Source organism: Anaeromyxobacter sp. SG17 (assembly GCF_022690695.1).
GTDB classification, from domain to species: domain Bacteria; phylum Myxococcota; class Myxococcia; order Myxococcales; family Anaeromyxobacteraceae; genus Anaeromyxobacter; species Anaeromyxobacter soli.
In genome coordinates, this window is sequence record NZ_JALCYX010000023.1 from 1 (window position 1) to 56,279 (window position 56,279).

Below are 56,279 nucleotides of genomic sequence, written 5' to 3' on the forward strand. Positions count from 1 at the left end.
CGACTTCGGCGCGCTGCCGCCCGCCGCCGCGCCGCGCGCGCCCACCCTGGCGCCTGCCGCGCCGGTCCTGGCGCGCAGCGTGGCCCCTGCGGCGCCGCCGGCTCCGCCTGCCCCGGCGAGACCAGCGCCAGCCGCGGTGCCCGCCCCGGTCGCCGCCGCATCCGCCGCCCCGGCGTCCTCGAGCCGTGCCGCGGGCTCGCACCGCGTGGTCGTGCACATGCTCGAGGGCACCGTGAAGCGCGGCGTCATCGAGGACGCCGACCTCGCCGCGCCGGTGCTCGCGCTCGCCTCCGCGCCCGGCGCCGCCGCCGACGAGCTCCCGACGGAGAAGATGAAGGCCATCTTCTTCATGCTCCCGCCCGGCGAGGCGCCGCCGCCGGCGGAGGGCAAGAAGGTCCGCGTGACCTTCCGCGACGGCCGCCAGGTGGCGGGCTTCGGCCCCGACTATCGCGAGGACGGCCCCGGGTTCTTCATGCTCCCCGGCGACACGCGCACGAACACCGGCCGGATCTGGGTCTACCGGGCGGCGGTGAAGGACGTGGTGGTGAGCTGACGCGCCGCGCGGCGGGCGCCGCCGCGTGTTCCGTGTCGAGACCGCGCGATGGGGAGGGCCCCGCGCGAAGCGCGGGAGGGGCGAAGCCCCTCCGGCGGGGAACCTGCGCGCACCCGCGTCAGCGGGCGCGCAGGTTCACGGGCCCCGCCGAGCCGGGGGGGGGCCCCGGCGCCGGCGGGGAACCTGCGCGCACCCGCGTCAGCGGGCGCGCAGGTTCACGGGCCCCGCCGAGCGGGGGTGGGGCCCCGGCGGCTCCGCCGCTGGGGCGGGGGACGCAGTCCCCCGTGAGATCAGTTTATCCAGCGGGGCGGCTCGTCCTTGCCGTCTCGGCGGACCACCTTGAGGTGCTTCGCGCGGCGGCGCGCCTCGCGCTCCTCCATGCTCCGCCGGGCCTTGCGAAAGTACCGGCCGAACGAGAAGCCGCGCGACATCACCCAGCCCAGGGCGAGCGCGGAGAAGTGCACCACGAAGCGGCCCGGGCCGCCGTAGGCGATGGCGTAGAGCACGGTCCCGAACACCACGAGCGCCGCCATCATCTTGGCGCTCATGTTCACGACTCCGAACCAGGAGAGCGGGCGGTCCGGGTACATGAGCGCCCAGACGACGAGCAGCGCGTTCACCGTGGGCCAGGCGTCGATGTGGGCGATGGCGGCGGGCGGGTAGACGATCGCGACGAGCGTCGCGAGGGCGCCGGCTCCCACGGTGATCCCGAGGAAGCGCAGGAGGAAGCGCCGCTCGCCCCACGTGAACACGAGCTGCTGCCCGAGCCACCAGAGCATGAAGCCCGCGAAGAAGAGGGTGAGCGGGCTGTCCTGGACGAAGACCCACGTGAGGAGGCGCCAGACCTGGCCGCCGACGACGCTCGGCGGATCGAAGGCGAGGAGCGCCAGGAGCCGCCGGTCGAGCCAGCTCCCGATGGTGACCACCGCCATCGCCACGATGAGCAAGCCCACCGCGGCGGGGACCCGCCCGCCGAACGTGAAGACGCTGCCGAGATCGGGGGGGCGGCGGCGGGCGGTGGGCATGTGGCGTCAGGCCTTTCTTCGTTCCCGGTAGAACAGGATGATCGACAGGCAGTGGAACTCCTTGTCGGAGCTCTGCGTCACCTCGCGCTCCACCACCTCGTAATCGGGGTGCTCGGCGAGCCAGCGCGTGATGTGTTCTCCCATGTGCTCCCGATCGCGCGCGAGCGTGGTCGTGAACACCTTCACCCCGGTGAAGTCCGCCATCCCGTACCCTCCCTCGGAACGGGCTGGACCCTATCGTCCCGGGAGGGCCCGGGCAAGAACGCGACGGACGGCGTCACGGCTCGACCGGGGCGAGGACGATCGCGACGCCCTGCCCGCCGCCGATGCAGGCGGACCCGATCGCCGCCCGTCCGCCGCGCCGGCGGAGCTCGTACGCGAGGTGCATCGTGATGCGCGCGCCGCTCGCGCCGAGCGGGTGGCCGAGCGCGATCGCGCCGCCGTCCACGTTCGTGCGCTCGCGCGGGAGCCCGAGCTCCTTCTCGACCGCGAGGTACTGCGGGGCGAACGCCTCGTTCACCTCGAAGAGGTCGATGTCCGCGAGGGTGGCGCCGGCGCGCGCGAGCGCGTTCTGGATCGCCGGCACCGGGCCGATGCCCATGATGGTCGGGTCCACGCCCGCGTGGCCCCAGTTCACGATCCGCGCGAGCGGGCGGACGCCGCGCCGCTCCGCGTACGCGCGGGTGGCGACCACCAGCGCGCCCGCCCCGTCGGCGACCCCGCTCGCGGCGCCTGCGTGGATGACGCCGTCCTTCTTGAACACCTTGGGCAGCTTGCGCAGCCCCTCGACGGTGGTGTCCGGGCGCGGGTGCTCGTCGCGGTCGAACGTGACGCTGCCCTTCTTGCCCTTCACCTCGACGGGGACGAGCTCCTCGCGGAAGCGCCCCGCCTCCTGGGCCGCCGCCCAGCGCCGCTGGGAGAGCACCGACAGCTCGTCCACCGCGTCCTGGCCGATCCCGTGCTGCTCCGCGAGCTTCTCGGCGGTGAGCGCCATGGGCATGCCGGCGTAGCTGTCGGTGACGGCCGACCAGAGCATGTCCTCCATCGCGGGTGGCTTGCCGAACGGGAAGCCGAAGCGCGCGCCGCGCACGACGAGCGGCGCCTGGCTCATCGACTCGGTGCCGCCGGCGAGCACCACCTCCGCCTCGCCGAGCTCGATGAGCATGGCGGCCTGGATCACCGCCTCGAAGCCCGACCCGCACAGCCGGTTCACGGTGAGCGCGGGCACGCGCTGCGGGAGCCCGGCGCGCAGCCCCACGTGCCGGGAGAGGTAGATCGCGTCGCTGCTCGTCTGCGCCACGTTGCCCATCACCACGTGGCCGTAGTCCTCCGCCGGGACGCCCGCCTGGGCGATCGCCGCGGTCGCGGCGTGCACGGCCAGGTCGGTGGCGCTCAGATCCTTGAGCGCCCCGCCGAGCGTCCCGAAGGGGGTCCGCTTCGCGGCGAGGATGACGACGTCCTTCTGGCCTGCCCGCTTCATGCGCGAAGCCTCCTCATCTAGGGATAAGGCTCGCGGTGAGGCCTTTCACGGCGAAGGCCAGGATCGCCACCGCGAGGAGGATGTTCACGACGGGGATCGCCGCCGCGGCCCGCCCCTCCGGCGAGCGCAGGAGCCGCACGGCGCGCGGGGCGTGGCGGGCGAGCATGTAGACGGCGAACAGCGCCGCGAGGACGTGGAAGGTCACGCCGGGGATGCTACGTCCCCGCCGGGCGCGGCGCGCGGCTTTCGATGGGGGTGGGTCCGCGCGCGGGCGCGCCGGGTGAGCGCCTACGCCTTCGCGACCGACGCGGCCGGGGCGGCCTTCTTCTTGCCGAGGATGCGCGCGAGGACGATGCCGATCTCGTAGAACAGGATCATCGGCACGGCCATCATGGCGAGGTTCAGCGGGTCGCCGGTGGGCGTGATGATCGCCGCGATGAGCGTGTTCACCACGATGGCGATGCGCCGGTACTTCGCGAGCGTGTCGGCGGAGACCACCCCGATGAGCGCCAGGAACGCGATGATGACCGGCACCTCGAACACCACGCCGAAGCCGAGCAGCATCCCGAGCACGAGCCCGAGGGTGGAGCTCATGGTGAGCATCGGGACGAGGCTCGCGTCGCCGGCGATGGCGAGCATCGCGGGGAACGCCGGGGGCATGACGAGGAAGTAGCAGAACGCCGCGCCGACGTAGAAGAGCAGGGTCCCGAAGAACAGGAACGGGACGACGAGCCGCTTCTCCTTGCGGTAGAGGCCGGGGGCGATGAACTGCCAGACCTGCCAGAGCACCCACGGCGCGGCCACGAACACGCCGCCGTACACGGCCACCTTCAGGTAGACCATGAGCGGCTCGATCGAGCTCGTGTAGTGCAGCACCTGCTGCTCCTTCGGCAGGGCCGCGCGCACCGGGTTCATGAGCCAGTGGAAGATGGGCTCCACGAACCCGCCCACCGCGACCATGCCCACGAGCACGCCGAGGAGCGCGTGCATGAGCCGCTTCCGCAGGTCGCGGAGGTGCTCCATGAACGTGAGGCGGACCTCGCCCTCCGGCTCCGGCGCTCCGCCGGCGGGAGGGAGCTGCGGCGCGGTCGAGCTCATGCGGTCCTGGAGGGCGCAGGCGCCTCGGAGGCCGCGGCGGGCTCCTCCGCGGCGGGCGGGGGCGCCGCGCCGGCGGGCTCGGCGAGGGCGGCCTCGAGGCCCGGGACGTTGTCGGTCGTGGCGGGCGGCGGTGGCCCGGCGGGCGGGAGCGACGCGGCCGGGACCGGCGGGACCAGGGCGGGCTTCGCGGCCTTCCGCTCGTCCGCGTAGAGCTCGGTCTCGATCTGGTCCTTGATGTCGTCCGTGGCCTTGCGGACCTCCCGGAGCGTCTTCCCGAGGGTCTTGGCCGCCTCCGGCAGGCGGTCGGGCCCGAGGAGGAGGAGCGCCAGGATGGCGATGATCACGATCTCGCCGAAGCCGAGGCCGAACATGCGTCGCCCATATAACACGGGCGAATCCGGAAGGCTTCGCGCGGTCGTTGCGGCGCCGGCTCGCCGCGCCTAACTCTCCGGCGCATGGCCTACTGGCTCCTGAAGACCGAGCCCAGCGCGTACGCGTGGGACGACCTCGTCCGCGAGGACACCACCGCCTGGACCGGCGTCTCGAACGCGCAGGCGCAGGCCAACCTGCGCGCGATGCAGGCGGGCGACCACGCGGTCATCTACCACTCGGGCGAGAAGCGCGCCGTGGGCGTGGCGGTGGTGGTGCGCACCGCCTACCCCGACCCCGAGGGGAGCGGGACCGTCTGCGTGGACGTGCGGGCGGTGGGGCCGCTCCCCGCGCCGGTCCCGCTCGAGGCGCTGAAGCAGGAGCCCACGTTCGAGGGCTCGGCGCTCCTCCGCCAGGGCCGGCTCTCCGTCGTCCCGCTCTCGCCGGCGGAGTGGCGCGATCTCGTCGGGGTGGCGGAGATCATCGCCAAGACCGGCGGCCTCCGCGCCGACGAGCGCTTCTGACGCACGCCGCCCTGGCCGCTCGGCGGGCGCCCGCTCGCCCGCGGGCCGCTACTGCATGAAGAGGTCCTGCACCTCGACCTTCTGCTGGCCCTCCTTCACGGCGGTCGGCTCGGTGCCCTGCTTGAACGGCTCGAGCACGCCGCGCCCGTCCCCCGACGGCTTCCCGGTCTCGGGATCGATCCGCACCTCCACGATGCCGGGGGGCGCGGCGAACTCCGGCTGGGGCCGGCCCTCGAGCGCGGTGCGCATGTAGGAGAGCCAGATGGGCAGCGCCGCGTGGCCGCCGGTCTCGTACCGGCCGAGCGGCGTCACGTTCACGTCGTAGCCCAGCCACACCCCGGTCGCGAGGTCGTGGGTGAAGCCCATGAACCAGGTGTCGAACGAGTCGTTCGTCGTGCCGGTCTTGCCCGCGGCGGGCTTGCCGAGCGCCGCCGCCCGGGCGCCGGTGCCGACGGTCGCGACCTCGCGCAGCAGCCGCACGAGGATGTACGCGGTCCGCTCGTCCATCACCCGCTCGCGCGGGCGCGTCACCTCGGCGAACCCCGCCGCGAGCCGCTCGTCGAGCCCGACCCACGGGTCGCGCCAGTCGGCGCGATCCTCGAGCACGTTCCCGTCGCGGTCGAGGACGCGCTTCACGAGCGCGGCGGGGCGCTTCTCGCCGTAGCGCGCGAAGAGCGCGTACACGTTCGTGAGCTCCCACAGGTTCACGCAGGACGAGCCGAGCGCACTGCCGAGCTCGAGCTTCACCGGCGTGGTGAGCCCGAGCGCCTTCGCCCACTGCGCGAGCGCGAGGGCGCCGGCCTTCGCGGTGAGCGCCTCGGCGGTCTTCACCGCGGGGATGTTCATCGAGTTGACGAGCGCGGTGCGCAGCGTCACGTCGCCCTTGAAGTCCTGCCCGTAGTTCTGGGGCTTCCAGCTGTTCTCGTCGTCGCGGAAGACGATGGGCGCGTCGGTGAGGATCGTCGCCGGCGTGTAGTCGAGCTTCTCGATGGCGGCGGAGTAGACGAGCGGCTTGAACGCGGAGCCCGGCTGGCGGCAGGACTGGAACGCGCGGTTGAACTCGGAGGCGTCGAAGTCGTAGCCGCCCACCATCGCCACCACGTAGCCCGTCCACGGGTCCACCGAGACGAGGGCGCCCTGCAGCTTGGGCTCCTGCTCGAGCGAGAAGAGCAGCTCCGCCTCCGGCACCGCCGAGGCCTTCCCCACCGCGAGCTCCTTCTCGCGCCTCTGCAGCTGCTCCCGCGTCACGCGGCGGAGGAGCACGACGTCGCCCGCCTTCACCGCCACCGAGGGGCGGGAGATGAGCGCGTCGGGGTAGGAGACCTCCGGGTTCGGGCGGCGCGCCCAGCGCATGCCGGAGACGGGGAGCAGGCCGCGGTTCTCGCCGATCTCGACCTCGGCCGCGTCGGCGCCCACCCGCGCCACGATCCCCACGCAGTAGTCGCCGGGCTCGAGCGAGCCCTTCGGCCAGGCGCGCGCGAGCCGGCTGGCGAGCTCCCTGCGCTCGTCGCTCCCGGGGGCGACGTTGGCGACCGGCCCGTTGTAGCCCTGGCGGTGGTCGACCTCCATCAGCCCGGAGAGCATCGCCGCCTGGGCGGCGCGCTGCTTCTCGAGGTCCATCGCGAGCTCCACGCGGAGCCCGTCGTGGAGGAGCCGGTCGTTGCCGTAGCGGTCCACCACGTAGCGGCGGCCCTGCTCGACGTAGAACGGCGCCGTCTCGCGGAACACGTCGTCGACCCCGAAGACCTTCACCTCCGCCTCGGAGCCGCGCCGCCGCTCCTCCTGCGTGATGAAGCCCTCCTCCGCCATGCGGCGCAGCACGTAGCGGCGCCGCTCCTTGGCGGCCTCCGGGTGGGAGAAGGGCGAGTAGCGCGACGGCGCCTGCGGCAGCCCGGCGATGAGGGCCGCCTCCTCGAGCGTGAGCTCCTCCACGTTCTTGCGGTAGTAGTTCTCGGCCGCCGTCTGGACCCCGTAGCTGTGGTGCCCGAGGTAGACGCCGTTCAGGTACAGCCAGAGGATCTCCTCCTTCGTGAACGCGCGCTCGAGCCGCTTCGCGAGGATGAACTCGCGGATCTTGCGGGCGAGGCTCCGCTTCGTGCCCGACTCGAAGCCCTCCGCGCTGATGAGCAGCGACTTCGCGGTCTGCTGGGTGATGGTGGAGCCGCCCTGGATGCGGCGCCGCAGCACGTAGGTGTTCACCGCGGCGCGGAGCGTCCCCTTCCAGTCGATGCCGCCGTGCTCGAAGAAGTCCTGGTCCTCCGACGAGATGAACGCCTGCACGAGCTGGCGCGGGATGCGCGCGTACGGGACGACCTTGCGCCGCTCGACGAAGAACTCGCCGGCGATCTGCCCGTCGCCGCTCGTGAGCTCGGTGATGATGGGCGGCCGGTAGTCGGCGATCCTGGGCAGCTCCGGGAGGCTGCGCGAGAAGTACAGGTAGCCCGCGATCCCGGCGACCACCCCGGCGTTCACCGCCACGATGGCGAGGAAGATCGCCCAGCGGAGGAGCCGCCGGACGAGAGGCCGGGGGGGCGGGACCCCGTCGAGGACCACGCGGGAGGGGGCGTCCGTCGTGCCCCCGGTTTCGACCGTCGGATCGCGGCTGTCGCTCATCGGCTGGCGAATCTAAGCCCCGGGTCCGGGTGAGTTCAACGCTCGCCGTGTGGGCGGGCTGGCGCCCTGGCCCCCGCCCGCTCGCCCGGGCCCACCCCGGGCGCCGCGAGGTTCGCGCGCGAGAGCGCCTCCGCGAGCTCCTCCGGGAGCGGCGCCTCGAGCTCCAGCCGCCGCCCGCCCGTCGGGTGCGGGAGCTCGAGCCTCCAGGCGTGGAGGAACATGCGCCGGAGGCCCCAGCGCTGCTTCGCGGCGCGGTTCGCGGGGAAGTCTCCGTAGCGCTTGTCGCCGAGCACCGGGTGCCCGATCGCCTCGAGGTGGCGGCGGATCTGGTGCGTGCGGCCGGTCTCGATGCCGACGGCGAGGAGCGAGGCCTCCTTGCCGGAGGACAGGACCTTCCAGCGGGTGAGCGCCTCCTGCAGGTTCACGCCGCGCGCCGCCTTGGAGCGCGCGGTCTGCTCGTGCTCGGAGAGCGGCAGGTCGATGGTGCCGACCTCGCGCGGCATCTTCCCCTTCACGAGGGCGAGGTAGGTCTTCTTCACCCCTTCGCCGCTGGTGAAGATCTCGGTGAGCCCCACCATCGCCTTGCGCGTCTTCGCGACCAGCACGACGCCGGAGGTGTCGCGGTCGAGGCGGTGCGCGGGCGAGGGCTTGAACTCGGTCGGCGGCAGGTCCTCGGGCGTGCGGAGGTGCGCGCGCGCCATCTCCACGAGCGTCGCGCCGGTGATGCCGGTGCCGGGGTGGGCGGCGAGGCCGGCCGGCTTGTCCACCGCGAGGACGTCGGCGTCCTCGTGCAGCACGCCGAAGGTGACCTCGCCCCCCCGCGCCGCGCCGCGCGCCGGCTCCGGCCGCGCGAGGAGCCGCTCCTCGTCGCCGCGGATCACGACCGTGTCGCCCGCCTGCACGAGCTGCTCCGCCTTGCCCCGCGCGCCGTTCACCCGCACCTTGCGCGTGCGGAACATCTTGTAGACGTGCGAGAGCGGCACGTCGCGGAGCGCCTTGCGCACGAGCTTGTCGAGCCGCTGCCCGGCGGCGTCCTCGGAGATGGTGATCGTCAGCACCGGGATGTTCTACAGCACCCGCCCGCTCCGGACGACTCCGGCGCGCCAGCGGGGCGGGCGCCTCGCGCGCCGGCCGCCGCTCCGCGGGACCGCGCGCGGGGTCGTGCTCGGTCGCTTCAGGCCGGCGCGTCGCGCGGGCGCAGCTCGAGCGGCGTGGTCTTCACGAGCGAGACCACCAGCATCACGCCCGCCACGAAGGCGTCGTGGAACGCCACCCACGCCTGCGTGTGCGGGAACCAGATCGTCGTCACGAGCAGCCAGCCGGCGAGGGCGGTGTTGAGGAAGCGCAGGGCGGGCGCGTAGAGGGCGAGCAGCGCGGTGGTCGCGACCCAGATCCCCACGAGCCAGGTGCTGAACCCGACGCCGCCGTCGCGCGGGAGCAGGAAGGTCGAGGCGAAGAGCCAGAGCCCGAGCGCGATGTTCACCGCGCGGACGCGGACGCTCGACGCGACCGGCGTGAAGGGAGGCAGCCCGTGCATGCCACGAACCTGCGCACCATCCGTGCATGGGCAAGCGGCCCGCGCCCTCCGCGCGCCTCCCCGCTCGCCCCGCCGGCGCGCGGCGCCCCGCGACCCCGCGGTCCCGTCCGCGCGCGGAGCGGCGCGGCCACCCCCGCCCGCTCGCCGCCACGTCGGGCCGCCGCCGCCCCCAGCGGCACGTGCGCCGTGCGCGCCGGCTCCGGTATCTCCGCCCGACCGGAGGCGGGACGATGGGCTCTCCAGAGGTGAAGGGCTTCGGCCAGGGCGATCCTGCCCTCGCGGCCTGGGCCGAGGCGGTGTACGGGCCGGAGGACGAGGTGCTGCGCGAGATCCGCGCGCGCAGCCGCGCGGCGGGCCTCCCGGCGATCGAGGTCGGCCGCTTCGACGGGCTCCACCTCGAGGTGCTCGCGCGCGCCTGCGCCGCGCGGCGGATCGTGGAGATCGGCACGCTCGGCGGCTACAGCGGCGTGTGCCTCGCGCGCGCCCTGCCCGACCGCGGCGTGCTCCACACCTTCGAGCTGCGCGAGTCCCACGCCGAGCTCGCCCGCGCCGCCTTCGCGCGGGCCGGCGTCGCCGACCGCGTGCGGCTGCACGTGGGCCCCGCGCTCGAGCGGCTCCGCGACGTCGAGGCCGAGGGCCCGTTCGACCTCGTCTTCGTGGACGCCGACAAGGGCGGGTACCCGGCCTACCTCGCCTGGGCGGAGGCGAACCTGCGCGTGGGCGGGCTCCTCCTCGCCGACAACACCTTCGGCTTCGGCCACGTCCACGAGCCGGCGGCGGCCGGCGAGGACGCCGCCGCGATGCAGCCGCTCCGCGAGTTCAGCGAGCGGCTCGCGCGCGGCGGGCGCTTCCGCGCCACGATGCTGCCGACCGCGGAGGGGCTGTCGCTAGGAGTGAAGCTCCGCTGAGCTGCTGCGGCGAAGGCCGAACCGACGGGCTACAGCAGCTCGAGCTGCATGTGCTCGCGCAAAGGCTCCGCCCGGATGCCTTCCTTGCGGAGCGCGGCGGCGAGCGCGTCGGCGTGGCCGTGCACGGTGTACACGCGCGCGGCGCCGGTCGCCTTGGCGTAGCCCAGGAGCCCGGGGAAGTCGGCGTGGTCGGAGAGCGGGAACGCGGCGTCCACCCCGCGGAACCAGCGCGCGCCGTCGATGGCCCAGCCGGTGAGGATGGCGGTCCGGCGCCGGCGCACGCCGCGCATGGCCGGGCTGCGGGCGAGGTGCGGCGGCGAGACGACCACCTCCCCCGGCCCCGCGCCCTCGGGACCGAGCGGCCGGACGTTCGGGAGCGCCACGCCCTCCGCCTCGTAGACGCGGTTCACCGCGTGCACCACCGGGTGGACGCGGCAGGGGTAGCCCGCGTCGGAGAGGAACTTCAGGATCTCCTGCGCCTTGCCGAGCGCGTAGCCGAGGAGCACGGGGGTCACCCCGTCGGACAGGGCGTCGTCCACGAAGCGCCGGATCGCGGCCAGGGTGTCGGCCTTGGGCGGGAAGACGTAGCGCGGGTGGCCGAAGGTCGACTCCATCACGAGCACGTCGCAGGGCATCACGTCCGCCTGCTCCGCGGCGTGGGTGGGCTCGGTGCAGAGGTCGCCCGTGTAGCCCACGGCCACCTCGTTGCGCGTGACCCGGAGCTGCGCCGAGCCGAGCACGTGGCCCGCGCTGAAGAGCTCGAGGGTCAGCTCGCCGAGCCCGAACGGCGTGCGGTAGCCGACCGGGAGCGCCTCGGTCTTGCGGCGCTTGGGCTCCCCCAGCCGGTGCCGCATGAGCGCGATCGTGGCGGCGGTCGCGATGGTGCGGTCGTGTCGGCCGATGTGGTCGCCGTGCGCGTGCGAGACGAACGCGCACTCGACGCGTCGCTTCGCGTCGAGGTGGAGAGCGCTGTTCGTGATCCGGAGCTCACCGCGGTGGAGCTCGATCGGCGGCCGCCTCATCGGGCGCCCGTTCTACACCGTGCCCCCCACAGGCGCGAACCCCCGCCCGCGCGCCTGCCGTGGCGCGCCGGTGGAGGCTCGCGCCCGCGAGACCTCGGTCACTCGTCGTGGGCGGGAGGTGGCCGCCGCTCCGCCGGCGCCGCCTCCGTCTTCGCCTCGCGCTTCTTGCCCTGCGCCTCGCCGCCCTTCCGCTCCGCCTGGCGGTCCTGCTCCTCCAGGTCGTGGATCTTCTTCTCGAGCGAATGGAATCCGCCTCGCTTGCCTTCCGCCATCGCCCACCTCCGTTGTCGTCCAGGATCGTCACCCCGGCGGCGGAGCGCAGCGAGGGGCCGTAGGGGTAACTCGTCGGCGGCGCCCGGAGAGGGGCCTCTTCCTCATATGGGCTGTCAGTCCCCCACGGCATGATGCGCGCCGCCATGGCCCTACCTCTTCGAAAGAACTCCGAGCCCGCGCCCGCGGGCCCGGACGCGCCCCGGGAGGCGAAGATGAGACCGCAGCGCACCGTCGACGTGGGGGAGCGGCTGCCCCTCCTCCAGAGCATCCCGCTCTCGCTCCAGCACCTCTTCGCGATGTTCGGCGCGACGGTGCTCGTGCCCTACCTCGTCGGCCTCGACACCTCGGTGACCCTCTTCACCTCGGGCGTCGGCACGCTCCTCTACATCTTCATCACGAAGGGGAAGATCCCCGCCTACCTCGGCTCGTCCTTCGCCTTCATCGCCGCCTTCATCGGGATCCTGGGCGCCAAGGCGGGCGAGCTCGCCTCGCCGGAGCGGGTGTCGATCGCGATGGGCGGCTGCGTGGTGGTGGGCCTCGCCTACATCGCGGTCGCGCTCCTCATCGGCAAGTTCGGCACCGCCTGGATCGACCGGGTCCTGCCGCCGGTGGTGATCGGCTCGGTGGTGATGGTCATCGGCCTCGGCCTCGCCCGCACGGCGGTCGTGACCATGGCGATGGAGGGCGGCACCGGGACGTATCACCCGGAGTTCTTCGCGGTGGCGCTCTCGGCGCTCGCGATCGCCATCCTCGCGGCGGTCTTCCTGAAGGGCTTCCTCGGCGTCATCCCCGTCCTCATCGGCATCGTGGGCGGCTACGTCGTGGCGCTCCTCGCCGGTCAGGTGAGCTTCGCCGCGGTGAAGAGCGCGGCGCCGCTCGCCCTGCCTCCCTTCGTGCTCCCCACCTTCACCTGGGGGGCGGTGCTCACGCTCGCGCCGATCTCGCTCGTCGTCATCACCGAGCACATCGGCCACCTCATCGTCACGAACAACATCGTGGGCCGCGACTTCATGAAGGACCCCGGCCTGCACCGCTCGCTCGCGGGCGACGGCGTGGCGACCGCTTTCGCCGGCCTCGTGGGTGGCCCGCCCAACACCACCTACGGCGAGAACATCGGCGTCATGGCCATCACCCGCGTGTTCAGCGTGTGGGTCATCGGCGGCGCGGCCGTGATCGCCATCGTGATGTCCTTCTTCCCGCCGGTGGGCGCGCTCATCCGCACCATCCCCACCCAGGTGATGGGCGGCATCTGCATCCTGCTCTTCGGGATCATCGCGTCCGCCGGCATCCGCATGCTGGTCGAGGCGGGCATCGACTTCTCGCAGAAGCGGAACCTCATCATCGCCTCGGTCGTGCTCGTCATCGGGATCGGCGGCGCGAAGCTGAACATCGGCACCGTCGAGTTCAGCGAGATGCCGCTCGCCACCTACGTCGGCATCCTCCTGAACCTCGTCCTGCCGCGCGGGCTCGAGAAGGGCGCCGGCGAGGCGTCGGGCGAAGCCGCCGACGTGTAGCCGTGTAGCCCGGAGGCGCGCGCGCCTCTCCGAAAGCGCCCGGTCCGCGCTGCGCGGCCCGGGCGCTCGTGCGTCCGGGGGCGCGGCGCGGCCAGGAGCCCCCGCGGCCTTCAGCGCAGGAGCAGGTAGTAGAGCCGCCCGGGCTGCTTCATCCGGCCGGCCGCGCTCTCCGCGTAGGCGCCGCTGCCGAAGAAGAGGTCGATGCGCGCGGAGCTCCGGATGGCGCCGCCGGCGTCCTGATCGAGGAAGAACCGGCCGAACGGCTTCATCGGCCCGCCCGCCGCGTCGGTCGGCCGCTCGGCCTCGACGAAGGCCAGGGCGCCCTTCGGGAACACCTTCCCGTCGGCGGCGAGGGTGCGATCCGGCGTGACCGGCACTCCCAGCGAGCCCACGGCCTCGTCCGCGAAGCGGAAGAAGACGTAGGACGGGTTCGTGGCGAGGAGCAGGGGCTGCTCGGAGGGGTTCGCCGCGAGCCAGGCCTTGATCGTCTGCATCGAGACCTGCTCGCGCGGGATCGCGCCGCGACGGACGAGCTCCGCGCCGATCGCCTCGTAGCGGTGCCCGTTCTTGCCGGCGTACGTGACGACGCGGGTCGTCCCGTCCGGAAGGCGCAACAGGCCGCTCCCCTGGATCTCCACGAAGAACGCGTCCACCGCGGAGCTGACGAAGGCGAGCTCCGCCCGCTGGCCGGAGAGGGCGCCGTCGGCGATCTCCGCGCGCGTCGGGTAGGGCACGAGCCGGCCGTCCTTCACCCTGCCCACGAGGTCGGCGGAGAGCGCGGGGAAGTCGCGCGCGCGCACCTGCACGAGGTCGTCCGGCGCGCGGTGCAGGGGGACCTGGAAGCGCCCGCCGCGATCGAGCGCGCCGTCGAGCTCGGGCAGGTAGTAGCCCGTGAAGAGCACCGTCCCCCGCCCGTCGCCGACCGAGCGGAAGACGCGGAACTCGCGGACGAGCGCCTCGCGCAGCGCCGCCGGCGGGGGACGCGCGGCCACGAGCTCCCGGAAGCGGCGCAGCGAGGCGGCGACGCGCGCGAGCGGGACGCGCTCCTTGCCGAAGGCGAGCGTCCGGCCGGGGTCCGCCCGCGAGAGGCGCGCGAAGTGCTGGAGCGACCGCTCGAGGGCGAGATCGAGGCCCGCGTAGTCGAGGTCGTCGGCGAAGGCGGGGAACGCCTCCGGCTTCAACTCCTCGAGCGCGCCCTCGGCGCTCGAGGCTGGCTGGGGGGGAGGCGGGAGGGTGCGGCAGGCGGCGAGCGCGAGCGAGCTGACGAGGGCAAGGCGGAGGGCGCGGCGCATCGCGCACGATAACCCGGGCTCTGCCGGCGCCATTCCGCCCGCTCGGTCGCCCGGTCGGGGGACGGCCGGGCGCCCGGCGGATCAGGAGGCGGCGCGCGCCGGCTCGCGCGCGGCGGCGCGCGCGGGCTGCAGCACGGCGTCGAGCCGCGCCCCGACCTGCGTCCACTGGAACCGCTTCAGCACCCGGGCGCGGCCGGCGGCCCCCAGCTCCCGCCCCCGGGCCGGATCCCCGAGGAGCGCGAGCAGCGCCTCGGCGAGCGCAGACGGATCGCCGGGCGGGACGAGGAGGCCGGTCTTCCCCTCCTCGATGATCTCAGGGACCGCCTCCACCGCGGTCCCCACACAAGGGACGCCGCACGCCATCGCGTCGAGGAAGGCGATGCCGAACGGCTCGACGAGCGTGGGGAGGGCGAACACCGTCGCCCGCGAGAAGAGCTCCTCGAGCCCGTCGTAGGGCACCGGGCCGAGCTGCTCCGCCCCGTCGGGCAGCGCGAGCGGCTCCGGCGGGCCGGCGATGAGGAGCCGGGCGGCGGGCCGACGGCGCCGGACGCGCTCGAACGCGTCGAGCAGGATCGTGCCGCCCTTGCGGGCGAACTCGCGGCCGACGAAGAGGATCGTCTCGCCGTCGTCCGCGCGAGCGGGGCGCTCCGGCACCACGTTCGCGCCGGCCCCGACGACGACGATCCGCTCGCGCGCGAGGCCGTAGTCGCGGACGAGCGAGCGGGCGACGTTCTCCGAGAACGTCGCGATGGCGGCCGCCCCCCGGTAGCAGGCCCGCTCGCGCTCGAACCAGGCGCGCCCGTAGCGCGGCGGGGCGGCGAGGCCGGCCCGGCGAAACGCGGGGGCCGCCTCGGCGAGCGCCCGGGTGTGGTCGAGGAGCAGGACGTAGGGGAGGCGCGCGGGGAGCCCCGGCGAGAACAGCGCCCCGTTCTGGAGCACCACGTCGGGAGCAGGATCGAGCGCCGCGAGGGCCACGCCGAGGTGGCGCGAGTGGACGTCGAAGGCGTAGGGGGTGTTCCAGCGGTAGGTGAGCGCCTGGCTGCGGAAGCGCGCCGTCGCGAGCGCGAGGTGCACCGCCACGTCGCGCGTGAAGCGCGGCAGGCGCGTCGCCGGATCGCGCAGGTCGAGCGGCCCGCGCGCCGAGACCGGGGTGATCCGGTGCCCGAGGGCCCGCAGCGCGTGGGCGACGTGCAGGGTGACGCCGCTCTGTTCCCCGTAGTTGGTGTAGGCGATCGAGAGAGACGGGTCGGGTCGATCCATGCGCGTGTCGGTCCTCGCGGTCACCCGGGAAGATGTAGACCGCGCGGGAGCGGGGGAAGCCCTGCCGCGGGCCCCCGCTCGGACGGGTGGAGGGACGCCGCACCCGTGCGCGAGGCCCCGCGGGACCGCGCCCTTCAGCCGCCGCGCGCCTGCGCGGCGACCGCCGCGCCCCCGGCGCCGCGCCGCCCCTCGAGGAGGCCGCCCACCTCGCCGGCGATCACCCCGAGCACGATGAGCGCGCCGCCGCTCCAGTCGGTCACCCGGAGCGGCTCGCCGCCGTAGAAGTGGCTGAAGAGCGCCGCCGCCACCGGCTCGAGGGAGAAGATGAGCGCGGCGCGCACGGCGGTGGTGTGGCGCTGCCCCCAGTTCTGCACGAAGAACGCGAGGGCCGTCATGAGCACGCCCGTGAACACCACCGTCCCCGCGAAGACCGCCGCGCCCTCGGGCCGGTAGTAGCGCGCCTCGAACGGCAGCATCGCGGCGGCGCCGAGGAACGTGACGGCGATCTGAACGAGCGTGAGCGGCACCACCGGATGCCGCGGCGACCACTCGGACGTGTAGACGATCTGCAGCGCGAACGCGACCGCGCAGGCCGCGGTGAGGAGGTCGCCGAGCCGCACCCCCGCGTCCACGGGCTCGCCGAACGGGTGGGTGAGCAACCCGAGCCCGGCCACCGCGAGCGCAACCCCCGCCCAGCTCGCGAGCTTCACCCGCCGGCCGAGCAGGAAGCGGGCGACGAACGGGACGATGAGCACCGCGAGCCCGGTGAGGAACCCGGAGCGCGAGGGCGTCGTGTGATTGAGCCCGACCGTCTGGAGGACGAACCCGGCCAGCATGAAGACGCCGAGGAGCCCGCCGTGGCGGAGGAGCCCCGCGCCCACCCGGTCGCGCCGGACGAGCGCGACGGCGGCGAGGAGGGCGGCGGCGACCCCGAACCGCGCCGCGAGGAACACGCCCGGCGAGGCGACCGAGAGCACGCCCTTCACGAAGTGGAAGGTCGTGCCCCAGAACAGCGTGAGGATGAGCAGGGCGAGATCGGCCACGCGCGCTAGACCTCTCCCTCGAACCGGCCGTGCAGCTTCACCGGCGCTTCCTTGGTGCGCCGCATGCGCATGTTGAGCAGCTCGACCCCGAGCGAGAACGCCATCGCGAAGTAGATGTAGCCCTTCTCCACGTGCCGGCCGAACGACTCGGCGACGAGCATCACGCCGATGAGGATGAGGAAGGAGAGCGCCAGCATCTTCATGGTCGGGTGCCGCTCGACGAAGTCGCCGATCGCCCCGGCGAACACGAGCATCACCCCCACCGCGAGCACCATGGCCGTGACCATCACCGCGAGGTGCTGGGCCATGCCCACGGCGGTGATGACGGAGTCGAGCGAGAAGACGATGTCGAGGACGCCGATCTGGACGATGACGCCCCAGAAGCTCGCCGCGCCGCCCTGCCCCGCCGCCGCCTCCGGCCCGTGCTTCACCTCGAGCTTGTCGTGGATCTCGAACGTCGCCTTCGCGATGAGGAACAGCCCGCCCGCGAGGAGGATGAGGTCGCGCCCGGAGAACCCGTGGCCGGCGACGGCGAAGAGCTCGCGCGTGAGCCTCATCACCCAGCTGATCGCGAAGAGCAGGCCGAGCCGCGTCACGAGCGCGAAGGCGAGCCCGAGCCGGCGCGCGCGCGGCTGCTCCCCGGCGGGCAGCCGCCCGGCGAGGATGGTGAGGAACACGACGTTGTCGATGCCGAGGACGATCTCCATCGCGGCGAGCGTCGCGAGCGAGATCCAGGTGTCGGGCTGCGTGAGCAGGTCGAGCATGCCGGCCTCCCATGCCCGATGCGGGCGCCCTTGTCGAGCGGGAGCGGGCGCTCCCTGTCGCGCGGGGCGGGCCCGGGCGGGCGGCGTCAGCGGGCGAGGGCGAAGCGCCTCGGGCCGCCCGAGGGGGCGCGGATCACCTCGCCGCGGGCCTCGAGCAGCTCGAGGTTCGCGACCGTCTCGGACATGGTGAGGAAGGCGTCGCCCGGCTTCGCCCAGGGGAACAGGGCGCGGGAGAGCTCCCAGGCGGTCCGCGGCGCCTCTGCGAGGAGCTCGCGCAGCTTCGCCTGGCGCTTTCCGTAGAAGTCCACGAGCCGGTCGATCACCGCCCGGTGGCCGGAGAACGGCGGGCCGTGGCCGGGCAGCACGAGGTCGATCTCGAGGGCGTGCATGCGGCGGACGCTGTCGAGGTAGGCGAGGAGCGGGCGGAAGTAGCCCTCCTCGCCGCGGGGGCCGAGCTCGATGAGCGGGTTCGGCGAGACCTTCTGGAGGAGGTGGTCGTCCGAGAAGAAGAGCCGGCGCGCGCGGTCGTAGAGGCAGACGAGGCCGGGGGTGTGCCCCGGCATGTGGAGCACCTCGAGGTCGAGGTGGCGCCCGCGGATCCGCTCGCCCTCGCCGATGGGGCGCGCCTCCGGGACGCGGCGCGCGAGCTCGAAGCTCTTCTCCCCCGCGAGGGCGGTCGCCTCGATCACCTCCGCCGGCACGCCGAGGCGCGCGAGGTGCGCCGAGTAGGCGGCGGCGTGGTCGCGCCAGCGCCAGCCGCCCTCGGCGACCTTGGGCAGATCGGCCGGGTGCGCGAACACCGGCGGGCCGGCGCCGTGGCGCTCCTGGACGAAGCGCGCCCCGCCGTAGTGGTCCACGTGGCCGTGCGACACCACGATGCGCGAGACCTCGTCGAAGCGACGGCCGATGCGCCTGAACCCCTCCTCGATCGCGGCGTGCGCCTCGGTGCTCGCGAAGCCGGAGTCGAAGAGCACGAGCCCGCCGCCAGCCTCCTCGATGACGTAGACGTTGACCGGCCCGCCCGCCTGCGGGAACGGGATCGGCACCGCGATGCGTGTGACTCCGAGCCCGGCGAGCTCCGCTTCCGTCATCACCGGCTCTTCTTCAGCTTCTCGGCGAGCTCCGGCAGGGCCTTGAACAGGTCCGCCACGAGCCCGTAGTCCGCGAGCTGGAAGATCGGCGCGTCGGGGTCCTTGTTCACCGCCACGATCACCTTCGATCCCTTCATCCCGGCGAGGTGCTGGATGGCCCCGGAGATGCCGGCGGCCACGTAGAGCTCCGGCGCGACCACCTTGCCGGTCTGCCCGACCTGCCAGTCGTTCGGGACCCAGCCCGCGTCCACCGCCGCGCGGCTCGCGCCCACCGCGGCGTTGAGCTCGTCGGCGAGCGCCTCGATCGGCTTGAAGTCGCCCTTCGTGCCGCGGCCGCCCGCGACCACGATGCGCGCCTCGGTGAGCTCGGGCCGCGCGCTCTTCACCTCCGTGAACCCGGCGTAGCGCGTCCTGAGCGCGCCCGCGTCGACGCTCACCTGCGCCGTCGTCACCGCGCCCTTCCCCTCCTTCGCGGCGGCCGGGAACTCGGTGGCGCGCACGGTGAACACCTTCACCGGCGTCGCGAGGGCGACCTCGGCGAGGACGTTGCCCGCCCACATCGGCCGGCGGAACGTCACCTCCGCGCCCTCGCCGCCGAAGCCCAGCACCTCGGTGGCCATCGCGGCCTCGAGGAGGCCCGCCACGCGAGGGAGCAGGTCCTTGCCGAACGCGGTCGCCGCCGCGCCGACGTGGGTCGCCTCCACGGCGCGCGCGAGCTCGGCCACGACCGGCGCGTGCGCCTCGGCGAGCGGATGCTCGAGCACCGCCGCGTCGGCGGCGTGCACCTCCGCGCCGTAGCCGGCGAGCTCCTCGGCGACGGGGCCGATCCCGCTCCCCAGCACCGCCACGTGCAAGGTCCCGCCGGTGCGCCGCGCGACCTCGCGCCCCGCCGAGAGGGCGTGCAGGGTCGCCTTGCGGACCGCGCCGCCGAACTGCTCCGCCACGATGAGGACGTTCGCCATGATGTGCCTCGCGCGCTAGACGACCTTCGCCTCGCCGTGGAGCTTGCTGAAGAGCTCCTCGACGTCCGCCACCTTCACGCCGCCCTTGCGCGACGGCGGCGCCGACAGCTTCTTCACGACCACCTTCGGCGCGAGCTCCACGCCGAGCGCGGACGCCTGCAGCTCCTTCAGCTCCTTCTTCTTCGCCTTCATGATCCCGGGCAGCGAGGCGAAGCGCGGCTTGTTGAGCCTGAGGTCGGTCGTCACCACCGCCGGCAGCGAGACCTCGAGCGTCTCGACGCCGCCGTCGACCTCGCGCACCACCGCGAGCGACTTGCCGTCCGCGGCGAGCCTCAGGCCGGGCTCCTTCTTCTGCTCGGCCTCGCTCTCGAGGCTCTCCGTCTTCGAGGCGAAGGTCGCCTGCGGGAGCCGGAGCCGCGCGGCGAGGTACTGCCCGGCCTGGTTCTGGTCGTCGTCGATCGACTGCTTGCCGAGGATGACGAGGTCCGGCTTCTCCTGCTCGAACACCTTCGCGAGCACCGCCGAGACCCCCACCGGATCGAGCGGGCCGTCGTGGCGGACGAGGATCCCGCGGTCGGCGCCCATCGCCAGCGCCGCGCGGATCTCGGTGGCCGACTTGTCGCCCCCGATGGAGGCGACGATCACCTCGCCGCCGTGCTTCTCCTTCAGGCGAAGCGCCTCCTCGACGGCGATCTCGTCGAAGGGGTTCATCTTGTAGTTGACCCCGTCGGTGACGATCCCCGAGCCGTCGGGCTTCACCTTGATCTTCGACTCCGGGTCTTCCACCCGCTTCGCGGTCACGAGGATCTTGAGGCTCATGGATGCACCTGATTTCCGAATCGGTTCGAGGGCCGGCCAGATCTTGCGCAGCGCGGCATCGGACCGCAACCGAAAAGGCGGGCGCCTGTGCCCCACGAGGGCGCCGCCAGAAACGCGCGAAAGTGCGACAGACCGGATACGAGGTGGAGACGCGGGCCCCCGGAAGGGCCCATTCTCGCTCCGTCAAACTCGCTCCAAGGAGACATGAAGATGCGCAGCTCCCTCGCACTCGCGATCGCCGCCGTCGTGTTCGCCTTCCCCGCCGCCGCGCAGTCTCGCGCGCAGACCGAGTCCGCCATCAAGGGCACGGGCAAGTACGGGGCCGCCGGCTGCGGCCTCGGCTCGATGGCCTTCGGCGACACGCCGGGCGCCGTGCAGATCCTCGCCGCCACCACGAACGGCCTGTTCGGCACGCAGACCTTCGGCATCACCACCGGCACCTCGAACTGCGGCCCGGGCCTCTTCGCCATGGGCACGAAGAACTTCGTCGAGGCGAACCGCGAGGCGCTCGCGAAGGACATCTCCCGCGGCGAGGGCGAGGCCATCGGCGCGCTCACCGTCATCAACGCCTGCGGCGACTCGCACAAGGTCGGCGCCGCGCTGCAGAAGAACTTCAAGACCATCTTCCCGAGCGAGAGCGCGTCGAACGACGACGTGACGCGCGCCATCCTCGAGACGCTGCACGGCGACCAGAGCCTCGGCTGCGGCAAGAGCTAGGCGGAGCGGGGAGGGCCGAAAGCGGCCCCTCGTGGTAATCAGGAGCGCGGATGACCCCCAAGGTCGCCGCGCTCCTTCTTCTTTCCGTCCTCGCCGCCCTCCCCCGGAGCGCCGCGGCAGAGGCCGCTCCCGCGATCGCCCTCCCGACCGCGGCCGCGTCGCTCGTCGCGCGCGCCCGCGCCGCTCACCTCGCGGAGGATCCGGGCTGGCTCCGCCTCGGCCACTGGCGCAGGGGGCTCCTCGGCCTCCGCAGCGAGGTGGACGGGCGCGAGTTCTTCCTCGCCAAGGACGGCAAGACCGATCCGGCCGCCGAGCTCGAGGCCACCATCGCGGGCCTCTTCTCCCCCGGACCGTTCGCGGACGAGCTCGCCGATCCCTACTGCCGCTTCCCGGCCCGCGCCGCCTTCCTCGCCGCGCGGCTCGGGCTCGACCCGGCCGCCCTCCCGCCGCGCAGCTGCCCCAAGCTCGACGACTTCCTCGCCCGCGTCCGCCCCGCGGGCGTGACGCTCGTCTTCTCCTCCTACTACCTCAACAACCCCTCCTCCTCCTTCGGCCACACGCTGCTCCGCCTCGACAAGGCGGAGGGCGCCCGCGAGGGGAAGCACTTCGAGCTCCTCGACTACGGCGTCGACTACGCCGCCACGGTCGACACCTCGAACGCCATCCTCTACGCGGCGAAGGGGCTGTTCGGCCTCTTCAAGGGCGAGTTCAAGCACTACGCGTACTACTACAAGGTCCGGCAGTACGGAGACTTCGAGTCGCGCGACCTGTGGGAGTACGACCTCGCCCTCGCGCCCGAGGAGACGCAGCTCCTCGCGCGGCACCTCTGGGAGCTCGGCGGGACCTGGTTCGCCTACTGGTACCTCGACGAGAACTGCAGCTACCACGTGCTCGGCGCGCTGGAGGCGGCCGCGCCGCGGCTCGACCTCCTCTCGCACGTCGGCCGCGCCGTCGTCCTCCCCTCCGACACGCTGAAGGCGCTCTACGCGAACCCCGGCCTCGTCCGCGCCGTCCACTACCGCCCCTCGATCCGCACGCAGTTCGAGGCGCGCGCGCGCGACCTCTCCGGCCTCGAGCTCCGCACCGCGGTCGTGCTCGCGAGGAGCCCGGCGGCGCCCTTCCCGGAGGCGCTCGCGCCGGCGCGGCGCGTGGCGGTGCTCGACGCGGCCCAGGACCTCCTCGACCTGAAGCACGGGCGAAAGCTCGTCATGGGCGAGGATCCCGCCGCCGCGACGCTCCGCCAGGCGCTCCTCGAGCGCCGCGCGGAGATCCCGGTGGCGAGCGCGCCGCTCGAGGTGCCCGCGCCCGAGGCCCGCCGTCCGGACCAGGGCCACGGCTCGTTCCGCGTCGGGCTCGGGGGCGGCGCCGCGGACGCGCACGGCGGCTACGCCGCGCTCGAGACGCGGCTCGCCCTCCACGATCTCGCCGACCCGCTCCAGGGCTACCCGCCCACCGCGCAGATCGAGTTCCTGCCCGCGAGGCTGCGCTACTACCCGGAGCACCAGCGGCTCGAGCTCGACGACGCGTCGCTCGTCCGGGTGGTCTCGCTGAACCCGCTGTCGCGCTGGGACCAGCGCCCCTCGTGGCGGATGCGGGTGGGCGCGACGACCGTGCGCGACGGCGGCTGCGCGGGCTGCCTCGCCGGCGCCCTCGAGCTCGGCGGCGGCCTGGGCGCCGCGAACCTGGCCCGCGCGGTGGACCTCCTCGCCCTCGGCGACACCGAGCTCCTCGGCTCGCCGCGACTCGACGGCATCCGCGGCGCCGGCGTGCGGCTCGGGCTCGGCCCCTCCGCGCTCGTGCGGATCCGCGGCGGCGAGCGGGTGGTGCTGCTCGCCGAGGCGCGCTGGCGCTACCTGCCCTTCGCCACCCCCGAGCAGACCTGGGCCCTGTCCGGCACGCTCCGGCTGCACCTCACGCGCGCGCTGTCGCTCGCCCTCGAGGCGCGCGCCGCGCCCGAGGACCGCGACGTGCAGGCGGGCGTGCTCGTCTACCGGTGACGCACCGCGCGGCTCAGCGCTCCTGCCCGTAGCGCCGGACCCGCTCGGCGCCGCGCACGACGCGCAGCGCGCCCTCCGCGAGCGCGCGCAGCTCGTCCTCGCCGGGGAACACGTGGGTGGGGGCGATCCAGCCGACGCGGCGGCGCACGCCCTCGACGACGTGCGGGAGGTGGGCCATCCCGCCGGTGAGGAGCACCGCGTCGACCGCGCCCTCCAGGGCGGCGGCGAGCGCGCCGACGGCCTTCGCGATCTGGTAGCACATCGCGTCCACCACGACGCACGCCTGCGAGTCCCCGGCCTCGCAGCGCCGGATCGCCTGTCGCGCGTCGCGCGTGCCGAGGTACGAGTACAGGCCGCCGTCGCCGAAGAGCCGCCGCTTCAGCGCGCGCTCGTCCGCGCCCGGGGCGAAGCAGAGGTCCACGAGCGCCATCGACGGCACGCCGCCGGCGCGGTCGCCGGAGAACGGCCCCTCGTCCTGGGGGTTCACGACGTCCACCATCCGCCCCTCGCGCTGCGCGGAGAGCGAGACGCCCGTGCCCATGTGGACCACCACGAGCCGCAGGTCCTCGAGCGCGCGGCCGGCCTGCGCCGCGTAGCGCCGCGCCACCGCCCGCATGTTGAGCGCGTGCGAGAAGCTCCGGCGCTCGACGCCGCACAGGCCGGAGACGCGGGCGACCGGATCGAGCTCGTCCACCGAGACCGGGTCGACGATGAAGGCCGGGCAGCCGTGGTCCTCGGCGAGCGCGCTCGCCATGGGCGCGCCGAGGTTCGAGGCGTGCTCCCCGCGCTCGGCGCGCTCGAGGTCCTCGAGCATGGCGGCGTCGACGAGGTAGGTGCCGGAGCGGAGCGGCGGCAGGAGCCCGCCGCGGCCCGCGACGGCGGCGAGCGCGCCGCGGCCGACGCCGGCGTCGCCGAGGAGCGCCCGGGCCGCGTCGAGGCGCACCGGCAGCTCGTCGAGGACGCGCGCGGCGGGGCGCTCCATGAGCGCCGGGTGGGTGAGCTTCTCCTCGCGCACCAGCGCGTCGCCGCGGTAGAGCGCGAGCTTCGTCGAGCCCGCGCCCGGGTTCACCGCGAGGACGAGCGGCTCCGCGCCCGCCGTGTCGGTCGTCATGGCCGTCCGTCCCCGGGCGAAGGCGCGCCGCCGCCCGCCGCGGCGAGGGAGGCCGCCGAGAGCACGCCGAGCGCGATCGAGTAGATCTTGTCCTCCGCCCGCTCCACGCGGGACGGGATGAGCACCGGCGCGCGCGCGCCGACGATGACGTGCCCGACGTGGCGGCGGGCGAGGTAGGTGAAGGCCTTGCCGAGGGCGTTCCCGGTCTCGATGGAGGGCACGAGCAGGAGGTCGGCGTGACCGGCCACCGGGTGGTCGATGCCCTTCGCGCGCGCCGCCTCGGGGCTGAGCGCGTTGTCGAGGGCGAGCGGGCCGGAGACGACGCAGCCCGCGAGCTCGCCGCGCGCGTTCGCCTCGGCGAGCGCCTGGGCGTCCTTCGTCGCCGCCATCGCCTCGTTCACGGTCTCGACCGCGCACAGGCAGGCCACCTTGGGCCGCTCGTAGCCGAGCGCCTGGAAGAGCCGGACCGCGTTCTCCACGATCTCCTTCTTCTGCGCGAGGCCCGGCGCGACGTTCACCCCGCCGTCGGTGACGCCGAGGAGCCGCGGCCGCTCGGAGAGCGGGTGATCGGCGACGAGCACGTCGGAGAGGAGCCGCCCGGCGCGGAGCCCGTCGGCGCGGTCCAGGATGGCGCGCAAAAGCTCGGCCGTCGGCAGCCGGCCCTTCATGAGCACGGCCGCCTCCCCGCCGCGCACCATCGCCACCGCGCGCCGCGCCGCGTCGGCGTCGGTCTCGGCCGGCTCGATGCGGTAATCGCCGGGATCCTCGCCGGCGGCCGCGAGCCGCGCCCGGATCCCGGCCGGCGAGCCGACGAGCACGATCTCCGCGATCTTCTGGCGCCGCGCGAGCGCCGCCGCCGCGAGCGCGGTCTCGTTCTCCGCCGCCGCCACGGCCACGCGAAGTGGACCTCTGGCGCGGGCGGCGGCGACGAGCCGCTCGAGCGTGGGGATGGGAATCATCGCAGCCCTCGCGGTACTATGCCGTCCCTTTGCCCAATCTCGCCACCGGCCGGCCGGCTTTTACACCGGCCTGCCGCGCCCTGCACGTCCCGTGATGAGGCGCGCGCGAGGAGGAGACGCGCTTCTCATGGAACGACGGCTTCTTTCCGGCGACGAGGCGGTCGCGGCGGCCGCGGCGGACGGGGGGGTGCACCTCGGCACCGGCTACCCCGGGACCCCCTCCACCGAGATCCTCGAGGCGTTCTCGACCCTCGGCGGCAAGGCCCAGTGGGCGCCCAACGAGAAGGTGGCGCTCGAGGTCGGGCTCGGCGCCGCCTTCGCCGGCGCGCGCGCGATCGTCACCATGAAGCACGTGGGCCTGAACGTCGCCGCCGACCCGCTCTTCACCTCCGCCTACACCGGGGTCACGGGCGCGCTCGTCGTGGTGGCCGCCGACGATCCGGGCATGGCCTCCTCGCAGAACGAGCAGGACAGCCGCCGCTACGCGGTCGCCGCCGGGCTGCCCATGCTCGAGCCGGCCGACTCGCAGGAGGCCTACGACCTCGCCCTCGCCGCGCTCGAGCTCTCGGAGCGCTGGCAGCTCCCGGTGATCCTGCGGATGACCACCCGGGTGTGCCACTCGAAGTCGATCGTCACCCGCCGCGCCGCGAGCGCGCCCGCGCCGGTCCCGCGTTTCCGCCGGGACGTCGCCGCCCGCGTGATGATCCCCGCCTACGCCCGCCCGGCCCACCGCCGGCTGCGCACGAAGCTCGACAGCCTGCAGGCCTTCGGCGAGACCTCGCCGCTCGCGGTGTGGCGCGAGGGGGACGGCAAGCTCGGCATCGTCGCGAACGGCGTCACCGCGCGGCACGCCCGCGAGGCGGCGCCGGGGGCGAGCCTGCTCGAGCTGAAGCTCGTCCACCCGCTCCCGCTCGAGAAGATCCGCGCCTTCGCCGCCTCGGTCGAGCGCTGCGTCGTCCTCGAGGAGGGCGACCCTGTCATCGCCGACGCGGTGCGCGCGGCGGGCATCGCGGTCGAGGCCAAGGCGCCCGCGTTCCGGTTCGGGGAGCTCGACGTCCCGCGCGTGCGCCGCATCCTCGCGCGCGACCTCACGCCCGAGCCGGAGCCGCCGAAGGGCAAGCCCCCGCAGCTCTGCGAGGCCTGCCCCTACCACCCCGTCTACTCGACCCTGAAGAAGCTCGGCTGCATCGTGGCGGGCGACATCGGCTGCTACACGCTCGGCGTGCTCCCGCCGTACGAGGGGATGGACACCTGCGTGGCGATGGGCGCGTCCCTCGGGGTGGGGCTCGGGCTCCGCCACGTCCTGCCCGAGGAGGACGCGCGCAAGGTGGTGTCGATCATCGGCGACTCGACCTTCGTCCACACCGGCCTGAACGGGCTCGTCGAGATGGTCTACAACCCGCCGCCCACCGGCCACGTGCTCGTCGTGCTCGACAACGGCACCACCGCCATGACCGGCCAGCAGGAGCACCCCGGCACCGGCCGCACGCTCGACCACGCCCCCACCGGCAAGCTCTCGATCGAGGGGCTCGCAAGGGCGCTCGGCGTGCGGAACGTGGACGTGGTCGATCCCATCGCCGAGCCGGCCGGGTTCGAGAAGCTCCTCGTCGACCGGCTGGCGCGCCGCGAGCTCTCGGTGGTCGTCGCGCGCCGCCCGTGCATCCTCGCCGCCGCCGACATCCGCAAGTACGAGAAGGCCGCGGCCGCCGCGGGCTGCGCGGCCTGCCCGGAGATCGAGAATGTCTGACCGCGTGGACGTGGTGAACGTGGTGTTCGCGGGCCTCGGCGGCCAGGGCGTCATCAAGGCCTCGGACATCCTCGCCGACGCCGCCTTCCGCGCCGGGCGCGACGTGAAGAAGGCCGAGGTCCACGGGATGAGCCAGCGGGGCGGCTCGGTCACCTCCGACGTCCGCTTCGGGCGCGAGGTGCTCTCGCCCATGGTGCCGGGCGGGGAGGCGGACTACCTCGTCGTCCTCTCCGCCTCGGAGATCGCCGTCACCCGCCCGCTGCTCGGGCCGCGCGGCGTGCTCATCCCGCCCGACCTCGTCGACGAGGCGACGCTGCCGAACCGCAAGAGCCTCAACGTCGCCCTGCTCGGCGCGCTCGCCCGCCTCCTCGACCTACCCGAGGAGCACTGGCTCGCGGCGATCCGCGCGGCGCTGCCGGAGCGGCTGCACGAGGTGAACGAGAAGGCGTTCCGGATCGGCCGCGCGGCGGCGCTCCGGACCTAGGACACCCACACACGGCGGGCGGCGGGGACGGGGACGAACGAAAGGAGCGGCTCCAGGTGAGCAGCCAGTGGAACGACGCGCCCGGGGGCTTCCACCCCGCGAGCGCCCCCGACTTCCTGCCGCGGCGCGAGCTCGCGCGGCTCCAGCTCGGAAGGCTCCGATCGGTCGTCGAGCGCGCCCACGCGCGCGTCGAGCTCTTCCGGCGGCGCATGGAGGAGCGGGGCGTCACGCCCGCCGACGTGCGCTCGCTCGAGGACCTCGGTCGGCTCCCCTTCACGGTGAAGACCGACCTGCGCGACACCTATCCGTTCGGCCTGTTCGCGAGCCCGATGGAGCAGATCGTGAGGCTCCACGCCTCCTCGGGCACGACCGGCAAGCCCATCGTCGTCGCCTACACCGAGGCGGATCTGCGGGTGTGGACGAGCGTGATGGTGCGCACCTTCGCCGCCTGCGGGCTGCACCGCGGCGACGTGATCCAGAACGCCTACGGCTACGGCCTGTTCACCGGCGGCCTCGGCGCCCACTACGGCGCCGAGGCGCTCGGCGCGACGGTGATCCCCATCTCCGGCGGCAACACCGAGCGCCAGCTCATGGTGCTGCAGGACTTCGGCGCGACCGCCATCTGCTGCACGCCCTCGTACATGATCCACCTCGTCGAGCGGGCGCGCGAGGCGGGCATCTCCTTCGAGCGGCTCAAGGTGGGCGTCTTCGGCGCCGAGCCCTGGACGGAGGAGATGCGCCGTCACATCGAGGCGGCCGCCGGCATCCGCGCCCACGACGTGTACGGCCTCTCGGAGATCATCGGCCCGGGCGTCGGCATCGAGTGCGAGCGGCGCGACGGCCTGCACCTCTTCGAGGACCACTTCTACCCCGAGATCATCGACCCGGAGACGGGCGAGGTCCTCCCCGACGGCGCGGAGGGCGAGCTCGTCCTCACCACGCTCTCGAAGGAGGCGATGCCGATGATCCGCTACCGCACGCGCGACATCACCTCGATCGTCCCCGAGCCGTGCGCCTGCGGCCGCACCCTGCGCCGCATCCGCCGCATCGGCCGCCGCTCGGACGACATGCTCATCATCCGCGGGGTGAACGTGTTCCCCTCGCAGGTGGAGGCGGCGCTCCTCGCCGTCGAGGGGACCCTGCCGCACTACCAGATCGTCCTCGCCCGCGTGCAGGGCCTCGACGAGATGGAGGTGCAGGTGGAGGTGACGCCGGAGGTGTTCTCCGACGTCATCGGCGCGCTCGAGGCGCTCCGGCGCAGGCTCGAGGCCGCCATCGACCACGTCGTCGGCATCCGCGTGAAGGTGACGCTCGTCGCGCCGCGCACGCTCGCCCGCAGCGAGGGCAAGGCGAAGCGCGTCCTCGACCGGCGCAACATGTAGGAGGGGGTCCCGTGAAGATCCGTCAGCTCTCCGTGTTCCTCGAGAACCGCCCCGGCCAGCTCCGCTTCCCCTGCAAGGCGCTCGGCGATGCCGGCATCGACATCGTCACCATGTCGCTCGCCGACACGGCGCAGTTCGGCATCCTGCGCCTCGTCGTGAAGGAGTGGGAGCGCGCGAAGTCGGTGCTCGAGGCCGCCGGGGTGGTGGTGAACGTGACGGAGGTGCTCGCCGTCGACGTGCCGGACCGCCCGGGCGGGCTCGCCGCGGTGCTCGAGGCCTTCGAGCAGGCCGGCGTCGGCGTCGAGTACATGTACCCCTCCGCTTCGCGCGAGCGCGGCCGCCACGCCACGCTGCTCTTCCGGCTCGAGGACCCCGACCGCGCCGAGAAGCTGCTCGAGGCGGCGGGCGTGAAGCTCGTCGGCCCCGCCGAGCTGTTCGCGCGCTCGTAGGGGACGCCGTGACGATCCCCGTGCTCGAGAGCCCGATCTTCGACCCCGCCGAGACGCTCCCCATCCCGGAGCGGCGCGCGCTGCAGGCGCGACGCCTCGCCGAGACGGTCCGCCGCGCGAGCGCCGTCCCGTTCTACCGCGACGCGCTCGGCCGCGCCGGCGCGACGCCCGAGGCGATCCGCGCCGTGGACGACGTCCGCCGGCTGCCCTTCACCACGAAGGACGACCTCCGCGAGACCTACCCGCTCGGCCTGCTGGCGGTGCCGAGGGGCGAGCTCGCCCGCGTGCACGGCTCCTCCGGGACGACCGGCAAGCCCACCTTCGTCGCCTACACCCGGCGCGACCTCGACACCTGGTCCGGCCTCGTCGCGCGCTTCCTCGTCGCGGGCGGGCTGCGCCCGGACCACCTCGTCCACGTGGCCTTCGGCTACGGCCTGTTCACGGGCGGCTTCGGCCTGCACTACGGCATCGAGCGGGTGGGCGCGGCGGTGGTGCCCGCCGCCGGTGGAAACACCCCGCGTCAGGTGATGCTCATCCGCGACCTCGGCGCCGAGGTGCTCGTCTGCACGCCGTCGTACGCGCTGCACATCGCGGAGGTGGCGGCCGCGGAGGGCTTCCGCCCGGGCGACCTGCCGCTCAGGCTCGGGCACTTCGGCGGCGAGCCGTGGACCGAGGAGATGCGCGCGGCCATCGAGAGCGCGCTCGGGATCCGCGCCTTCAACAACTACGGGCTCTCCGAGGTCATCGGCCCGGGCGTCTCCGGCGAGTGCCCCTACCGCACGGGCATGCACGTGCAGGAGGACCACTTCCTCGTCGAGTGCGTCGACCCCGACACCCTGGCCCACGTGCCGGACGGCCAGGTGGGTGAGCTCGTCTTCACCACGCTCACCAAGGAGGCGATGCCGGTCCTGCGCTACCGGACGCGCGACCTCGCCGCGCTGGACCGCTCGCCCTGCCCCTGCGGCCGCACCGGCGTGCGGATGAGCCGGGTGGTGGGCCGCTCCGACGACATGCTCATCATCCGCGGGGTGAACGTCTTCCCCTCGCAGATCGAGGAGGCGCTGCTCCGCGTCGAGGGGACGGCGCCGCACTACCTCATCGAGGTCTCGCGCCCGGGCTCGCTCGACGAGGCGGTCGTGAAGGTGGAGATGCGCCCCTCGGACTTCCGCGACGAGATGCGGCAGCTCCAGGAGCTGCACGACCGGATCGACCGCGAGATCCACGCCGTGACCGGCGTGCGCATGGCGGTCGAGCTCGTCGCGCCGAACACGCTCGAGCGCTCCGCCGGCAAGGCGCGGCGGGTGCTCGATCACCGGCGGCGCTGAACGACAGCTCGATTCGCGATACCTTCGGTGACGCGAATCGCGCTGTCGTTCAGCGATTTGTAACGGGGGCTGCGCCCCCGCCCGCCGAGCAGAGCTCGTCGGGGCCCACCCCTGCTCGCCGGGTCCCGTGCGCCGCCGCGAGCGGCTCCGCCGCTTCCGCGGCGTCGACCCGGCGGGCTCGCTTCGCTCGCCTGTTCGCGAATCGATAGAGCGCGGCCCTCGCGCGGCGGCCGCTCTGCCGCAGCGCGAGGGGACGCTCCGGCTACAGCGCCAGCAAGGTCGAGAGCTCGAGCTGGTTCGCCGTGTACGTGTCCGCGCCGGTCACCGTGGCGGTGTCCGTCACGTACCGCGTCGCCTCGAGGCCGAGGCGCCAGCGCGAGGTGAGGTTCACGAGCGCGCCGGCGGAGAGCTGGCTGTTCCGGCGGATCGGGCTCGAGGTCGCGCTCGCGGCCGGGAGGGTCGCGTCGCGCGGGTCCTCCCGCCCGGCGCCGAGGAGGAGGGTGTACCCGGGCACGGGCGTCACGGCCGCCTGCGCCCACAGCCCGCGGGTCTCGACGTTCGACACGCGCGCCAGCGCGACGTCCGCGACGACGCCCTTCGCGTTCACGGCGTAGAGGATGTCGAGGTTCTCGCCCGCGAACGCGCCGCCCACGAGCTGCACGTAGGGGAGGTCGAGCTTCAGGTCGAGCGCGAGCGCGCGGCTCTCGGCGGTGACGTCCTTCGCGGCCCGGTCGGCGGTGGCCGCGAAGGAGTACTTCTCGCGCCCGGCGTGGCCAGACACCCCCAGCTCCGCCGTCGCCTTGCCGCCGCGCCGGTACACGCCCGCGACGCGCGCCTCCACGTTCGGCGTCCCCGAGCGCTCCCCCGCCGGCCCCGGCGCGCCGTTCGCCGCGTCGGCGGTGACGCCGGCCCGGTCGAGCGGCGCGAGCGCGCCCAGCTGGTAGACGACGCCGAGCGTCCGCCCCAGATCGCCGGAGACGCGCACCTGCGGCGCGCGGCGGTAGAGGAAGCCCGCGCCCGCGAAGCGCGGCGTGGCGAGGTGTGAGAGGCTCTGCGCGAAGTACGGCCCGCCCACGATCCCCCAGGTCTGGCCGGCGAGCACGGTGAGGTTCGCGAGCTCGGGCCAGGCGGCGGAGACCCACGCGTGCCTGAGCCGCACGAGCGGCAGCGACGGGTCGTCGGACCCGACGGTGTTTCCTCCCATGAAGTCGAGCTCCACGAGCGCCTTCAGCTTCGCGTTCGCGAGGAGCCCGTCGGAGGGGATGCCGACGTTGAGGCGCAGCCGGCTCTGGCGCACCCCCATGCCGAGCGCCGCCTCGCCGTCCGGACCGCCCCGCGCGAAGCGAGGCAGGTCGTTCGCGTTCAGCGGGCCGGAGCTCGCGTAGGTGTTGAGGAGGAGCCAGCCCGAGGTGTCGAGGGTGAGCTTCTGCGGCTCGTCGGGGCGGGCGGCGAGCGGTGAGGCGAGGAGCAGGGCGGCGGCGAGCAGCGGGGCGGGGCGCGTCATGGGTCCTTCTCCGCGGGGCAGGGGAAAGGATCGATGCTAGCGAGTCCCGAGTGGGACTCACAACCCTCCCGGGCTCGACCCGGGAATCACGCAGCGCGTCGAGTGGGGAGTGAAGTTCGGGCTGCGGTCCTTCGGGGTGATCCACGCGTGGTCTCGGTACCCACGTCACCGGACCGCTAGAGTGACGCGCGGTGTCAGCTCGCGTCGAGCCGGCGTGCTCGACGAAAAGACTCGGTCTCGCTCCCGTCATCGTGCGCGACGCGCCCGAAGACGGGTGTCGAACAAGGAGGGGATCCCGTGACGAAGACCCACCTGCGACGCACCTCCCTCATCGCCGCGGTCGCGCTCGCGCTCTCTGCTCCGCCGAGCGGCGCCCGCGCCTCCGGCTTCCAGCTGGTGGAGCAGAACGGGAGCGGGCTCGGGAACGCCTACGCCGGCCAGGCCGCGGCGGCGGAGGACGCGAGCACCATCTTCTTCAACCCCGCCGGCCTGACCCGGGTGCCGGGCCTGCAGCTCGTGGCGGCGCTGGACTTCGTCCGCCCTTCTCCCGACTTCACGGACAGCGGGAGCACGCGGGCCACGCCGCTGCAGCCTTCGCTGGGCGGCAACGGCGGCGACGGCGGCTCCCTGTCGCTCGTCCCGAGCGGCTACGTCTCGTTCGAGACCGTCCCCGGCCTCATCTGGACGGGCCTCGGCGTGAGCGTCCCGTTCGGCCTCGAGACAAACTGGGACTCGGGGTGGGTGGGCCGCTTCCACGCCCTCAAGTCCTCGGTCGAGACCATCAACCTCAACCCCACGGTGGCGTGGAAGATCGCGCCGTGGCTGTCGGTCGGCGCCGGCGCGAACTACCAGCGGCTCGACGCCGAGCTGACGAACGCCGTGAACTACAGCGCCGCCGCCTTCGCGGCCGGCGGCGCCGCGGCGCTCGCCGCGGTCGCGGCCTCCGGCTGCGGCACCGCCGCGGGCGGCTGCGAGGGCGTCGCCAAGGTCTCGGGCGACACCTGGACCTGGGGCTGGAACGCCGGCGCGATGCTGGAGCTGCCGACGCAGACGCGCGTCGGGGTCTCGTACCGCTCGACGATGAAGCACCACGTGAAGGGAGACGTCTCCTTCAGCAACCGGCCGGCGCTGCTCGCCACCGGGCTGCCGAACGGCCCCGTCAAGACGACCATCGAGATGCCGGACACGGTCTCGGTGGCGGTCGCGCAGAAGGTCCTCCCCGCGCTCGAGCTGCTCGCCGACTTCACCTGGACGGGCTGGTCCTCGATCACGGACCTCTCCATCTACAGAAAGAGCGGCGCGCCGCTCTCGAGCACGCCCCTCGAGTTCGACGACAGCTGGCGCGTCGGGCTCGGCGCGAACTACCAGGCGACCCAGATGCTGAAGGTCCGGCTCGGCACCGCCTTCGACAAGACGCCGGTCCAGGACGAGTTCCGCACGCCGCGTCTGCCCGACGAGGATCGCTGGTGGGCGGCGGCCGGCCTCCAGTGGGCGTTCTCGAGGCAGGCGGCCATCGACGTCGGCGGCGCGTACCTGTTCATCAAGGAGGCGAGCAGCAACCTCCCGAACGTCGACCCGAACCCGCCGACGGGCTTCCAGCCCTCGCCGCGCGGCGCTCTCGTCGGCTCGTACGACGCCAACGTCTGGATTGCGAGCGCGCAGGCGCGTTACTCATTCTGACCGCTCCTCTTGGGTGGCGCGCGTCCTGTCGAAGGGCGCGCGCCACTCGATCACGTGAGCGTCGGAGCCGCTCGCGCTCAGGTCTTTCCTCGCGACCGAGGGCCGAGAGCTCCCGTGCGCGCGCCGCCTCGCGTTCGCGCAGAGGATGACGCGGCGCGCCGGGCGCTCTTTCTTGACTTCACGTAGGCTGACGCGCAAATCGGTCCATTTGTCCCCGTAGCTTTCTCTACTCCCCGTCCGCGTCACGAGGAGACATCGATGTTCCATCGCCGCGCCACGATTCTGGCCGCCGCGGTTCTGGCGGCCGCCTGCACGCAGTCGGTCGAGCAGAACGGACCGCCCGACGTGCTGGTCTTCGCGTCCTTCTCTCCCCCCGCCATCCCGCTTCCCAACGACCTCGCCCTCCAGAGCGCCCCCACGCTGCCGGCAGGGCTCCAGAAGGAGCTGCTCCAGTCGTTCGTGGTGAAAGGCGGCTTCCCGAGCGACCAGGAGGTCGCGATCACCGTCCCGTTCCACACCTCCACCCGGAACGTCGACGACGGGACCTACTCGCGCTCCGCGACCCCCCCGAGCCTGGACCTCAAGACGGTGAACGAGAGCACCGTCGCGGTGCTGAAGATCACCGCCGGCGCCGCCGAGCGGATCCCCGTCGAGGTGGGCGGGTACGCGAACGGCGTGCTCGCCCTCCGCAAGGTCGCGGACGCCGCCGGCAGCCGCCGCTGGGCGCCGGGGCGCTACGTCGCCGCGCTGCGCGGCGGTGAGCACGGCGTGAAGACGACCGACGGCCGCGCCGTGGCGGCCGAAAGGCCCATCGCCCTCGTCGCGCAGGGCGTCGATCTCATGAGCCACGAGAACCAGCCGCCCGGGATCACGCCGGCGCAGGTGCAGCAGCTCAGCTCGCTCCAGGCGCTCTACGCGGGCTCCGTGGGGTGGAAGCCCGTCGAGACGCAGACGCCCTCCGGCCTCACCGTCCTCTGGCAGGCCTCGACCGTGCCGGGCCAGCTCTCCGCGTTCGCCGCGGTGGACACGGTCTTCCCCCACCAGGAGATCGCGAGCGTCCAGACCTTCGGGACGCAGCCCTCGACGGCGAGCCCGCTGACCGACAGCGGCTCGGGCCAGATCCCCTTCCCGTCCGACTTCCTCCTCGACCCCGCCTCCGGCAAGGTGCGCAACAACCCCGCCTTCGGGCCCGCGGCGGCCGGCCTCGCCACCCTCGACGGCTTCTCGACGACGGGCATGATGCTCGTTCCGCTGACGGCGCCGGTGAAGGCCGCGACCGTGAACGCGAACAGCGTCCTCGTCTTCGAGCTGCCCGCCGGCGGGACCCCCCGCCGGCTGCGCGACGTCGCCGCCGCGCTCGGCGCCGGGGCGCCCGGCACGGCGGAGTACCTCACGCAGCCGCCCGCGCTGAACCGCGACGTGCAGGGGACGAGCGTCACGACCGCGCTCGGGCTCCAGCCCGGAATTCCGGTCCCCACGCCGACGCCCGCCGGGATCGTCTACGTCCCGCCGCTCAAGCAGAAGACCCGCTATGCCGTCATCGTCACCGATCGCGTCAAGGACACGCAGGACGCGGCCCTCGTGCGCAGCACGCTCGCCGAGATCGTGTTCGGGTTCCAGAACCCCCTCGTCGTGGACGGCAAGTCGCAGATCCCCGGCGTGAGCGACGCTGACGCGGGCGGCCTACAGGCGCTCCGGACCGGGCTCGCGCCGCTGCTCGACAACCTCGGCGCGCTCTCCGGCGACGCCTCGCTCACCCGCGACCACGTCGTCCTCGCCTACACGGTCACCACCCAGACCGTGACCGACGTGAGCGTCAAGCTCTCCGCGGCGCCGTACGATCCGAACGGCGACGGCAACATGGCGGACAACGCCGCGTTCACCACGGTGGCGGCGGCGCCCCTCGACCTCGCGAGCTTCGGCATCACGGCCGCGCAGCAGGCGGCGCTGTTCCCGAGCGTGGCCGCGTTCCTCGACGCCCGCTTCGTGAGCCTCGACGCCATCGACCCGGCGAACGGCGCGCTCAACCCCGACCCGAGCGCGTGGACGCCCGTCCAGCTCTCGGCGACGGTGGCCGTGCCGAAGTGCGGCGCGCCGCCCTGCGTCGCGCCCCTCGTCGTGTGGCACCACGGGCTGAACGGCGGGCGGCTGCAGATGCTGGGCGTCGCCGAGTCCCTCGCCGCGAAGGGCTTCGTGGTCATCGCCACGGACGCGCCCTACCACGGCGATCGCGCCTTCTGCTCGCAGAACTCCGACTGCACGACCGACGGCACCGCCGACGGCGTGTGCACGCCCGACGCCGCGCGCGCCGGCCAGGGTGACGCGGTCGCGCCGGGCACCTGCACGACGGGGCACCTGCGTCTCGGCAACGACTTCACCACCGAGGCCTCCGGGAACTACTTCATCTCGGGCAACTTCTTCCGCATCCGGGACGGCATCCGGCAGGACCTCTTCGACCACGCCGCCCTCATCCTCGCCGCCGCCCGGCCACCGCCCGGAAGCGGCTTCCCGCAGCCGCAGGTGAACGCGCTCGCGGCCGCGCTCGCGGGCCACGGCGTCGGGATCGACCCGACGCGCGTCTACCTCGAGGGGCTCTCGCTCGGCGGGATCAACGGCACGGAGATCGCCGCCACGAACCCGCGCATCTCGCGCGCGGTGCTCTCCTCGCCGGGCGGCACGCTGACCGACATCTTCACGAACGCCCCGGCGTTCAAGTCGGCGGTCGATCAGCTCTTCCTCTCCCTCGGCATCGACCGCTCGAAGATCGCGACCGATCCGGCGGTGGCGGCCCGCTACGTCCAGACGCTCATCCTGGCGAAGTGGATCCTCGACCCGGCCGACCCGATCAACTACGCCCAGCACGTCGAGACGAAGCTCCCGAGCCCGCTCGCCGCGCTCGGGCCGCTCGCCTCCTCGACCACGGCCGCCTTCGGCCAGCTCTCGAAGTGCGACCCGGTGGTGCCGAACCGGACCACGGTCGTCGGCGGCGTCCCGCTCGCCTACGGGGACCTGCTCCTCGACCTCGGAACCATCGACACGACCCTCTACGACAGCCGCTCCGCCGCGGGCGGCTGCGTCGACCACGGGGTCATCCTCGACACCTTCGCGCCGCTCTTCGGCGGCACGTCCATCGGCGGCCCGGTGCGCGAGGACGCGGCCCGGTTCCTCTCCGACGGCACCCTTCCCCCTGCGGCCGTGACGCTCGACTGACGAGGAGACGCCACCCATGCGCAAGACGATCCTGACGGCCCTCCTCCTCGTCCCGTCGCTCGCGCTCGCGAGCGGCTACGAGGTCATCAACGTCAACCCGCGCGACCTCGCGCTCTCCTCGTCGGCCGTCGGCGCCCAGGTCGACGCCGGCGCCGCGTTCATCAACCCCGCCGCGCTCTCCAAGCTCGACGGGCCCGCCGTCTCGGTGGCGGGCTCCTTCCTCGACATCTGGACCGACTGGACCGCGCCTTCGGGGAGCACGAGCCTCACCGGCAGCTCCACGACGCGCTTCGAGCCGGTCACGCCCGTCAACGTCTACGCGGGCTTCGGCACGAAGCTCGCCGGCCGCGGCCTCGGCGTCGGCGTGGGCTTCGGGAGCCCGTTCGGTGGCAACCAGTTCTGGAAGGACGACTGGCAGGGGCGCGCGCGCATCATCGAGGTGCAGCGGCGCTTCTTCGGCACCTACCTCACCGCGGGCTACGAGGTCATCCCGCAGGTGCGGGTCGGCGGCGGGCTCGTCTGGTACTACGGGTTCGAGTACCTGAAGCAGGGCATCCAGCCCTTCCCGGACGCCTACGGCGAGCTCGACACCAAGGGCGGCGCGCTCACCTACGACGTCTCCGCCGAGATCCAGCCTCTGCTGTCCGTCCCGCTCACCATCGGCGTGGACTACAAGCACAAGGCGCACGCGACGCTGAAGGGCGACGGCAACTTCGAGGTGCCGCCGGCCCTCGAGGGCCCGGAGACGCAGGACCAGGGCGTCACGCACGACGTCACGATCCCGAACCTCCTCAACCTCGGCGTGGGCTACCGCGTGGCGAAGCCGCTCCTCGTCACGCTGCAGTGGTCCTGGTCGCGCTGGGTCGTGTACCGCGACGACACCTTCGTGGGCGACAAGGGGCTCACCCTCTCCGTGCCCCGCGACTACCGCAACGGCAACGTCATCCGCGGCGGCGTGGAGTGGGAGGTGAGCCCCACGCTCGCCCTCCGGCTCGGGCTCATGCGCGATCAGTCGGGCCTCCGCAAGACCACCTACTCGCCGACGCTCCCCGACTCGAACACGACGGGCGCCTCGACCGGCCTCACCTGGGCGTTCGGCAACCGCGGGCTGGCGGCGAACGCGGCGTTCTTCTACGGCCGGCGCGACAAGGTCACGCCGGAGGGGACGACCGCCTTCCCGGGCACGTTCCAGACCGACGTGGTCATCGTGTCCGCGGGCCTGTCGTGGAACACCAACCTGCACCTCGCGGGGCAGACGGCGCCGATGCCCTAGGGCGGCTCGAGGCTCGGCCGAAGACGAAGGGCGGCGGTGGGGACACCGTCGCCCTTCGCTTTTGCAGGTGAGTCGCGGCTAGGCCTGCTCCGGCTCCTCGTTGTAGCGGCGCGCGGCGCGATCGCCGAGCGCGGTCAGGATCGACCGCGCGAGGCCGCGGCGAAAGAGCTCACCCGGCAGCGCGATCGCCTCGCGGGCGCCCGGCTCGGCCGGCGGGAGGAGCCGGTTCACGACCCCCAGCGTCCGGACCACGGTGCCGGGGAAGAGCGCGTGGGCGATCCGGAGCGCCTTCGCGGGCACGCCCACCACGACGAAGCGCTCGTCGTTCTCGATCGCCCGCACGATCCGGCGCGCGGCGCGATCGGCGCTCGAGGTCAAGAGCGGGAGCGACGCAGCGAGCGTGAACAGGCTCGCCTCCGCGTAGCGCTTCCCCTTCACGAGCGCGTGGCCGAAGGAGCCGGTGCGCATGAGCCCGGGGACGACGGTCACGACCCGCACCCCGTGGCGGATCGACTCCGCCGCGAGCGCCTCCGACCAGCCGCGCAGCGCGAACTTGGCCGCGTCGTAGGGCGCGAGGTGGGGGAGCCCCACCGCGGCGCCGATGGAGGTGACGTTCACGATCGTGCCGCGGCGCCGCTCCCGCATCCCGGGCAGCACCGCCTCGGCGGCGTGGAGCGCGCCCCAGAACATCACGTCCATCGCACGGCGGTAGTCCTCGGTCTTCATCGTCTCGACGGGGCCGACCTGGATGATGCCGGCGTTGTTCACGAGCACGTCGATGGGGCCGAGGTTCTGCTCCACGTCGGCCACGAGCCCCTGGATCCCGTCCTCGTCGGTGACGTCGCAGGGGAGCGCGGTGACGTCGATCCCCTCGGCCGCCAGGCCGCCCCGGGCGCGCTCGAGCTCCTCCTCGTCCCGGGCGCAGATGACGACGCGCATGCCGCGCCGCCCCAGCTCGCGCGCGACGAGGAAGCCGAGCCCTCGCGAGCCGCCGGTGACGAACGCGATCTTCCCGGGCAGCCGGACGCGCCCGATGCGCCGCGAGAGGGCGAGCGCCGTGGCGCCGCCCAGGATGGCCAGCGCGGTCCAGGTCTCGAGTCGCCGCACGTGGAATCTCCTCGGTCCGGCGGAAGCATGCGCACGGCGGGGCGGGGCGGCCGTCATCCCGCCGCCGGAATTGCCGGCCCGCGCGCACGTCGGACAGGCGGCCACCGGGGCCCCCGGTCGAGCGGCGCCGTCCGGCGGGCGGCGATGGCGGAAGCGGGATAGCGTCTGTGGGTGACGCTCGAGCACCTCGTCCGCGCGCCGGCGCCCGCCCGCTCCCACCCGCCGCTCCTGCTCCTCCTGCACGGGCTCGGCTCGGACGAGCGGGACCTCTTCGCGCTCGCGCCGTGGCTCGACCGCCGCTTCCTCGTCGTGTCGGCGCGGGCGCCCTATGCCATGACGCCCTCCGGCTTCGCCTGGTACGTGCTCGACCGGAGCGCGACGCCCACCACGCTCGATCCGGCCGAGGTCGAGGCGAGCCGCGAGGCGCTCGCGGAGGCCGTCCCCGAGCTGTGCGGGGCCTACGGCGCGGATCCGGCGCGGGTGTTCTTGTTCGGGTTCTCGCAGGGCGCGGTGATGAGCTACGCGCTCGCCCTCGCGCGCCCCGAGCTCGTGCGCGGCCTCGTGGCTCACTCCGGCCGCGTGCTGCCGCAGAGCCTCTCCCGCGCCGCGCCCGCGCCCGCGCTCGCCCGGCTCGAGGCGCTCGTGCTGCACGGCAGGGACGACGCAGTCATCCCCGTGGAGCGCGGCCGCGAGGCGAGGGCGCTCCTCGCGCCGCTCCTCGGGACGCGCGTCGAGTACCGGGAGTATCCGATCGGCCACACGATCTCCGAGGAGAGCCTCGCAGACGCGAACGCCTGGCTCGCCGCCCGCGCGGGCGAGTGACGGCGCGGGCCGCCGGAGGGAGGGGCCGCCGGATCGACAGGCAGGCCCGCCCGTGCTCTCCTCCGCGCGTGCCTGCGCTCCCGGCGGCCCTCCGCTCCCGCGACTTCAGGAACCTCCTCTTCGGCCAGGTCGTCTCGACCACGGGCACGCAGATGCAGCACGTCGCCATCGTCTGGCAGCTCTACGTGCTCACCCGCTCGCCGCTCGCGCTCGGGCTCCTCGGCTTCTTCCGCGTCGCTCCGGTCATCGCCTTCGCGCTCGGCGGCGGGGTCGTGGCGGACGCGGTCGACCGCCGCCGGCTCATGCTCGTCACCCAGACGCTGCTCGCCTCGGTGTCCGTCACGCTCGCGGTGACGAGCCACCTCGGCCTCGCGACGCCCGGCCTCCTCTACGGCCTCGTGGCGGTCGGCGCGGCGGCCATCGCCTTCGACAACCCGGCGCGGCAGGCGCTCGTGCCGCTCCTCGTGCCGCCCGAGCACCTCTCCGGCGCGCTCTCGCTCGCGTTCACGGGCTGGCAGGTGGCGAACGTCGTGGGCCCCGCGCTCGGGGGCGTGCTCCTCGCCTGGGGCGGCGTGGTCACGCTGTACGCGCTCGACGCGGCCTCGTTCCTCGCCGTGATCGGCGCGCTCCTCGTCATGCGCCACCGCGCGCCGCCGCGCGCGACTCCGCTCGGGCTCGGCGCCGTGAAGGAGGGCCTCGCCTTCCTGCGCCGCGCCCCGGTCATCCGCACGACGATGCTGCTCGACTTCTTCGCGACGTTCTTCGGCGGCTCGATGCTGCTCATGCCCATCTTCGCGGACCAGCTCCTCCGCGTCGGCCCTCGCGGCCTCGGGGTCCTCTACGCCGCGCAGCCCGCCGGCGCGGCCCTCGCGGGCGCGTTCCTCGCCACCCGCTCGCTCCCGCGGCGCGAGGGGCGCGCGGTGCTGTGGGCGGTCGGCGCCTACGGCGGCGCCATCGCGGTGTTCGGCGCCTCGCGCTCCTTCCCGCTCTCGCTCGCTGCGCTGGCGGCGGCGGGCGCCGCCGACACGGTGAGCACCGTCATCCGCCAGACGCTTCGCCAGCTCCTCACCCCGGACGCGCTCCGCGGGCGGATGGGCTCCATCAACATGATCTTCTTCATGGGCGGGCCGCAGCTCGGCGAGGTGGAGGCGGGCGCGGTCGCGCGCGCGTTCGGGCCGCGCCTCTCGGTCGCCTCGGGCGGCCTCCTCTGCATCGCCGCCGCGCTCGTCACCGCGCTCGTGGCACCGGCACTGCGCCGCTACGAGCGCGGCTGAAGTGGCGCGGGCGCTCGGGCCAAGGGGCTGCGGCCCATGGAGCGCCCCACGTCGCGCGTCCGCTGCGCGCTCCCGCGCTTGAGGCCACTCGACGCGGCGCGGCCCGCCGAAGCCCGGCCCCCGGCGCTGCGCCGCCTTAAGGTTCGCGGGGTGCGGGAGACGGTGCGCTACGGCAGCCGGGCGGGGAGGGGCGTGCTCCTCGTGGCGATCCTCGGCTCGGGGCTCGCGTTCCTCGACTCGACCGTGGTGAACGTGATCCTCCCGGTCCTCGGCCGGGAGCTCGGCGCGGGCCTCTCGGCGCTGCAGTGGACGCTCGACGGCTACCTGCTCACCCTCTCCGCGCTCCTCCTCCCCGGCGGCGCCCTCGGCGATCGCTACGGGCGCCGCCGCGTGTTCACCATCGGGCTCGCCTGGTTCGCGGTCGCCTCGCTCCTCTGCGGCGTCGCCCCGAACGCCGGCGCGCTCGTCTTGTTCCGGGCGGTGCAGGGGGTGGGCGCGGCGCTGCTCGTGCCCGGGAGCCTCGCCCTGCTGCGGAGCTGCTTCGCGCCGGAGGAGCAGGGGCGCGCCATCGGGGCCTGGGCGGGCCTCTCCGGCGTGACGACCGCGTTCGGGCCGCTCCTCGGCGGCTGGCTCGCCGAGGCCGTGTCCTGGCGCGCCGTCTTCCTCGTGAACCTCCCGATCGCCGCGCTCGGCATCTGGGCGGCGGTGCGCTTCGTCCCGGAGTCCCGCGCGCCCGTGGCGCGCCGGCTCGACGTCGCGGGCGCGGTCCTCGCCGCCCTCGGGCTCGGCGCGGTCACCTACGCGCTCATCGAGGCGACCGGCGAGGGCGGCGGCGGACGGGTGACGGTGGCTGCGCTCGCGGGATCCCTCGCGCTCGTCGCGTTCGTCCTCGTGGAGCGCCGTCCGTCGGCCATGCTCCCCCTGTCGCTCTTCCGCTCCCTCCAGTTCACCGGGGCGAACGCGGCCACGCTCGCGCTCTACTTCGGGCTCGGCGGCGCGACCTTCCTCCTCATGCTCCAGCTCCAGCGGAGCCTGGGCTGGTCGCCGCTCGCCTCCGGCGCGGCGCTCCTCCCGCTCACCGCCTGCCTCCTCGTGCTCTCGCCGTGGTCGGGCCGGCTCGCGGGGCGCGTCGGGAACCGCCCGCTCATGGCGTCGGGCGCGCTCGTCGCGGGGCTCGGTCTCGCGCTCCTCGCCCGGGCCGTGCCGGGCGTGAGCTACCTCGGGGGCGTCCTCCCGGGCGTGGCGACGCTCGGCGTGGGGCTCGGCCTCGCGGTCGCCCCGCTCACCGCGGCGGCGCTCTCCGCCGTCGAGGCGGAGCGGGCTGGCGTCGCCTCGGGCGTGAACAACGCCGTCGCGCGCGCGGCCGGTCTCCTCGCCGTGGCGGTGCTGCCCCTCGCCGCCGGCATCGCCCCGGCGGACGTCGCCTCCGGCCAGCTCACAGAGGGTTTCCAGCGCGCCATGGCGATCTCCGCGGCCCTCTGCGGCGTGGGCGGCGCGCTCGCCTGGGCCACCGTCGAGCGCGGCCGGGGAGGAGCGCGCCCCCGCGCGCGGCGGGCCGCCGTGGTCCCGCGCGTCGCGGCCGGACGGCCGAGGTGAGCGCCGAGGAGGGCGCGCAGTATCCCGCCCGGCTCGCGCCGGCGCCCGCCCCCCTGTCCGGCGAGGGCCAGCGCCGCCGCACGAGGAGCCGGGCCGCACCCACGGGTCGGTCGATGACGTTCGGTGAAGCCTCCACGGAGGGTGTCGTGTTGTCCTCCGCGCGCGTTATCTCCACCCTTGGCGAGGCTCGAACGCTGGAGGGTTCATGCGCAGGCAGCTCCTCGTGTCGCGCGGCTGGCTGCAGGCCGCGCTGCTCGTCATGCTCGTCGGCTTCGGCATCCTCGGGGTGCTCGCCTACCGGACCTACACGGCGACGCCGCCCATCCCGGAGCGGGTCGTCGGCCCGGCGGGGCGGGTGGTCTTCACGCGGGACGACGTCCTCTCGGGGCAGGAGCTCTTCCTGGGACGGGGCCTCATGTCGTACGGCTCGGTCTTCGGCCACGGCGGCTACCTCGGGCCGGACTTCACCGCCGACTACCTCCGGCGCACCGCCCGCTTCATGGCGCGCCGCAACGGCGAGCCGGAGCGGGCGGGCGGCCCGAAGACCTGGGCCGAGCTGCAGACGAACCGCTACGACCCGGCGAGCGACACGCTCCGCTTCACCGAGGGTCAGGCGCTCGCCTTCGAGCACTACCGCGAAGAGCTCGCGGCGTTCTTCGCCCAGCCGAGCGCGCGGACCGGGCTCGCGCGAGACGTCGTCTCGGGGCCGGAGGACGTCCGGCTGCTCACCGCGTTCTTCGCCTGGAGCGCCTGGGCGGCCGCCGCCCGGCGCCCCGGCCAGGACTATTCGTACACCAACAACTGGCCGCCCGAGCCCCTCGTCCAGAACGTCCCGACTGGCCCGATGGTGGTGTGGAGCGTGCTCTCGCTCATCGCCCTCCTCGCGGGGACCGGGCTCCTCTTCGCCGCCTTCGGCCGCTGGCGGTTCCTCGGCTGGCAGGGGCGCGAGTCGCAGACCCTCACCTTCCGCCGCCCCGAGGAGGTGCCGCTCACGCCCTCGCAGCGCGCGACCGGCTGGTTCTTCCTCGTCATGGCGCTGCTCTTCCTCCTGCAGACGCTGGTGGGCGGGGCGACGCAGCACTACCGCGCCGAGCTCTCGAACTTCTTCGGCGTGGACCTCGCCGCGCTGCTCCCCTTCAACGTCGTGCGGAGCTGGCACCTGCAGCTCGCGATCTTCTGGGTGGCGACGAGCTACCTCGCCGCCGGCATCTTCCTCGCGCCCATGATCGCCGGGCGCGAGCCGCCCGGGCAGCGCGCGCTCGCCTTCGCGCTGCTCGGCGCGCTGGCGGTGGTGGTGGTGGGGAGCATGATCGGCGAGCTCGCCGGGATCCACGGCTGGACGCGGAGCATCTGGTTCGGGAACCAGGGCTTCGAGTACCTGGAGCTCGGCCGCTTCTGGCAGGTGCTGCTCATCCTCGGGCTCTTCGCCTGGGTGGCGATCCTGTTCCGGGCGCTGCGCCCCCGCCTCGCGCGCGAGCACCTCGGCAACATGCCCTGGCTGTTCTTCTTCGCCGCGCTCGCGATCCCCGCGTTCTATGCGGTCGGGCTGCTCGCCCACCCGCGCGGCCACTTCACGGTCACCGACTACTGGCGCTTCTGGGTGGTGCACCTGTGGGTCGAGGACTTCCTCGAGCTCTTCACCACGGTCGTCGTCGCCTACCTGTTCGTGCTGCTCGGGGTGGTCGCCGAGCGGATCGCGCTCCGGCTCATCTACCTCGAGATCATCCTCTACTCGGTGGGGGGCGTGGTCGGGACCATGCACCACGTCTACTTCTCGGGCGAGCCCGCGGAGCACATGGCGCTCGGCGCCTTCTTCTCCGCGGCGGAGGTCATCCCGCTCACCCTCCTCACCTTCGAGGCGTGGAGCTTCCTCTCCCTGGGCCGCGAGCAGCAGGCGGGCGCCGTGCGGTTCCCGCATCGCTGGGCCGTCGCGTTCCTCGCCTCGGTGGGGTTCTGGAACTTCGTCGGCGCCGGGATCTTCGGCTTCCTCATCAACCTGCCCATCGTGAGCTACTACCAGATCGGCACGGCCCTCACCGCGAACCACGGCCACGCGGCGATGATGGGCGTCTACGGCATGCTCGCGGTGGGGCTCGCGCTGTTCGGGCTCCGCTACCTCGTCCCGCCGGAGCGCTGGTCGGACCGGCTCGCGGCGGTGAGCTTCTGGTCGCTCAACGTCGGCCTGGGCTGGATGGTGTTCGCGACGCTCTTCCCCATCGGCGTCCTGCAGCTTCACCGCTCGGTCACGGTGGGCTACTGGGAGGCGCGCGCGCTGGAGTTCCTCACCGCGCGGCCGCTGACGTGGTTCGAGTGGGCGCGCCTCCCCGGCGATGCGCTCTTCATCGTGGGCGGCGTGCTCCCGGTCGTCATCCTCGCCTGGCGCGGCGTGCGCGCCCGGACGCGGCCGCTCCCCGCCGCGCTCCCCGAGAGCCCCCTCTTCACCGACGTCGCGGGGGGCCCGCCCGGCGGCGCGCCCGCGCCGGGGCACCCCGCGCCGGAGCGGCTCTAGCGAGCGACCCGCCTGGGAGGAGGCGACGTGGGGCGAAGACGCACCCCGTCGCCTCCCCGTATGAGAGGGAAGAGCCCGCCCGCTCGCCGGGTTGCCTAGCTGCGTGCCCGCTCGTCCGGTGACCGGCTTCGTCGCCGCCATCCTCGCCATCGTCGTGGCGGTGGGGGTGTACCTGGCGGTCGCGAAGTCGCGTCAGGAGAACGCCGCGCGCGCCGCCGAGTCGACCGACGCGGTGCTCGCCCTCGAGCGGCTGGACGCCGCCGTCCGCGAGGCCGAGAGCAGCCACCGCGGCTATCTGCTCGTGCGCGGCCCCGCCGAGCTCGCCCGGCACGAGCGGGCGGTGGCCGCGATCCGCGTCGAGCTCGCGTCGCTCACCCAGCGGGCGTCACGGGAGCCGCAGCGGCGCGCGCCCACCGACGCGCTCGTCGGGCGGGTCGATGCCGCGCTCGCGGCCATGGCCGAGGAGCGGCGCGCCCACGACGCCGCGCTCCTCACCGGCGCCTCCTGGCACCCCACCACCGACCCTCACCTCCTCGACGACATGGAGCACGCCCGCGGCGAGCTCGTGGCGCTCGAGGTCGGCGCGCTCGAGCAGCGCGAGCGCGCCTGGTCGGGCAAGACCGCCCTCGGCGACGCGGTGTTCCTCGTCGCGAACCTCGCGCTCGCCGCGGTGCTCCTGCTCGCCGCGCGGAGCGTCCGCCAGGCCCTGCGCGCGCACGAGGAGCGCGAGCGCGAGCGGCGCGTCGCCCTCGAGGTGCAGGCGCGGATCCTCGGCATCGTCGGCCACGACCTGCGCACGCCGCTGTCCGCCATCGAGGCCGGCGCGACGCTGCTCTCGCGACGGACGCTGCCGCCGGCGGAGGCGCGCACGCTCGCCCGCATCCTGTCGAGCTCGCGCCGCATGGCCCGGATGATCGGCGACCTGCTCGACTTCACGCGCGTGCGCGACGCCGGCGGCATCCCGCTCGCCCCGCGCGCGATGGACCTGCGCGAGGTCTGCCGCCCGGTGGTGGACGAGGCGGCGCTCCGGCACGGACCCGACGCGGTCGCGCTCTCCCTCGACGGGAACCTCTCCGGCGCGTGGGACCCCGACCGGCTCCAGCAGGCGATCGCGAACCTCGTCTCGAACGCGCTCCAGTACCAGCCGGCGGGCACGCCGGTGCGCCTGCGCGCCGCCGGCGAGGCCGACGCGGTGCGCGTGGAGGTCGAGAACGACGGCCCGCCCATCCCGCCCGAGGCGACGCGCGCCATCTTCGAGCCGTTCCGGCGCGGCGACGTCCGCCAGGCCGGCGCCGACGGGCTCGGCCTGGGGCTCTTCATCGTCCGGACCATCGTCGAGGCGCACGGCGGCCGGGTGGACGTCGCGTCGGGCCCGGGCCGCCCGACCCGCTTCACCGTCCGGCTGCCGCGCACCGGCGGGCTTCGCCCGGCGGTGTACAGCGCCGGCGCCCGGTGAAGCGGTCCCGCAGAGACGCCCGGACGCCTTTCGCCACGCAGCGCCGGGGCGACCTCGGAGACGGCGCTCGCGAGGCCACCGCGGCGGGCGCGAGGGCTCACCCCGCTCGCCGGCGCGTCGGAGCGTGGAGGGACGGTCCGGCCCGCAGCGGACCCGCCCGCGAGTCGGACGCGCGCGGCTCGATTTCGAGCACCTCGGCGAGGGGACGGCGGAGCGCCCGCGCGGCGGGGGGTGGCGCGACGGCGAGGCGGAACAGCATCGGCTCTCCCCGGCCCGAGGCCTCCGGGAAGACCGAGGCGAGGCGACCCCGCAGCGCGCGCAGCGTGGCGACCTCCGGCGGCGCGAGGCCCTCGCCGTCGCCGAGCTCGAGCCGCGCGAAGAGGTACGTGAGCGGCGTCATGGGCTGGAACGCGAGCCCGAGGGCAGTCGCCTGGAGCCACACGCGCTGCATGGCGCGGCCGCCCGCGAAGTAGGCCTCGCGCGTGCGGCCCGCCACGGACACGAGCCCCGCGGCGCTCGCCGCCGCCATGGCCTTCGCCGCCGGCTTCTCGAGCGCGCGCCCCCCGCCGAGCCGGCCGACGAGCTCCATGGCGGGCCAGGAGGACATCACGCGGAGACCGGCCAGGTCCGCGCCGGAGAGCTCGAGCGTGGCGACGTCCAGCCCGTCGCCCCTGCGCACCTCGTCGGCGCTCCAGCGCAGCTCGCCCATCATCTCGCGGTGCATGGTGCGGGAGAGGAAGCGGAGCCGGTCCCCGCGCCCCAGCACCTCGCCGAGCTCGCTGAGCCGCTCCGAGTCCTCGACGAGGTGCAGCGCCGCGCCGGAGACGTCCGCCGCGGCGCGGAGGAGCAGGTCGCGCGCCTCCCGGGCGAGCGGCGCGCGCGGGCCGAGCTTCCGGTTCGTGGCGCGGTCCGGGATCGCCGCCGCGAGGGAGAGGACGCTCGCCGGGGCCGGCGCGCGCGAGGCCGCGAAGCGGAGGTCGCACACGAGCGCGGGCTCGCGCGGATCCGGGGCGAGGTCGACCGCCATGTCGAGCCCCATCGCCGCCGAGGCGAGCGCGATGTTCTCCACGGCGGCGCCGAAGGCGAGCCAGCTCGCGAGGTCGCGGTAATCGAGGAAGGACCGGGAGCGGGCGGCGTCGTGGAGGAGGCGGAGGCGCTTGCCGTCCCACGAGAACCGCCACGGCTGGCAGTTCCCGCCCGAGGGCGCGAGCGTGGCGAGCTCCACGAGCGCCCGGATTCGCTGCGTGTCGAGCGCCGCGCCCGCCCGGACCGCCGCCGGGGCGACGGCCGCGGCCGGGGGCGCCGCACGCGCCTCCTCGAGCGTCGCGGCCGGAGCGGGCACAGGCTCCGCCAGGAGGGGCTGCACCGCCCCCGCCCCGTCGCGCACGAGCTCGCCGAGGTCCACGTAGAACCGCCCCGACGACCTGAGCTCGCCGAGCGCGATCCGGCGGGCGGTGTCGGTGACGACCGCCGCGCCGAGCGACACGGCCGAGGCGAGCTGCGGCCAGGTCTTGAGCGTCGCCTTCACCTCGACGAGCGAGGCCGCGAGGCGCGGCGAGATGGACCGCTCGCCGAGGATGCGGAGCACGATCGGCACCTTCTCGGAGGTGTCGAGCCCGCGGAGCTCCTCGGCGTCGAGCGCGCCGACGAGGCCGTGGAGGATGGGACGCTCGGGCTCGAGGTCGAAGCGCTCGACGTCGAGGAGGCCGCGGTCGCTCGTCTCCATGAGCACGGGGATGCGCAGCGCCCGCGCCGCCTCCCGGACCCGCACCTTCACGTAGAGGTCGTCGCACTCCTCCACGAGGAGGTCGAGCGGACGCCCGTCGGGCCGGAGGAACCGGTCCATGTTCGCATCGGTGATCCCGTCCAGGAACGGCCACACGCGCAGGTACGGGTCGAGCTCGGCGATGGCGCGCGCGGTGAGGACCGCCTTCGGGACCCCGAGCTCGTGGACGCCCGCGCGCAGCCGGTTCAAGTTCGAGAGGCTGAGCCGGTCGTGGTCCGCGAGGTAGAGCTCCCCGCCGACCTGCTCCATGGCGAGGGCGATGGCGCTCGCGCTCCCCACCGACAGGCCGACGACCCCGAGCCGGACCGCGCGGAGCCGCTCCTGCTCCTCGGAGGAGATCTTGTTCCGGTTCCGGCTCGAGCGTAGCTCCCGGAACTCGGGCTCCGGGAGCACACGCACCACCCGCCTGGACCACGGGTAGAGGAACCAGGTGCCGTGGTACGCGAGCGGCAGCCCCTGGAGATGGGCGCCCATCCGCTCGGAGAGCGCCTCCGGCCCGAGCTCGAGCGCCGGCTCGCGCGTCTCGAGGAGCTCGACGAGCTGCTCGCGGAGGGTGTCGTGGACCGTGAGGCCTTCCTCCACCACGCGCGCGGCGAGCCGCAGGCGCGCCGCCGGATCGCCGGCGGGGAACGCCTCCGGCCGCCAGGAGTCCGCCTCGGCGCCCGGGCGCAGGACCTCGTCCGGCTCGGGCGGCGGGCCTCCGGCGGCGGGCGCGGGGGGCGGGCGTCCTCGCAGTGAATGCACGCGGTCCAGAAGCTCGAACTGATGGTGGCTGGGCATGCGCTGTGCCTCCCGTTGGGTGTGCGAGCCAGTGTACGGCCGCGGCAGACGATTGGACGCCGTCACCGGGGACGGGACGTGGTAGACGAGGCGCGATGTGCGCGATCCGCAGGGATCTTCCCGACGCGTTCGACGACGTGCTCCTGCTCGTAGCCCCCGACGATGCGCACCGCCGCATGATCCGCGAGCGGCTCGCAGAGGTCAGGGGGAGCCCGCGACCGGGCCAGCCCGGCGCTCACCCGCGGTTCAAGCTCCTCACGGCCTCGAGCGGCGCCGAGTCGCTGAAGCGCGCTGCCGGGGCCACCATCGCCATGGTGAACCTCGAGCTGCCCAAGGGACCGGGGCTCGAGACGATCCGCGAGCTGCGCGAATCCCACGAGCGCCTCGCGATCCTGGCGTACGCGACGGCGGCGGGGGCCTCGGATGCCATGGCCGCCGTGATGGCGGGCGCGGACTTCTTCTTCGACTGCCACGACGAGTCGAGCGCCGCGCTCGGCCACGCCGTGGATCTCGCGGTCGAGCGCCGGCGGCTCACGCACACGATCGAGCAGAACGAGGCGGACGTGGAGGAGGCGCGTGGCAGGCTGGCGCAGCTCGCGGGGGAGCTCGTCGGCACGATGCCCGGGCTGTGGCCGCTCCGCTCGCGCGAGGACGTCCTGCCGTTCCGCGAGGCCGCGCGCCGCTATCTGCTCGCCGCGACCCGCTTCTTCGCCCGCGACCCCCGCGGCCTCGCGAAGGCGCTCGGGGTCTCCTACTTCTCGCTGCGCCGCCTCCTCGCGCGGTACGACGTCCCGTTCCCCGCCGCGCGGTCCCGCAAGTAACGTACACGCACGGTCTGGTGAAGCCGCACGCTGAGTGGTAGTGTGGGATCGTGCCGTTCTCGCAACCCATGTTGCGGTTTCCGCAACTTCAACTCAGGAGCTCCTCATGCCGCGTCTCGCCGACAAGTTCGCCCTGAACCTCAAGAGCGAACGTCTCCGCCGCAAGCTCTCGCAGGAGGCCCTGGCCGGGAAGGCGCGGCTCTCGGTGTCCTACATCTCGATGCTCGAGCGCGGGCAGCGGACGCCGCCGCTCGAGACGCTCGAGAGCCTCGCCAAGGCCCTGGCCGTCTCGCCGACGTCGCTGCTCGAGTAGTCGACCGCTCGCGCGCGGGCGGCGCGACCGCTTCAGCGGTCGACGCGCATCACGAACTCGGGGAAGAGGGCCGTGAGCGAGCTCGCGAGCTTCTTCTGCCACGGGACCGCGGCGCTCCCGAAGAGCGTGACCTGACAGCGCTTCTCGCGCGCGAGCAGCAGCACGTCTGCGAGCGCGCGGATGCCGGAGCTGTTCAGGAACACCACCTGCGAGAGATCGAGGGAGATCGCGGGGAGCTTCGTGAGCGAGGCGACGATGGGCTCGAACGCCCGCGCGTAGGCCTCGGGCGACTCGAGGCGCATCACCCCGCGCAAGAGCCAGGTCCCGGGCGACTGCCCCGCGTCCACCGAGTAGTCCGGGCGTGGCGCCTTCATCGCTGCTCCACCTCCGCCGCGCTCATGGCCACCCGCAGGCAGACCGTGGCTTTCCCTCCGGCGTCGGCGGGCTCCACGGTGGCCCCGACGGTCGCCCGGTAGTCTCGCGCGAGCAGCGCGAGGCCGAGGCCCCGCCGGTCCTGCAGCCGCTGCCGGAACACGGCGGTCGCGTCGTCGTGCGCGAGCACCGGGAGCAGCTCCTTCAGGCTCGCGACGTGCTTGTCGCTCGCCTCGTTCCGGATCTCGAGCAGCACGACCTCGCCGTGATTGCGGATCGAGGCGCGCGCCGGCGTCCGCGCGTCGGCGCTGAACTTGGCGGCGTTCTCGACGAGCTCGTTCATGACGGTCGAGAGGACGCTGCGTGCCGTCTCGCGCCGCTCGAACCCGTACACCATGTAGTCGGCCATGAAGTCGGCGATCATGCCGCATCGTCTCCACTCGGTCACCAGGTCTATCGGCACCACCTCCATCTCGATGGCGCTGAGCGGCTGGGCGGGGGCCTCGTGGAACGCGCCGAGGACGGTGAGGTTGCTCATCGCTCGTCTCCCAGCCACGGGCCGAGCGCGTGCTCGCCCGGAATGCGCAGGTCGCGGAAGGCGGCCGGTACGTCGAGGTGCGGGATGACGAGGTAGCTGTCCATCGGGTTCCGCTCCGACCGGTAGTGTTCGTGGACCTTGTAGTGGGGAAACGGCTTCAGGTGTCGCGTGCGGATCCCGTGCCGCTCGACCAGGCGCTTCATCGATCGCACGACGCAGAAGGTGACGAGCGGCGGTCGCGGGGCGTCGAGCTCTACGAACGCCCGCGCGTGGGCGAACGCGATGAACAGCGGGCCGAGCCCCGAGTTGAGCAGCCGCGGGGCGATGACGAGCTTCGTCAGCTCGCGCCGCTCGGCGGGCTCGTACTCTCCGTCCACGCCCGCCTCGCGCAGCCGGGCGCGGACCTCGTCGTCGTCCACCAGCCCGAAGCGCTCGACGTAGGTGTTCCGCACGTACAGCCCGGACACGGCCGCGAGCTCGTCGCGGACGAACCCCATCAGGAAGCGGTGCGGCCAGGGCTCGATCTTCCGGTCGAGGTCGTAGGTGTCGCTCGAGAACACCACGCCGTAGCGGCGGTGGTACACCTCGCCCACGAGCTGCCTGCAGCGCAGCACGTCGGCGGAGCGCGCGGCGATCTCGAGCCTCAGCTTCACGCCAGCGCTCCCTCGGGGCGCGCGCGCAGCATGAAGAACGCCACGTCGTCGGCGTAGCGCCGGCCCGTGAAGTCGTCGAGCTGCTCCACCAGCCGCCGGCGAATCTCGGACAGCGGCTCGGCGCCGCACGCGGACAAGAGCTCGCCCACGCGCTCGGCGCCGAACAGCCCGAGCTCGTGCCGGCCGAGGCGCGGCGCCTCGAACACCCCGTCGGTGGCGACGAACACCAGGTCTCCCGGCCTGAGCTCGAGGGTGGCGTCGCCGATGGTCTCGAGGGCCAGGTCCGGCGTGAAGCCGACGCCCAGCGGGAAGTGCTCGAGGGCGAGCGTCTGCACCTCGCGCGAGCGGGCGCGGTAAACGAGCAGGTCCGCGTGACACCCGCTCACCACGAGCCGCCCGTCCCGGTCGTCGCGCCGCATCGCCACGATCGTCATGTAGCGGCGGTCCTCGAGCTGGGCGAGGTTCCGCCACAGCACCCGGTTCACGAGCTGGTTCAGCTCGCGGGGGGTGATCTCGGGGCGGGCCTCGATGATCGACGAGAGCGCGCTGTGGGCCATGAGCGCGAGCAGCCCCGCGTGGAAGCCGTGGCCGACGACGTCCGCCGCGAAGAACCACTCGCTGCTCCCCGTCTTGAAGTGCTGCAGGTAGTCCCCGCCGACCGAGTCGGCCTGCCGCATGTGGCAGGCGAACTCCAGGCGATCGAGCCGGGCGTCCGTGGGCGCGAGCCGCGCCTGGAGGGTGCGCGCGATCTCGAGCTGGGCGGCGAGGCGCGCCTGGCGCTTCGTGACCATCTCGAGCAGCGCCGCGGGCGCGCTGATCGAGATCGCGAAGATCACCAGGAACGCCAGGGTGAACCCGACCGGCGCGAGCGCCTCCCGCTCGCGCAGGAAGACGAAGTCGAGGTTGTGGACCGAGAAGAGGATGCAGGAGAGCGCGAGCGCGCGCCCCTGCGCGTGGAGCGTGGACCAGCGGTCGCGGAAGACCTTGAAGCCGACCGCCACGGTGGGCGCGGCGACCGCGAGCGCTGTGGGCGCCGAGACGAGGACGAACGATCCTCCCGCCGCCGCGACGAGGGCCGAGGCGGCGAGTCCCGCCGCCAGCAGCAGGACGAGCCTGCGCCACGGCACCGTCACCTCGGCCACCGCGGCGAGGAGCTGGGCGAACGCCGCGTTGTTGATGAAGACCGAGGCGAAGCCGATGGTGACGATGAGGTGGTTGTGGGTGAGCGCGCTCTGGAGCAGCGCCGACAGGATGACCGTCGCCCACGCGACGAAGAGCATCCGGAACAGCGCGTCGCGCGTGCTCCGCCACAGCGCCGCCGCGAACACGGCGTTGAGGAGGGCCGCTCCCGCCAGGAGGACGAGGAGGTTCTGCACGACTTCGGAGCGCATTCCGGACTCGCGCAGTATGCCTCACCGACGGCGAACGCGGCAGGGGCTCACACCGGCTCTCGCCGGGCCCGGCGGCGAGGCAGGCGGGCCGACCGCCGCGCGGCGGTCGCCACGCAGGCTCGGCAGGTTCCGGTCGCACGCGGCAGGGAGGCGTCGACTCGTGGTCCGCGTGCGCAGCGCGCTCGCGGCAGCTCGCGCGATCCGCCGCGAGGGACGCCGCACCAACGGTCAAGGCCGGGAGGAGCCCACGCGTGCGACTCGCGCCGGGCAGAGCACGGCCTCACGCTCGTGCGTCTTCCACCAGGCTGCGCGCCGATCGCAGTCGCCCGAAAAGACTCACACTCGTCGTCAACGCCTGATCGCCTGTCTCGTGCGGTGAAGTTTCGCGCCCTGACGAACGAACCCTCGCGGGCTGATCCCGAATTCGGGTGAGGCGCTCTCCGGCAGAGTGGTCTGTCATCCGACCCCACTACAGCCATCCGAGCAGGCGCATGGAGGGGTACACGATGAGGCTACGCGTCGCGCTGTGTCTTTCGCTGCTGGCGGTCGTCTCCTGCGGTCGGCGAGCCGAGCCCGAGCGCTCCCACGAGGTCACCCGTCCTGTGGAGGGGGCCGTCCAGGTGAACGGCTACGCGCTCGACGTGAAGGGGAAGCCGCCCGCGCTCCCGGCCGAGCTCACGGCCGAGGAGGAGCGGGACCTCCCCGCCGTGGCCGGGATGACGCTCGACCCCGCCGCCGAGGTCGTAGAGGTCTCCGCTCCGGCCGCGTCGCCGGCCTCGCGCGGCGATCGCCACGCGGCCGCCGCCGCGAAGCGGAGGAAGTGGATCGTCCAGCTGGACGGCCCCATCCACGAGGCCGACAAGGCGCGGCTCGCCGCGGCCGGGGCGCGGATCGGCGACTACCTCCCCGGATTCGCCTTCGTCGTCTCGATGGACGACGACACGCGCGCGGGCGTCGCGAAGCTCTCGAAGGTCCGCGGAGTCGCGCGCTTCCAGCCGGCGTACAAGCTCTCCCGCGCGCTCAAGGACGAGCATGGCGCGGTCCGCAAGGACCTCGCGAAGTCCCTGCGGCTCCGCGTGCGCGTCGACGCCGCCGACGGTCTGCCGGCCCTCCTGTCCGAGGTCCTGCGTCAGAAGGGAACCGTGGTGCGGGTCGCCAGGGACGTCGCGCAGGTCGAGGTCCCGCCCGGCCTCATCGCCCAGCTCGCGCGGCTCGAGGAGGTCCTCTGGATCGAGGAGGCGCTGCCGGTGCAGCTCCTCAACGACACGTCGCGCTGGGTGATCCAGTCGTACGTCCCCGGCTCGACGCCGGTCTTCGGCGCCGGGCTCGACGGCGCGGGGCAGATCGTCGGCGTCGGCGACACCGGGCTCGACATGGACATGTGCTTCTTCCGCGACCCGAGCGGCGCGGCCGTCGGCCCCGCGCACCGCAAGGTCGCCGGCTACGTGGCGTCGGCGGACGCCTGGGACGGGAACTTCGGCCACGGCACGCACGTCTCCGGCACCGTGGCGGGGGACCAGCGGCCGGTCACGGGGCTCTCTACCGCAGGCGGCATGGCCCCGAACGCCCGGCTGTTCATGACGGATCTCACGCCGGGTGAAGCCAACTACCTCCTCGTGCCCGAGGACCTCGCCGATCTGTACGTCCGTCCCTACGACGCGGGCGCCCGCATCCACACGAACAGCTGGGGCTCCGGCGCGAACTGGTACGACGGGCTAGCGTGGAGCACCGACCGGTTCATGTGGGAGCACAAGGACCTCCTCGTCCTCTTCGCCAACGGGAACGCCGGTCCGACCGACCTCCGCGTCGGCTCCCCCGCCACCGCGAAGAACATCGTCAGCGTCGGCGCGACCGAGAACGGCGACCAGGCCGAGAACGTCGCCTACTTCTCGAGCAACGGCCCGGCCTGGGACGGCCGGCTCAAGCCGACCCTCACCGCGCCCGGCGTGAACATCGTCTCGGCCGACTCGGACGGCCTCCCCGACACCAACAACTGCGGCACCATCGCCTATAGCGGCACGTCGATGGCGACGCCCACCACGGCGGGCGCCGCCGCGCTCGTGCGCCAGTACTACGTGGACGGCTACTGGCCGTCGGGGCTGGCGAGCCCCGCCGACGCCTTCCTTCCCTCCGCGGCCCTCGTCAAGGCGACCCTCGTCAACAGCGCCCAGTCGATGAGCGGCCTCTACACGCGCGGTCCCATCCCCACCATCGCCCAGGGCTGGGGGCGCATCAACCTGTCGAACACCCTGCGCTTCGCGGGAGACTCGAGGTTCCTCGACGTGGCCGACGTCCAGCCGGGCGTCGCGACCGGCGACACCTTCACGAAGTCGCTCTTCGCGATCGGCGGCGCCCCGCTCAAGGTGACGCTCGTCTGGACGGACTACCCCGGCGCGCAGTACGCCGACGTCGAGCTCGTGAACGACCTCGACCTCGAGGTCGTCGCCCCGGACGGCGCGACGTACGCGGGGAACGCCTTCTCGGGCGGGGTCTCGGTCACTGGCGGCACGGCCGATCGGCTCAACGTGGAGGAGCAGTTCTATCTGCCCGATGCGGCCAGGGGCATCTACACGGTGCGGGTGAGGGGCTTCAACGTTCCGTCCGGCCCGCAGCCGTTCGCGCTGGTCGTCAGCGGGGCCGGCGGGATCTCCTCGCGGGGCTTCATCGGCCTGGACCGGGCGCGCTATGGCGCGACCACCCGCATCGAGGTGAAGGTCGGCGATCGCGACCTGAACGTCCGCCCGGACGTGTCCGACGAGGCGTACGTGACCGTCCGCAGCGACGCCGACCCCGCCGGCGAGTTCGTGTGGCTCACCGAGACCGGGCCGGACACCTCCATCTTCATGGGCACGCTGCCGACCGGCCCTGCCCCGGGG

The 56,279-nt window shown here is 73.8% G+C and carries 48 protein-coding genes and 1 pseudogene (1 of these 49 running past the window's edge); 22 read left to right on the forward strand and 27 right to left on the reverse strand.

The genetic code is table 11. The features are described from left to right. Nucleotides 1-553 (forward strand): annotated as a pseudogene (locus MNY60_RS10940) (chemotaxis protein CheA); the annotation flags it as partial. 290 nt (nt 554-843) lie between these two features. Here the strand turns inward: MNY60_RS10940 and MNY60_RS10945 are convergent. The 6 genes from MNY60_RS10945 to tatB form a co-directional block, all read right to left on the reverse strand. Continuing rightward, a complete protein-coding gene (locus MNY60_RS10945; RefSeq protein ID WP_242333924.1) occupies nt 844-1,578 on the reverse strand; it encodes a rhomboid family intramembrane serine protease in 735 nt (244 codons plus the stop codon). A gap of 6 nt (nt 1,579-1,584) precedes the next feature. Further along, the gene (locus MNY60_RS10950; protein ID WP_242333926.1) at nt 1,585-1,782 is read right to left on the reverse strand and encodes a hypothetical protein; all 198 of its coding nucleotides are present in this window, start codon (nt 1,780-1,782) and stop codon (nt 1,585-1,587) included. Between the two features lie 73 nt (nt 1,783-1,855). Next, the gene (locus MNY60_RS10955) at nt 1,856-3,058 is read right to left on the reverse strand and encodes an acetyl-CoA C-acetyltransferase (protein WP_242355255.1); all 1,203 of its coding nucleotides are present in this window, start codon (nt 3,056-3,058) and stop codon (nt 1,856-1,858) included. 13 nt (nt 3,059-3,071) lie between these two features. After that, nucleotides 3,072-3,263, reverse strand: a complete 192-nt coding sequence (locus tag MNY60_RS10960; protein ID WP_242333932.1) for a hypothetical protein — start codon at nt 3,261-3,263, stop codon at nt 3,072-3,074. An 83-nt stretch (nt 3,264-3,346) separates the two neighbouring features. Beyond that, entirely contained in the window at nt 3,347-4,156 is an 810-nt protein-coding gene (tatC, locus tag MNY60_RS10965) for a twin-arginine translocase subunit TatC (RefSeq protein ID WP_242333934.1), read from the reverse strand. Beyond that, nucleotides 4,153-4,527, reverse strand: a complete 375-nt coding sequence (gene tatB / locus MNY60_RS10970; RefSeq protein WP_242333937.1) for a Sec-independent protein translocase protein TatB — start codon at nt 4,525-4,527, stop codon at nt 4,153-4,155. The genes tatC and tatB overlap by 4 nt, the downstream gene beginning before the upstream one ends. Nucleotides 4,528-4,611: 84 nt before the next feature. Between tatB and MNY60_RS10975 the strand changes: the two genes are divergently transcribed. Next, a complete protein-coding gene (locus MNY60_RS10975) occupies nt 4,612-5,049 on the forward strand; it encodes an EVE domain-containing protein (RefSeq protein ID WP_242333940.1) in 438 nt (145 codons plus the stop codon). A 48-nt stretch (nt 5,050-5,097) separates the two neighbouring features. On the opposite strand, the gene MNY60_RS10980 is transcribed toward MNY60_RS10975, so the two are convergent. The 3 genes from MNY60_RS10980 to MNY60_RS10990 form a co-directional block, all read right to left on the reverse strand. Further along, nucleotides 5,098-7,662, reverse strand: a complete 2,565-nt coding sequence (locus tag MNY60_RS10980; protein ID WP_242333944.1) for a penicillin-binding protein 1A — start codon at nt 7,660-7,662, stop codon at nt 5,098-5,100. Between the two features lie 35 nt (nt 7,663-7,697). Further along, a complete protein-coding gene (locus tag MNY60_RS10985; RefSeq protein ID WP_242333946.1) occupies nt 7,698-8,720 on the reverse strand; it encodes an RluA family pseudouridine synthase in 1,023 nt (340 codons plus the stop codon). Nucleotides 8,721-8,836: 116 nt separating this feature from the next. After that, the gene (locus MNY60_RS10990) at nt 8,837-9,199 is read right to left on the reverse strand and encodes a hypothetical protein (RefSeq protein WP_242333949.1); all 363 of its coding nucleotides are present in this window, start codon (nt 9,197-9,199) and stop codon (nt 8,837-8,839) included. A gap of 230 nt (nt 9,200-9,429) precedes the next feature. Between MNY60_RS10990 and MNY60_RS10995 the strand changes: the two genes are divergently transcribed. Beyond that, a complete protein-coding gene (locus tag MNY60_RS10995) occupies nt 9,430-10,107 on the forward strand; it encodes an O-methyltransferase (protein ID WP_242333952.1) in 678 nt (225 codons plus the stop codon). A 29-nt stretch (nt 10,108-10,136) separates the two neighbouring features. Here MNY60_RS10995 and MNY60_RS11000 read toward each other — a convergent pair whose 3' ends face one another. Together MNY60_RS11000 and MNY60_RS11005 are read right to left on the reverse strand one after the other, a co-directional pair. After that, nucleotides 10,137-11,129, reverse strand: a complete 993-nt coding sequence (locus MNY60_RS11000; protein ID WP_242333955.1) for an MBL fold metallo-hydrolase — start codon at nt 11,127-11,129, stop codon at nt 10,137-10,139. A 98-nt stretch (nt 11,130-11,227) separates the two neighbouring features. Beyond that, nucleotides 11,228-11,401, reverse strand: a complete 174-nt coding sequence (locus tag MNY60_RS11005; protein WP_242333958.1) for a hypothetical protein — start codon at nt 11,399-11,401, stop codon at nt 11,228-11,230. 213 nt (nt 11,402-11,614) lie between these two features. Here MNY60_RS11005 and uraA point away from each other — a divergent pair, with 213 nt between their 5' ends. Beyond that, nucleotides 11,615-12,916, forward strand: coding sequence for a uracil permease (gene uraA, locus MNY60_RS11010; RefSeq protein WP_242333960.1), 1,302 nt, complete (start codon nt 11,615-11,617; stop codon nt 12,914-12,916). Nucleotides 12,917-13,026: 110 nt separating this feature from the next. On the opposite strand, the gene MNY60_RS11015 is transcribed toward uraA, so the two are convergent. The 7 genes from MNY60_RS11015 to MNY60_RS11045 form a co-directional block, all read right to left on the reverse strand. Beyond that, the gene (locus tag MNY60_RS11015) at nt 13,027-14,208 is read right to left on the reverse strand and encodes a murein transglycosylase A (protein WP_242333963.1); all 1,182 of its coding nucleotides are present in this window, start codon (nt 14,206-14,208) and stop codon (nt 13,027-13,029) included. Nucleotides 14,209-14,289: 81 nt separating this feature from the next. Beyond that, nucleotides 14,290-15,468, reverse strand: a complete 1,179-nt coding sequence (locus MNY60_RS11020) for a glycosyltransferase family 4 protein (RefSeq protein WP_242333966.1) — start codon at nt 15,466-15,468, stop codon at nt 14,290-14,292. A 134-nt stretch (nt 15,469-15,602) separates the two neighbouring features. Further along, on the reverse strand, nt 15,603-16,511 hold the full coding sequence (locus MNY60_RS11025; protein ID WP_242333968.1) for a DMT family transporter: 909 nt from the start codon (nt 16,509-16,511) through the stop codon (nt 15,603-15,605). Nucleotides 16,512-16,516: 5 nt separating this feature from the next. Continuing rightward, a complete protein-coding gene (locus MNY60_RS11030) occupies nt 16,517-17,275 on the reverse strand; it encodes a TerC family protein (protein WP_242333971.1) in 759 nt (252 codons plus the stop codon). 86 nt (nt 17,276-17,361) lie between these two features. After that, nucleotides 17,362-18,366 carry an MBL fold metallo-hydrolase gene (locus tag MNY60_RS11035; protein ID WP_242333975.1) on the reverse strand — a complete coding sequence of 335 codons (1,005 nt, stop codon included), beginning with the start codon at nt 18,364-18,366 and terminating at the stop codon, nt 17,362-17,364. Beyond that, complete coding sequence (locus MNY60_RS11040; RefSeq protein ID WP_242333978.1) at nt 18,366-19,328, reverse strand: electron transfer flavoprotein subunit alpha/FixB family protein; 963 nt, start codon at nt 19,326-19,328, stop codon at nt 18,366-18,368. The genes MNY60_RS11035 and MNY60_RS11040 overlap by 1 nt, the downstream gene beginning before the upstream one ends. Before the next feature lie 15 nt (nt 19,329-19,343). After that, a complete protein-coding gene (locus tag MNY60_RS11045; protein ID WP_242333981.1) occupies nt 19,344-20,147 on the reverse strand; it encodes an electron transfer flavoprotein subunit beta/FixA family protein in 804 nt (267 codons plus the stop codon). 204 nt (nt 20,148-20,351) lie between these two features. On the opposite strand from MNY60_RS11045, the gene MNY60_RS11050 reads away from it, so the two are divergent. Next, nucleotides 20,352-20,864: a DUF3015 family protein gene (locus tag MNY60_RS11050; RefSeq protein WP_242353989.1), complete on the forward strand. Its 513-nt coding sequence runs from the start codon at nt 20,352-20,354 to the stop codon at nt 20,862-20,864. Nucleotides 20,865-20,914: 50 nt separating this feature from the next. Next, a complete protein-coding gene (locus MNY60_RS11055) occupies nt 20,915-22,861 on the forward strand; it encodes a DUF4105 domain-containing protein (RefSeq protein ID WP_242333985.1) in 1,947 nt (648 codons plus the stop codon). Between the two features lie 13 nt (nt 22,862-22,874). Here the strand turns inward: MNY60_RS11055 and buk are convergent, their stop codons facing one another. Next, nucleotides 22,875-23,972, reverse strand: a complete 1,098-nt coding sequence (gene buk, locus MNY60_RS11060; protein WP_242333988.1) for a butyrate kinase — start codon at nt 23,970-23,972, stop codon at nt 22,875-22,877. Next, nucleotides 23,969-24,931, reverse strand: coding sequence for a bifunctional enoyl-CoA hydratase/phosphate acetyltransferase (locus MNY60_RS11065; RefSeq protein ID WP_242333991.1), 963 nt, complete (start codon nt 24,929-24,931; stop codon nt 23,969-23,971). Before MNY60_RS11065 ends, buk begins: the two co-directional genes overlap by 4 nt. Nucleotides 24,932-25,058: 127 nt before the next feature. Between MNY60_RS11065 and MNY60_RS11070 the strand changes: the two genes are divergently transcribed. Genes MNY60_RS11070 through MNY60_RS11090 form a run of 5 tightly spaced genes read left to right on the forward strand, consistent with a single transcriptional unit; the run spans nt 25,059 to nt 30,318 of the window. Then, a complete protein-coding gene (locus MNY60_RS11070; RefSeq protein ID WP_242333994.1) occupies nt 25,059-26,678 on the forward strand; it encodes a thiamine pyrophosphate-dependent enzyme in 1,620 nt (539 codons plus the stop codon). Continuing rightward, on the forward strand, nt 26,671-27,162 hold the full coding sequence (locus MNY60_RS11075) for a 2-oxoacid:acceptor oxidoreductase family protein (protein WP_242333997.1): 492 nt from the start codon (nt 26,671-26,673) through the stop codon (nt 27,160-27,162). Before MNY60_RS11070 ends, MNY60_RS11075 begins: the two co-directional genes overlap by 8 nt. A gap of 56 nt (nt 27,163-27,218) precedes the next feature. Then, complete coding sequence (locus tag MNY60_RS11080) at nt 27,219-28,544, forward strand: phenylacetate--CoA ligase family protein (protein ID WP_242334000.1); 1,326 nt, start codon at nt 27,219-27,221, stop codon at nt 28,542-28,544. Between the two features lie 11 nt (nt 28,545-28,555). Further along, on the forward strand, nt 28,556-28,993 hold the full coding sequence (locus MNY60_RS11085; protein WP_242334003.1) for an ACT domain-containing protein: 438 nt from the start codon (nt 28,556-28,558) through the stop codon (nt 28,991-28,993). Between the two features lie 8 nt (nt 28,994-29,001). Continuing rightward, entirely contained in the window at nt 29,002-30,318 is a 1,317-nt protein-coding gene (locus MNY60_RS11090) for a phenylacetate--CoA ligase family protein (protein WP_242334006.1), read from the forward strand. A 262-nt stretch (nt 30,319-30,580) separates the two neighbouring features. Here MNY60_RS11090 and MNY60_RS11095 read toward each other — a convergent pair whose 3' ends face one another. Beyond that, nucleotides 30,581-31,822: a hypothetical protein gene (locus tag MNY60_RS11095; RefSeq protein WP_242334010.1), complete on the reverse strand. Its 1,242-nt coding sequence runs from the start codon at nt 31,820-31,822 to the stop codon at nt 30,581-30,583. Nucleotides 31,823-32,119: 297 nt separating this feature from the next. Here MNY60_RS11095 and MNY60_RS11100 point away from each other — a divergent pair, with 297 nt between their 5' ends. From MNY60_RS11100 to MNY60_RS11110, 3 genes are all read left to right on the forward strand, one after another. After that, entirely contained in the window at nt 32,120-33,502 is a 1,383-nt protein-coding gene (locus tag MNY60_RS11100) for an OmpP1/FadL family transporter (protein ID WP_242334013.1), read from the forward strand. A 258-nt stretch (nt 33,503-33,760) separates the two neighbouring features. Further along, entirely contained in the window at nt 33,761-36,712 is a 2,952-nt protein-coding gene (locus MNY60_RS11105) for a hypothetical protein (protein ID WP_242334016.1), read from the forward strand. Nucleotides 36,713-36,728: 16 nt separating this feature from the next. Beyond that, entirely contained in the window at nt 36,729-37,985 is a 1,257-nt protein-coding gene (locus MNY60_RS11110) for an OmpP1/FadL family transporter (RefSeq protein ID WP_242334018.1), read from the forward strand. 78 nt (nt 37,986-38,063) lie between these two features. On the opposite strand, the gene MNY60_RS11115 is transcribed toward MNY60_RS11110, so the two are convergent. Next, nucleotides 38,064-39,092 carry an SDR family oxidoreductase gene (locus MNY60_RS11115; RefSeq protein WP_242334021.1) on the reverse strand — a complete coding sequence of 343 codons (1,029 nt, stop codon included), beginning with the start codon at nt 39,090-39,092 and terminating at the stop codon, nt 38,064-38,066. Between the two features lie 171 nt (nt 39,093-39,263). Between MNY60_RS11115 and MNY60_RS11120 the strand changes: the two genes are divergently transcribed. From MNY60_RS11120 to MNY60_RS11140, 5 genes are all read left to right on the forward strand, one after another. After that, nucleotides 39,264-39,914 (forward strand): alpha/beta hydrolase, encoded by a 651-nt coding sequence (locus MNY60_RS11120; RefSeq protein ID WP_242334024.1) that lies wholly within the window; start codon nt 39,264-39,266, stop codon nt 39,912-39,914. A gap of 68 nt (nt 39,915-39,982) precedes the next feature. After that, the gene (locus tag MNY60_RS11125; protein WP_242334027.1) at nt 39,983-41,188 is read left to right on the forward strand and encodes an MFS transporter; all 1,206 of its coding nucleotides are present in this window, start codon (nt 39,983-39,985) and stop codon (nt 41,186-41,188) included. A 150-nt stretch (nt 41,189-41,338) separates the two neighbouring features. Beyond that, nucleotides 41,339-42,784 (forward strand): DHA2 family efflux MFS transporter permease subunit, encoded by a 1,446-nt coding sequence (locus tag MNY60_RS11130; protein WP_242334031.1) that lies wholly within the window; start codon nt 41,339-41,341, stop codon nt 42,782-42,784. A gap of 205 nt (nt 42,785-42,989) precedes the next feature. Then, on the forward strand, nt 42,990-45,293 hold the full coding sequence (locus tag MNY60_RS11135) for a nitric-oxide reductase large subunit (RefSeq protein ID WP_242334034.1): 2,304 nt from the start codon (nt 42,990-42,992) through the stop codon (nt 45,291-45,293). A 103-nt stretch (nt 45,294-45,396) separates the two neighbouring features. After that, nucleotides 45,397-46,749 (forward strand): ATP-binding protein, encoded by a 1,353-nt coding sequence (locus MNY60_RS11140; protein ID WP_242334037.1) that lies wholly within the window; start codon nt 45,397-45,399, stop codon nt 46,747-46,749. A 97-nt stretch (nt 46,750-46,846) separates the two neighbouring features. On the opposite strand, the gene MNY60_RS11145 is transcribed toward MNY60_RS11140, so the two are convergent. Further along, complete coding sequence (locus MNY60_RS11145) at nt 46,847-49,315, reverse strand: Rv1355c family protein (protein WP_242360623.1); 2,469 nt, start codon at nt 49,313-49,315, stop codon at nt 46,847-46,849. A gap of 95 nt (nt 49,316-49,410) precedes the next feature. Here MNY60_RS11145 and MNY60_RS11150 point away from each other — a divergent pair, with 95 nt between their 5' ends. Both MNY60_RS11150 and MNY60_RS11155 read left to right on the forward strand, forming a co-directional pair. Then, on the forward strand, nt 49,411-50,136 hold the full coding sequence (locus tag MNY60_RS11150; RefSeq protein ID WP_242353957.1) for a response regulator: 726 nt from the start codon (nt 49,411-49,413) through the stop codon (nt 50,134-50,136). A 106-nt stretch (nt 50,137-50,242) separates the two neighbouring features. Next, a complete protein-coding gene (locus tag MNY60_RS11155; RefSeq protein WP_242334044.1) occupies nt 50,243-50,449 on the forward strand; it encodes a helix-turn-helix domain-containing protein in 207 nt (68 codons plus the stop codon). 32 nt (nt 50,450-50,481) lie between these two features. Here the strand turns inward: MNY60_RS11155 and MNY60_RS11160 are convergent, their stop codons facing one another. Genes MNY60_RS11160 through MNY60_RS11175 form a run of 4 tightly spaced genes read right to left on the reverse strand, consistent with a single transcriptional unit; the run spans nt 50,482 to nt 53,403 of the window. Beyond that, a complete protein-coding gene (locus MNY60_RS11160; protein ID WP_242334047.1) occupies nt 50,482-50,823 on the reverse strand; it encodes an STAS domain-containing protein in 342 nt (113 codons plus the stop codon). Then, nucleotides 50,820-51,359 carry a hypothetical protein gene (locus MNY60_RS11165; RefSeq protein ID WP_242353946.1) on the reverse strand — a complete coding sequence of 180 codons (540 nt, stop codon included), beginning with the start codon at nt 51,357-51,359 and terminating at the stop codon, nt 50,820-50,822. Before MNY60_RS11165 ends, MNY60_RS11160 begins: the two co-directional genes overlap by 4 nt. Next, complete coding sequence (locus MNY60_RS11170; protein ID WP_242334053.1) at nt 51,356-52,012, reverse strand: hypothetical protein; 657 nt, start codon at nt 52,010-52,012, stop codon at nt 51,356-51,358. The genes MNY60_RS11165 and MNY60_RS11170 overlap by 4 nt, the downstream gene beginning before the upstream one ends. Beyond that, on the reverse strand, nt 52,009-53,403 hold the full coding sequence (locus MNY60_RS11175) for a PP2C family protein-serine/threonine phosphatase (protein ID WP_242353944.1): 1,395 nt from the start codon (nt 53,401-53,403) through the stop codon (nt 52,009-52,011). Before MNY60_RS11175 ends, MNY60_RS11170 begins: the two co-directional genes overlap by 4 nt. A gap of 506 nt (nt 53,404-53,909) precedes the next feature. Here MNY60_RS11175 and MNY60_RS11180 point away from each other — a divergent pair. Next, nucleotides 53,910-56,279 carry the 5' end (the start) of a CARDB domain-containing protein gene (locus MNY60_RS11180; protein WP_242353934.1) on the forward strand. 3,609 nt of this gene lie beyond the right edge of the window, so the window shows 2,370 of its 5,979 coding nt (coding positions 1-2,370); the start codon lies at nt 53,910-53,912; the stop codon falls past the right edge of the window.

What these genes read in the sequence shown, in the direction of transcription:
- MNY60_RS11020 (WP_242333966.1), bottom strand. Translation starts at nt 15,468, where the DNA reads ATGGATCGACCCGACCCGTCTCTCTCGATCGCCTACACCAACTACGGG.
- MNY60_RS11045 (WP_242333981.1), bottom strand. Translation starts at nt 20,147, where the DNA reads ATGAGCCTCAAGATCCTCGTGACCGCGAAGCGGGTGGAAGACCCGGAG.
- MNY60_RS11155 (WP_242334044.1), top strand. Translation starts at nt 50,243, where the DNA reads ATGCCGCGTCTCGCCGACAAGTTCGCCCTGAACCTCAAGAGCGAACGT.
- MNY60_RS10950 (WP_242333926.1), bottom strand. Translation starts at nt 1,782, where the DNA reads ATGGCGGACTTCACCGGGGTGAAGGTGTTCACGACCACGCTCGCGCGC.
- MNY60_RS11165 (WP_242353946.1), bottom strand. Translation starts at nt 51,359, where the DNA reads ATGAGCAACCTCACCGTCCTCGGCGCGTTCCACGAGGCCCCCGCCCAG.
- MNY60_RS11175 (WP_242353944.1), bottom strand. Translation starts at nt 53,403, where the DNA reads ATGCGCTCCGAAGTCGTGCAGAACCTCCTCGTCCTCCTGGCGGGAGCG.
- MNY60_RS11030 (WP_242333971.1), bottom strand. Translation starts at nt 17,275, where the DNA reads ATGCTCGACCTGCTCACGCAGCCCGACACCTGGATCTCGCTCGCGACG.
- MNY60_RS11070 (WP_242333994.1), top strand. Translation starts at nt 25,059, where the DNA reads ATGGAACGACGGCTTCTTTCCGGCGACGAGGCGGTCGCGGCGGCCGCG.
- MNY60_RS10955 (WP_242355255.1), bottom strand. Translation starts at nt 3,058, where the DNA reads ATGAAGCGGGCAGGCCAGAAGGACGTCGTCATCCTCGCCGCGAAGCGG.
- uraA (WP_242333960.1), top strand. Translation starts at nt 11,615, where the DNA reads ATGAGACCGCAGCGCACCGTCGACGTGGGGGAGCGGCTGCCCCTCCTC.
- MNY60_RS11035 (WP_242333975.1), bottom strand. Translation starts at nt 18,366, where the DNA reads ATGACGGAAGCGGAGCTCGCCGGGCTCGGAGTCACACGCATCGCGGTG.
- tatB (WP_242333937.1), bottom strand. Translation starts at nt 4,527, where the DNA reads ATGTTCGGCCTCGGCTTCGGCGAGATCGTGATCATCGCCATCCTGGCG.
- MNY60_RS11075 (WP_242333997.1), top strand. Translation starts at nt 26,671, where the DNA reads ATGTCTGACCGCGTGGACGTGGTGAACGTGGTGTTCGCGGGCCTCGGC.
- MNY60_RS11150 (WP_242353957.1), top strand. Translation starts at nt 49,411, where the DNA reads ATGTGCGCGATCCGCAGGGATCTTCCCGACGCGTTCGACGACGTGCTC.
- MNY60_RS11135 (WP_242334034.1), top strand. Translation starts at nt 42,990, where the DNA reads ATGCGCAGGCAGCTCCTCGTGTCGCGCGGCTGGCTGCAGGCCGCGCTG.
- buk (WP_242333988.1), bottom strand. Translation starts at nt 23,972, where the DNA reads ATGACGACCGACACGGCGGGCGCGGAGCCGCTCGTCCTCGCGGTGAAC.
- MNY60_RS11055 (WP_242333985.1), top strand. Translation starts at nt 20,915, where the DNA reads ATGACCCCCAAGGTCGCCGCGCTCCTTCTTCTTTCCGTCCTCGCCGCC.
- MNY60_RS11000 (WP_242333955.1), bottom strand. Translation starts at nt 11,129, where the DNA reads ATGAGGCGGCCGCCGATCGAGCTCCACCGCGGTGAGCTCCGGATCACG.
- MNY60_RS11105 (WP_242334016.1), top strand. Translation starts at nt 33,761, where the DNA reads ATGTTCCATCGCCGCGCCACGATTCTGGCCGCCGCGGTTCTGGCGGCC.
- MNY60_RS10975 (WP_242333940.1), top strand. Translation starts at nt 4,612, where the DNA reads ATGGCCTACTGGCTCCTGAAGACCGAGCCCAGCGCGTACGCGTGGGAC.
- MNY60_RS11015 (WP_242333963.1), bottom strand. Translation starts at nt 14,208, where the DNA reads ATGCGCCGCGCCCTCCGCCTTGCCCTCGTCAGCTCGCTCGCGCTCGCC.
- MNY60_RS10980 (WP_242333944.1), bottom strand. Translation starts at nt 7,662, where the DNA reads ATGAGCGACAGCCGCGATCCGACGGTCGAAACCGGGGGCACGACGGAC.
- MNY60_RS11145 (WP_242360623.1), bottom strand. Translation starts at nt 49,315, where the DNA reads ATGCCCAGCCACCATCAGTTCGAGCTTCTGGACCGCGTGCATTCACTG.
- MNY60_RS10945 (WP_242333924.1), bottom strand. Translation starts at nt 1,578, where the DNA reads ATGCCCACCGCCCGCCGCCGCCCCCCCGATCTCGGCAGCGTCTTCACG.
- MNY60_RS11095 (WP_242334010.1), bottom strand. Translation starts at nt 31,822, where the DNA reads ATGACGCGCCCCGCCCCGCTGCTCGCCGCCGCCCTGCTCCTCGCCTCA.
- MNY60_RS11040 (WP_242333978.1), bottom strand. Translation starts at nt 19,328, where the DNA reads ATGGCGAACGTCCTCATCGTGGCGGAGCAGTTCGGCGGCGCGGTCCGC.
- MNY60_RS11005 (WP_242333958.1), bottom strand. Translation starts at nt 11,401, where the DNA reads ATGGCGGAAGGCAAGCGAGGCGGATTCCATTCGCTCGAGAAGAAGATC.
- MNY60_RS11050 (WP_242353989.1), top strand. Translation starts at nt 20,352, where the DNA reads ATGAAGATGCGCAGCTCCCTCGCACTCGCGATCGCCGCCGTCGTGTTC.
- MNY60_RS11110 (WP_242334018.1), top strand. Translation starts at nt 36,729, where the DNA reads ATGCGCAAGACGATCCTGACGGCCCTCCTCCTCGTCCCGTCGCTCGCG.
- MNY60_RS10990 (WP_242333949.1), bottom strand. Translation starts at nt 9,199, where the DNA reads ATGCACGGGCTGCCTCCCTTCACGCCGGTCGCGTCGAGCGTCCGCGTC.
- MNY60_RS11065 (WP_242333991.1), bottom strand. Translation starts at nt 24,931, where the DNA reads ATGATTCCCATCCCCACGCTCGAGCGGCTCGTCGCCGCCGCCCGCGCC.
- tatC (WP_242333934.1), bottom strand. Translation starts at nt 4,156, where the DNA reads ATGAGCTCGACCGCGCCGCAGCTCCCTCCCGCCGGCGGAGCGCCGGAG.
- MNY60_RS11160 (WP_242334047.1), bottom strand. Translation starts at nt 50,823, where the DNA reads ATGAAGGCGCCACGCCCGGACTACTCGGTGGACGCGGGGCAGTCGCCC.
- MNY60_RS10995 (WP_242333952.1), top strand. Translation starts at nt 9,430, where the DNA reads ATGGGCTCTCCAGAGGTGAAGGGCTTCGGCCAGGGCGATCCTGCCCTC.